A 57,312-nucleotide genomic window follows, 5' to 3' on the forward strand; every position below is an offset into this window, starting at 1 on the left:
GCTCCACCGCTCCGGCGAACGCCATCGCGGCGGAACCTCCGCGTCCCGGTCCCGCCCGCACACCGTCCCAAGACCGACTCCTCCGAGTTCGACGACGGGAGTCCAGGGAGGTGACACCGCTGCAGCACTCCAGCGGGCACGGCCCGCATCCCGCGTCGGTCGTGACGAATGCGACGCTGAAACCACGCTTTCGAGGATGCGTTCCCCCGGGGCCGACGAGCGGAGAGCGCTCCGGCACGACAAGCGGGCCGACCGACGGCACCGACGGCGCCGCCTCGTCGCTGTCCGCGGGTCGATGCCCGCCCGACCCCCGAGGGCCCGGTACCGGGCCCCGAGCCATCGGGGCTCCTCCGGAACAGCCCGACACCGCCCCTTGAACCGCATCAGGAAGAGCCACGGATGGCGTTCACCCACCGGCAGGACGACGAGGCAGGCGGCAGGGCGGACAGCCGGGCCGCCGACGCGCTCCTGGCCCGCGTGGCACGGGCCAGCGCCGGGCGCACCACGGGGATCCTCGTGTGCTCGGCCGGAGCGGCCGCGGCCTCCCTCGCCGTTCCCGCCGTGCTCGGCACCACCCTGGACCTGCTGCTGGACCGGGCGCCCGGCGCGGGACCCATGCTGGCCGCCGCGGCGGCGCTCGCCGCGGCCGAGGTCGTACTCGGCGCCTGCACCGCCCTGCTGTCGGGGACGGTGGGCGCCCGGTCCACCGCCCTGCTCCGCCGCAGGGCGGTCGACGGGCTGCTCGGCACCTCCCCCTCCGAGGCCGCACGGCACTCCCCCGGCGAGGTGGCCACCCGCCTGTCGGCGAACGCCGCCGAGGCCGGGGCGGCCCCCGCGGCGGCGGCCCAGGTGGCCGCCGCGGCGCTGGCCCCGGTGGGGGCGCTGGCCGCCCTGGTCCTCATCGACCCGTGGACGGCGCTGGCGTTCACCGCGGGGCTGCCCCTGCTGGTGCTGCTCCTGCGGTCGTTCGCCCGCCGGTCCACCGAGAGCGTCGGCCGCTACCTGCGCGTGCAGGCCGCCATCGCCTCCCGGCTCACCGACGCGCTCGGCGGCGCCCGCGCCATCGCCGCCTCCGCCACGGTGGACGCCGAGCGCGACCGCGTCCTCCGGCCGCTCGGCGCGCTGAGCACGGCGGGGCGGGGCATGTGGACGGTGCACGGCTCCGCGATGGCGCGCAGCGGCGTCCTGATGCCCCTGCTGGTCACGGTCGTGCTGGCGGTGGGAGGGCTCGGTCTGGCGGCCGGGCGCCTGAGCGTCGGCGACCTGCTGGCGGTGTCCCGCTACGCGTCCCTGGCCGCGGGGCTGGGGGCGGTGGCCGAGCCGCTGGGGGCGCTCGTGCGCGGGCGGACGGCGGCACGCCGCGTGGACTCCGTGGTGCGCGCGCCGTCGCTGCTCTACGGGCGGTCGGAGCTGCCGGCGGACGGCCCCGGAACACTTGAGCTGCGCGGCGTGCAGGTTCGGCGCGGCGAGGCCCGGCCGCTGCGCGGGGTGGACCTGCGCGTCCCCGGCGGGCTGACGGCCGCCGTGGTCGGCCGCTCGGGGGCGGGCAAGTCGACGCTGGCGCAGGTGGCGGGGCGCCTGGCCGACCCCGACGAAGGGGAGGTGCTGCTGGACGGCGTGCGCCTCGACCGGCTCACGGAGGCCGGGCTGCGCAGGGAGGTGGGGTACGCATTCGAGCGGCCGCACCTGACCGGGGCGACCGTGGCCGAGGCCGTTGCCGCGGGCGCCGAGGCGGTGTCGGCGGAACGCGTGCGGTGGGCGGCTCGGGCGGCGGGGGCGGACGCCTTCATCCGGACGCTTCCCCAGGGGTATGCGACACCGCTGGACGAGGCCCCGCTTTCGGGCGGGGAGCTCCAGCGGCTGGGGCTGGCGCGGGCCTTCGCCCACGCAGGGCGGCTGCTGATCCTGGACGATGCCACCTCCAGCCTGGACACGGCGACCGAGCGGCAGGTGGACCGTGCGCTGACCCACCGGGTCCGCCCCGGGACCAGGCTGGTGGTCGCGCACCGCCTCTCGTCGGCGGCGCGGGCGGACCTGGTGGTGTGGTTGGAGGAGGGCCGCGTCCGGGGGGTGGGGCCCCACAGGGACCTGTGGCACGACCCGGAGTACCGCGCGGTCTTCGGGCACGCCGATGCTGAAGGGGCGGCCTCGCCCCGCCGCCCCGCTGAGGGGCGGCCGGTGTGACACTGCACGTCTTCGGCAGGAGTGGGGGAACCTCCGTGGGCCGTGACCGCCGTCGCCGAGCGGCCGAACGCCGCCCGCCGGACCCCACCCGCGTCGATCCCGGGGAGAACGCCCCTGCAACCGCGGTCCCAGGGGCGTTCTCCCCGACATCAGCGACACAGGGGCGGGGCGAAGTGACACCGCTCCAGCGGGCGCGGCCGTCGCATGGAGGTCGCACCACTCCAGGACACGTGGCCCACCATGGAGCGGTGCCGGGCCGACTCGGGGCGTGTCCGGCCCGCATGCTCGGGGCCCGGACGGATCGGCAGGAGGTCTCCTTTGCCGCCCGGCCGATGAGGAGCCACTCCGGTCGTCGGGCACGTCCCCGGGGCCTCCCTACGCCCAGGCCCGGACCGACAGCGCGTTCGGAGGCTCAGACGCCTCCTTCGGCGGCTCCGCCGCGACCGGGGGGCCTTCGTGGGGAACCCCGGCGGCGCTCCCGCTTCACGAAGAGTCCATTGCGCTCCTCCGACGGCGTCCGCGGGACCGGGCAGGGCAGGGCGGCCGCACCTCGCTCGTGCTCTGGGACCGGGCCTTCGTCGAAGGGGATCCGATGAACACGGCCGCGACGGCTTCGGACGGTTCTCGGCGGTCGGCGGCCGACCGGGCCGGAGGGCGTTCCGGGGCGCCGCCTCCCACCGGAACGCCGCCCGACGCCGACGGTGCACGGCCCGGCGGGCCGCGGCGCCTGTACCGGGGGACCCTCCGCAGGCTCCTCCCGCACGCGCTGCGCTTCGCCCGGCGCCACAAGGGCGCCCTCCTCGGACTCGCCGCGTGGTCGCTGTTGGAGTCGGTGCAGACCTTCCTCGTCGGCTTCGCCATCGCCTGGTCCCTCGACCGCGGGTTCCTCGCCGGGCGGCCCGCCGAAGGGCTGGGGTGGCTCGCCGTCGCCGCCGCGTCGGTGCTGCTCGCCGGTCCGGTCCTGCGCGGCGTGTTCCGGCGGCTCTCCGGGATCGTCGAACCCTTCCGGGACGGGCTGGTCCGGCGCGCCGCCGACCACGCCCTGCACCGGGCCGTGGCCGACCCGGCCCGCGCGGCCGAGGCCGAGCGCTCCGCCGTCTCCCGCCTCACCCAGCAGACCGAGATCGCCCGGGACGGCTTCGCCGGGCTGGTGCTGACGGTGCGCTCGTTCGCCTTCACCGCCGTCGGCGCCGTCGCGGGGATGGCCGCCCTCGCCCCCGAGCTGCTGCCGGTCGTGCTCCCGCCGATGGGCCTGGGCCTGCTGCTGTTCCTGCTCACCCTGCCCCCCATGGCGGCGGCGCAGCGCCGGTACCTCGACGCGGACGAGGCCTTCACCGACCGCGCCGCCGCCCTGCGCACCGGCCTGCGCGACCTGGTGGCCTGCGGGACGACCCGTGCCGCCGGAGGCGAACTCCACGGCCTCGCCGACGAGGCGGACGCGGCGGCCCGGGTCCTGGCCCGGTGGACGGCGGTGCGCACCCTGGCCCTGGGGGCGGCCGGGCAGCTTCCGGTCGTCGCGCTCCTGGCGGCCGTGCCGTGGCTGCTCGACCGCGGGGTGAGCGCCGGGGCGCTGATGGGGGCGCTGACCTACCTGGTGCAGTCCCTGCTCCCCGCGCTGCGCACCATGATGACGGCGGTGGCGGCGGCCGGAAGCCGCCTGATCGTGGTTCTGGAGCGGTTCGTCCCCCCGGAGGGCCCGGAGGCGGGGAGCGGCGCCGGGCAGAGCGCGGACACCGGCCGGAACGGCGGCGCGGGGGCCTCGGACACACCGCAGGCCGACACGGAGGCGGACCGCCCTCTGGGCCCCTCGGGCGGTGGGCCCCCGCCCGCGGTCCTGTGCCGGGACCTCCGGGTCTCCTACGGTGCCGGGTCGCCGCCGCTCCTGGACGGGTTCGACCTCGCGGTCCGCGCCGGGGAGCACGTCGCGGTGGTCGGCCCCAGCGGCATCGGCAAGTCGACGCTCGCCCATGTGCTGACCGGCCTGCACTCCCCCGACCGGGGCGAGGTGCTCCTGGGCGGGGTCCCGGTGCGCGGACGCGCCTCGCCGCCGGTGGCGCGCGCCCGGGTCCTGCTCCCGCAGCAGGGGTACGTGTTCGCCGGAACCGTCCGGGAGAACCTCGCCCAGCTCGCCCCCGGGGCCGGGGACGCCCGCCTCGCCGAGGCGGTGGCGGCCCTGCGCCTGGGCCCGCTGGTGGACCGCCTCGGCGGTCTGGACGCCGACGTCGCCCCGGCCGCGCTCTCCGCCGGTGAGCGGCAGATGCTCTGCCTCGGCCGGGCCTACGCCTCCCCCGCGCCGCTGCTGATCCTGGACGAGGCCACCTGCCACCTGGACCCCGACACCGAGGCGCACGCCGAGGAGGCCCTGGCCGGGCGGCCGGGAACGACGCTGCTGGTCATCGCGCACCGGCTCTCGTCGGCTCTGCGCGCCGACCGGATCCTGGTCCTGGACGGGAAGGCCGCGGCCCTCGGGACGCACGATGAGCTGCTGAACGTGTCGCCGCTCTACCGCGACCTCGCCGGGTACTGGAGGCACCCGGGCGAAGGGTGACCGCCCACCGGCCGGTCGGTACTCCGGCCGAGGCCGGTGGCCTCCTCCGGCGAGCGGATCCCTATCGTGTTCCTGTCGTGGCAGTGGCGAGTGCGCGGCCGACGTTGGCGTTGCCCGGTCGTCCTCCTGCGCGGATACCATCGCCTGACCCCTGCACGGCGTCCATGGCTGCGCCGCTCGCGCGGCCCCATCGCCGCGAACCTATGCGGGGCCACTCAAGGAGGTAGGGCGGCATGAGCGAGGCGTACTCGCCTATCCCGGAACTGAACCTGCTCAAAGAGCTGGACGACCGGATGGGTCCGGTCTCCTACTCGGAAGGGTTCGAGCTGCGTGAGTACGGCGCAGATGCGGGCCTTCCCACCCTCTCGGGGGACCCGGAGTTCCTGAGCCGCCTCATCCCCTTCGCGCAGGCGAACGGCTCCGGCTCCGACTACGCCCTATGGCGGTGCGACGACCGGACCGATCTCGCCACTCTGCCCGTCGTCCTCATCGGCGACGAAGGGGACCTCTATGTGATCGCGCGAAGCCTGACAGAGCTGTTCCGGCTTCTCGCCCTCGACAGTGAGCCCATGATGGACTTCGGGTTCCTTGCCGCTGAAAGCGTCGAAGAGCACAGTGACGGCCACCATGAGTTCCTGGGCTGGTTGGACCGGAACTTCGGCCTTGGGCCACCGGAGGACGTGCACGCGCTCTGGGCCGAACGAGAAGAGTGTGACGATCGGTTCAGGGCGTGGGCGAGCCGGTTCCTCGATTCGGGCGCTCACCCGTGGTCGAACGGCGGTTCATGATCCTGTGCGGCGTGCCGCCGGTAGCGGCCTGTCGGGGACCGGTCCCGGTGGCGGCGTCGCCACCGGGACCGGTCGAGCCGGCGGGCCGCTTCATCCGCGGGGCAGGACCATGCTCAGCACGGAGGGCAGGCCGGTCCAGTCGCTGGTCACCGTCGTCGCTCCGGCTCCGGCCAGTTCGGCCACGCGGGCGGCGGCCTCGTCCTCGCCCGGGGACACCGGGTCGATCTCCGGGGCCACCGCGTGGGCGCCGGTCATGACCAGCAGGTAGTTGTTCTCCACGTACCACGAGGTGTCGATGCCCCCGCCGACGTAGGCCGACGCGCCGCCGTCGAACACCACGAACCAGGGCCGCAGGCCCACGTCGTCGTAGCGCTCCCTCGGGTCCCCGGCCTCGGCGCCCAGGACCGCCGGGAACGCCGCGGCCCGGCCCGCCTCGCCCGCCTGGGCGAGGTCCCGCAGGTGGCGGGCGTACTCCTCGTCGGTCCACAGGTCGTCGAAGGGGTTCTGCCGCTCGACGGTTCCGGGGATGAGCTCGATGAGGACCTTACCCGCGAGCGCGTCGCGGTCGGCCCAGCCGCCCGCGGCGGCGGCCCCGTCCAGGGTGTCCCGGCCGCCGAGCAGGTCCGCCGGGCGGTAGACGGCGTCGCCGAGGGTCGCGTCGACCAGCGTGTCGAACTCGGCCGGTCCCAGGCCTCCGGCGGCGTGGAAGCCGTCCTTCATCTCGATCTTGAGCACGACGGGCCGGTGGCCGGGCCGCGTCTCGTGCCAGGTGCGGATGTCGGTGAGGCAGGCGCGGAGGTCGCCGTCGCCGCCCTCGCGCAGCCGGTCGGGGTCGGTCGCACCGGCGCAGTTGTTGCTCTGGCCGATGAGGTCGTGGTTGACCCGCCACTTCCCGATGAGTTCGTCGGTCCACACGTCGATCTCCAGCAGCCCGGCACCGGAGTCCAGGGCGTCGGCGAAGGAGGGGAAGGCGGACTTCTCGTAGGCGTTGTGCACGCCGACCGAGGTGGTGGCGGCGATCGATCCGGAGTCGGCGTGGGCGGGCGGTGCGGGGGCCAGGATCAGGCCGAACGCGGCCGCGGCACCGAGGAGCCGCGGAGCGGGGAGGGAGCGGGGCACGGGTCCTCCTGGGGGTGGCCGTGGGGCCGTGGGGAATGTGCGAGTCGGGGTCGGGACGGAGGGGTGGGGGGCGTCGGATGGGGGCGACCGGCGGCCGCGCGGTCGCTCATGCTGCCATCCCCCGGTACTCCGGGAAACCCACGCGTACGTGAACGTCCGCTGAGACTCAAGCGCCCCGGGTCGAGTGGACGCCCCCGTCGACCGCTGGCGTGGTTCCACTCTCGGCGGTCACGGCTGACGTGGGGGCAGGCGGCCGGAGGCGGCGCGACGACAGGGCGCCGGTCGGCGGCGCCGCAGGGGCAAGGCCGCCCCGACGGAGTGACGATCGCTCCGACCTGGTCGGACGAGAGTTCTGCGGACGTGACCGGTCGCCGGGTGGGCAGGTGGTCGCCGAACGGGGCCGCGGAAGCGGCGCGTCCATGAACAGCCGCCTGCCCGGGGCCATGGCGGCCGTGCCGACCCGGGCGGGCGGTGGTCACGCGCCTCAAGGGGACATGAGCGCCCGCAGGAGACGTCGCGGTGGCCGCGCGCCGGGCCGTGGGACGGACGGTCCGGCGCGCGGCCACCTGTGGCCGGGACCGTCCGCCGACGGCCCCGGCGGCCTCTGCCGCGCAGGAAGGACGCGGTCCGGGCGGGCCGCGCCCCGGCCCGGACCGCGTGTTCTCACTCCTCCACGCCGGTGATCTCGTTGGAGGCCTCGGGCAGCTCCGTGACGGCCCGCACCTCCCCGCTCGCGATGTCCACGGCGTAGAGCTTCTTCTCACCGGGCTCGGTCACATACGCGGTGTCCCCGCGCACGAAGAGGGTGGGGCGGGGGTCCTGCCACTCCAGCGGCTCGGTCCACTCCCCGATCACCGGGTGGGAATCGGTCACCTCGGCCGAATCCGGGTCGATGACGTGCAGCGCCCCGTCGGTGCCCAGCACCAGCGCCTCGCCGTCGGGGCCGCGGCCCAGCGACCGGAAGCTGTAGCTGGTGCCCAGGTCGACGAGTTCCAGCCCGCCGTCGGCGGTGTCGGTGATCGTGATGCGCTCGGGGCGCTCCAGCTCGGCGTCGGGGTCGGTCTTGTAGTCGCCCAGGACGTACGGGGAGTCCTCGTGGCCCGCCTGGTTGCCGATGCGGCCGTAGTCGTCGGGGCTGTCGACCTTGGTGAACTCCCCGTCGCGGTAGAGCAGGACCCCGTCCTCGCAGCCGATGAGCACGGCCTCGTCCTTCGCGGTGGCCTCGCCGTGCACCCCGGGGCAGTCGTCCCTGCGCTCGATCTCCTCCCCGTCCGCGTCGAGGGCCAGGGCGCCCGGGCGCTCCTCCTCGTCGCCGTAGGTCACCACCATCTCGCCGTTCTCCAGCACCACGGCGACCCCGTGGTGGGGCTCCTCGGCGGTGTAGGTCTCGGTCTCGGGGAGCCCGTCGCCCAGGTCGGCGGGGTCGAAGGAGGTCACCTCGCCGGTGCCGTCGGAGAACAGCACGGTGCGCCCGGCGTGGCGGACCACGTGGCCGGGCTCCGGCGCCTCGAACTCGTCGTCGGTCAGCTCGGCGCCGACCGCGTCGAGTACGCGGAACCCGCTCGAGGTGGACACGAGCACGTGGCGCCCGTCGCCCGCCGGGTTGAGCCGGTTGAAGCCGTCGAGCTCGATGTCCTCCACGACGTCGAGGCTCTCGCCGTCGATGACGAGGATCCCGCCGTCGTAGGTGGCCACGAGGGCGTCGGTGACCTCGGTCGACGTCGGTTCGGCGCTCTGGCCGCCACCGCCGCAGGCGGTGGCGGCCAGGCCGAGCGCCGCCGCCGCGGACAGCACGGCCGCCGGTCGGCCGCGGCGGGAGGGATGGAAGGTGCGGGGATGCTTTCTCACGGTGCCTCATCCGTTTCTCTGAGGGTGGTGCGCTGGGCTGGGGGGGAAATCGTGGGGCCCGTAGGCGGGCGGGGCGGCCGCCTACTCGGCGAGCGCGTCCGCGATGGCCCCGGTGTTGTACCGGGCCATGTCCAGGTAGGTGGGGGCGTCCCCGTCCTCGCCGGTCAGGGACTCGGTGAACAGCGGGACGACCTCGATCTCCAGGTCGGCCTCCTCGGCCATCACCCGGGTGAGCCGGTCCGGCTGCGCCGAGTCGGCGAAGACCGCGGGCACCCCGGCCTCGCGGACGGCGTCGGACAGGGACTTCAGGTCCGCGCTGCTGGGCGAGGCCAGGGTGGTGCCGCTGGGCACGACCGCGCCGATGACCTCGAAGCCGTAGCGGTCGGCGAGGTAGCCGAAGACATGGTGGTCGGTGACGAGCCTGCGCCGCTCCTCGGGCAGGGCGCCGAAGCGCTCCTCGGCCTCCTCGTGCAGCGCCTCGACCTCTCCCCGGTAGGCGTCGGCGTTGGCGCGCACGCGCTCCTCATCGACGCCGCCGACCTGCTCCACGACCGCGTCGGCGATGAGGTCCACGGCCTCGCCCGTACGGACCGGGTCGGTCCAGAAGTGGGGGTCGGGCTGTCCGGCCGTCTCGCCCTCGGCGTAGTCGAGGGGGTCGACGCCCGCGGCGACCTCCAGCGCCGGGGCCCCGGCCTGTTCGGCGGCCTCCACGTGGCGCAGCACGCCCTCTTCCAGGCCCAGTCCGTTGTAGACGACGAGTTCGGCCTCCTCCAGCTCCGCGGCCTGCCGCGCGGAGACGCCGAAGGAGTGCGGGTTGGCGTTGGGCTGCATCAGGACGGTGACGTCGGCCTGGTCGCCGACGACGGAGCGGGTGATGTCGCCGAGGATGTTGGTGGTGACGACGATCCCGCTCCGCTCGCCGCCGAAGGCGGCGCACCCGGACAGGGAGGCGGGCAGGAGCAGGGCGAGAGCGGCCACCGCGGGGGCCGCCGCCCGGAGCGGGGCGGGACGGTCGGGGGTGTGCCGCCCGAGGAGCGAGCTGAGGTGCTGAATGGGAAACACGTCGGCGTCTTCCAATGCGTTCGGGGGACCGGGGACGCTGCGTCCCGGTCGGCGTCGAGGGATGTCCGAGGGGGGAGGGGGTTCGGACCGCCGTCCCGGCGGAGGGCTCACGACCCCGTCTCGACCATGAGGTCGGGGCTGAATTCGAGGTCGAAGGTGCGGGCGACGCGCAGGTCGTCGTTGTAGTCGATCTCGTGGACCGCGTCGGCGGCCGGGTCGTTGACGTAGGCGCGGGCGGTGTCGATCCACACCGAGGGCGGCGGGCCGTCCCCTTCGACCGGGTCCATGAGCTCCCTTTCGGCGGTGCGCTCTCCGGTGGCCGGGTCGTAGGCGCGCAGGGTCCCGTCCTCGCCGAGGAGGAGCACGGGCAGGTCCTCCCCCGCCGCGCTCACCGCGACGGCGGGCCCGGAGTCGATGCGGGTCCATTCGGCGGCGCCGACGTCGAACACCCAGGCGCCCTCGCCGTCCGCCGCGAGCCCGGCGACGACAGGCGCCCCGGGGCGGTGGTGGAACGACTCCGCCGGGGGCGCGTCCTCGTCCTCCGGGTAGGGCACCTTCTCCGCGGCGAGCGCGGCTTCGTCCTCGTCGCCGCCGTCCTCCTCGGTCACCACCAGGGCGCCGTCCGAGCAGCCGAGCACGGCGCCGCGCCGGGTCACGGCCTGGCCGGAGGGGTCGGGGCACGTCTCGTCGAGGGTGCCTTCGGGCTCGCCTGCGCGGTCCAGCACCCGCACGGTGTCCCCGTCGGCTCCGGCGGCCAGCAGGCGCCCGGCGTAGGGCACGACGGCGGTGCCGTCCGGCTGCGCGGCCGTCTCGACCTCCCCTTCGTCGAGGGACGCGCGGTCGAGTACCAGGGCGCCGTCGCCGGTGGCCAGCGCCGTGACGGCGGGGTCCCCGGGCGCGCCGAGGGCGCCCCCGGCTTCGGCCTCGCCGACCGTCCCCGGCTCGGCGCGGTAGTAGTGCACGTGGTCGCCGTGGTCGACCGTCCAGGCACCGCTGTCCACGACGGTCACGGCGCCGTCGGCGCCGATGAAGGCGTGGCGCCCGTCGGTGGCGGCCTCGCGGGCGCCCGGGACGGTGCCGAGCGGGCTCACCTCCTCGCTCGCCGGGTCGAGCAGGTGCACGGCGCCGTCCTCGGTGTCGGCCAGGACCAGGCGCCACTGGGGCTCGGCGGTCTCCTCGGCCCCTTCGATGTATCCGTGCGGCTGTGCGGGGGATTCGGCCGGGGTGTCCCCGGCGGCTCCGCCCTCCGTCCCGCATCCGGCGAGCGCCAGGGCGCCCGCCGCGCAGGCCAGGGCGGGAATGGTGCGTCTTCCGATCGTCATCGCAGGTACGCGTGCTCCGTTTCCGGGCTCGTGGCTTCCGGGGGGTCGGACGGGTGCGGGGGGCGGCGGTCCCGCAGGCGCGCCGCCAGGGCGGAGAGGAAGAAGGAGGCCACGGCGGCCGCGGCGATGGTCGCTCCTGCGGCGGTGCCCAGGTGCCAGGACAGGAGCAGCCCCACGGCGGTGGCGGCCGACCCGATCAGGGCGGCGCCGAGCATGATCGAGGGGATGCGGCGGGCCCACAGCGCCATGGCGGCCGGGGGTGCGATCAGCAGGCCGAACACCAGCAGGGTGCCCACCACGTGGAAGGAGGCCGTGATCGCCAGGGTCACCAGGCCGAGCATGGCCAGGTGCGCGCGGCGCGGGTGCAGGCCCAGGGTCTCGGCCTTGCGGGGGTCGAAGGCCAGCGCGACGAACGCCCGGTGGCCCAGCAGGGCCAGGGCCGCCGCGGCGGCGGCCGCGCCCGCCAGGACGGCCAGGTCGACGGGGCGCACGGCCAGCACGTCGCCGAACAGGAAGCCGGTCAGGTCCACGGCGAAGGACTGCGACCGGGAGACGATGATCACGCCGAACGAGAGCATCCCGACGAAGAGCAGCCCGATCGCGGTGTCCTGGGAGAGCCGGGTCCTGCGGGTCACCGCCGTGACGCCGGCCGCCATGGCGGCCGCGCTCAGGGCGGCGCCCAGGAACAGGCTGCCGCCCAGCAGCGAGGCCAGCGCCACCCCGGGGAGCATGCCGTGCGCCATCGCGTCGCCGAGGAAGGCCATGCCGCGCAGCACGACCCAGGTCCCGGCCAGGGCGCAGACGGCCGAGACGAGCACCCCGGCCACCAGTGCGCGGGCGACGAAGGCCACCTCGAAGGGGGCGGTCAGCCATTCCATGGGATGACCGTACACTGATAATGATTTTCATTGTCAATCGGGGAGGTGCCGTGAACCACCGCACACCGACCGCCGTCGCCCTGCACGGCGTGCGCGCCGGCTACGGCCGCACGGCGGTCCTCGAAGGGGTGGACGCCGCCGTCCCGTCCGGCCGCACCACGGCGCTCGTGGGCCCCAACGGGTCGGGGAAGTCGACGCTGCTGGGGGTGCTGGCGGGCGTGCACGCCCCGGACGGCGGGCGGGTCGAGCGCCGCCACCTCCGGCGCCCCGCCCTGGTGGTGCAGCGCAGCGCCGTCTCCGACGCGCTGCCGATCACCGTCCGCGAGGCGGTCGCCATGGGGCGGTGGGAGCACCTGGGACCCTGGCGCAGGCCCGGCGTCCGCGACCGGACCGTCGTGGCGGGGTGCATGGAGCGCCTGGACATCGCCGACCTGGCCGACCGCCCGCTCGGGGCCCTGTCCGGCGGCCAGCGCCAGCGCGTGCTGTTGGCGCAGGGGCTGGCCCAGCAGTCCGACCTGCTCCTCCTGGACGAGCCCGCGACCGGCCTGGACGCGCGGGCCCAGGAGNNGCGTCCTGGAAGAGGTGGCGGCCGAGGGGGTCACCGTGGTGTACGCCACCCACGACCCCGACGCCGCCGGAAGGGCCGACCACCGCCTGCACCTGCGGAACGGACGGATTGCAGCGGCGGCGGAGGGCGCGCCGCCACGACAAGCGGACGCCGCCGTATAGCCGTTTCATTCCGGGAGAGCGACGCCGACGAAACCGGTCGGCACCGGACCCATGTCTGACCGCCCCGGCCATCGGGATGACAGGGAGCGGGCAGCGCCGACAGGGGCAGCGGCCTTACCGCAGCGCCGTCGGCCGCCCGGCGTGTGCATGGCCACCGTGGTGGGCGGCGACGGCACAGCACGTGCCCCACTCACGGGCCCCGGCCGGGCGGCGGGGCTCCAGAGTTCCAGGTAGAGGCGGAGACGGAGTGAGCGGGGCGGCTCCCCGGCCCTGCCTGCCGAGTGGCAGGTTCCTCGCGGTCCGGGACGGCGGCGCGAACGGAGGCGGACGGCCGGGGGTGAGGGCCGTGCGCGCTCTCAATGTCCGTCGCCCAGAGGCCTTCCCGGGCGTCGCTGGGCGCACTTCCCGCCTCGCCCATCCCCAACGCTGAGTATTCGCCCGGTTCACGACCATGCCGCCCCGCTCACTCCGTCGCCGCCCTCCTCGCCACACCCCGGCAGCCCGCCGCCCGGCCGGGGCCCCCAAGCGGGGCACCAGCCCTGCCGTCGCCGCTTCCTCCGATGACCACGAACACGCCGGGCGGCCGACAACACTGCCGGAAGTGCCGCCATCGCCCCTCGTCGCCGTCCCTCCTGGTCTTCGGGGCGCAATGGGGCCCACAGGACCAGTAGGCTCTCCCCTGCGTCGCGCGTCACACGGATGCGTGAAGTGCCGCCCCCCTTCCTGTGAGGAACACCCCACCTGAACCCGCGTTTAGGGGGGTCGGCGAACGTCACCGCCTGTTGGAATACTCAGTGCCCGTCGGGAGATCCACCGCCTCTGACCTGAGGCGGCGTCCCCAGAACCGCGGACCGCACAGTGCGGGCCGGTACGACGACGCACAGCGGCGGCTCCACGCCCGCTCCCCACCGGGCCGCCGTCTCCCGACACCCGTATACGAATCCCCCGCACACAGGTCGGAGTCGACAGTCATGAACCGTGACGGCATCGTTCTCGCGCTGCTCCACGCGGGCCCCGGAAGCTCGGTGCGGCGCGACGACGAGGGGCGCCTGGAAGTGGCGCCCGCCTCGCGCTCCGACGAAGGCGGACAGGTCGTCCTCACCCACGACCAGCTCCTGGAGCGCGGCATGGACGCCCTCCTGGAGCTGGTGGCGTGACCGGTCCCGGCGGCAGGGCCCCTCACCCGGCCCCTCCCGCCAAGGCGGTGTCCCCGGGGTGGACGAGAGCGTCAGCGGCTCCCCTGCCCCGTTCACCCCGTAGGGCGAGTCGGGGTGCGGGTACTCGAACACCGCCAGCGGCATCGGCGGGACGTCGCCGACGGTCGGGACCAGGCAGTCGGTGAACGACGGGGGCGCCCCCGACGCGTCCGATGATCGGGGCACGCATGTCCCACCCCGTTCCGCTGGCCCGCCTGGAGCCCGGCGAATCGCAGGAACGGGGCGGGGAGGCGGCACCCCCGCCTGAGCGGGCCGTCCTGCCCGGCCCCGGAGCGGATTCATCCCGCGGCCAGGGCGTCGATCCCGGCGAGCAGCAGGGCGATGCCGTAGGCGAAGTACGTGTCGGGGTCGGCGCAGGCGCTGATGGGCCCGGCCGCCTCGATGGTGCGCGGGTAGCGGTCGGGCGGCAGGGCCAGCAGGTGGGCGCGGACCTCGCGGGCGCGCCGCTCGTCGGCGCGCCCGGCCTGGGTGCGCGCCAGGGACACCAGGGTCGCGGTGGCGTGCCCGACGACCTGCACCGCCTCCCCCGGGGAGAAGCCCGCTTCGGCCAGCAGCCCCAGCGCCGCCTCCTGGATGAGCAGGCGGTGCCCGCTCAGCTCCCCCGCCCCGGTGAGCAGGTCGGGGGCGGCGGGGTGGCGGCGCAGGACGTCCAGGAACGAGCGCAGCAGGCCCTCCAGGCGGGGCCGCCACGGGGTGCCGTCGGCGGCGGGGAGGCCGACCTCGGCCAGGACGCGGTCGGCCATCCCGTCGAAGAGGGCTTCCTTGGTGCTGAAGTGCCAGTACAACGCCATGGGGGTGACGCCGAGCTCGCGGGCGAGGCGGCGCATGCTCACGGCGGAGAGCCCGTCGGCGTCGGCGATCTCCAGCGCGCGGTCGGCGACCGCTCCGGGGGTCAGCGTGTCCACGGCCCCACTATACGGCGTACAAGGCGTCCTCTACAGTGTCCATGTACGCCGTATAAGACGAGAGGCACGGAGGCTCCGCATGACATCCGAGATCGCGGCCGAGCGCCCCCGGATCCCGGCCGACTACCAGGGGGCCGACCCGGGCTCCGACGCAGGCGCGTCTCTGTTGCCCTGGGAGTGGGCCCACACCCGGCTGGCGGAGGCACGCACGTACTGGGTGGCCACGTCGAGCGCGGGCGGCCGCCCGCTCGCCCGGCCCTTCTGGGGACTGTGGGGCGGGGAGGGCTTCCTCTTCGCGACGCACCCGACCACGCGCACCGCCCGGAACCTGGAGGAGAACCCCAGGATGCAGGTCAACCTTGAGGACGGGGAGCAGGTGGTGGCCGTCGAGGGGCGGGCCGAGCGGATCGGCGAGGGGCCCTACATCGACCGGTGGCTGGAGAAGTACGCGGCGCTCGGGGCGCGCCGCCCCGCCGAGGGCGAGGAGGTCGACCGCGTCGTCTACCGCATGCGGCCGCAGAGGGCGTACGGCTGGACGCTCGCGGCCTTCCCGGGAGACATCACCCGGTGGATCCTCGGCACCGGGGGCGCGGACTGAGGTCCCAGAAGGCGAGCCGCCCGTGGCGTCCCCTGGAGCAGGGGGACATTCCGCGGCCGTAACGACCTGGGGCCCAACCGGGGCGCACGCCCTCCTCCGAGCCCCTCGGCCAGCTGGCGGAGCTGGTAGGAGACCGCCGAGGGGGTGTAGCTCATCGCCTGGGCCGCGGCCGTCACCGTGCCGTACCGGGCGACCATCTGCAGCACCTTGAGCTTCGGGTCGATCACGCGGATATTCTGCACGATCCCGGCCGTATTCGTTCGGTATCCGTTGGACGGTCGAAGCCCAGGACACCGGGGCCGCCCGGGCCACCTCCCCGCGGGCGGTCGCCGCCCGTCTCCGGTGCCGGAGGCGGGTCAGCGGCAGGCGGACGGGCCCGGCGTGGCGCAGTCGGCCAGGCGGCGGACGAGGTCGCGGACCACCGCGCGGTCCTCCGGGGGCAGGCGTTTGGCCTGCAGATAGATCAGGTAGGCGTCGTCGCCCACGTCCTCCCCGTCCTCGGCCTCCAGGTCGAGGAACTGCTGGGCGGCCAGCCTCTTCACCACCACCGGCGGGACCCGCAGGCCCGCCGCGAGCGCCCGCAGGCGCGCGGGGGTCGGCGCGGTCGTATAGCGGCCGTTCACCAGGCCGTTGAGCCACCGGTGGTCGAGCCGCTCCCCGGTCTCGGGGTCGACGGCGCACTCGGCGAGCCGCCGGTAGCTGATCCGGTTGTGGTCGAGGGTGCGGCGAACGAAGTCGGACAGCGGCGAAGTGGGCTTCGTCACGTGCGGCCTCTCCAGGGGAGCGATGGGGCTGGGCCGGGGCGTCCGGTACAGGCGCCCGTCCGAGCACGAAATCATGACAGACCAGGTCCGTACGGGTGCAACCCGGGAATGCCTACCGACTGGTACGCACACCCCGCCGCCCTCGGACCCCGGGCGCAGGCGCCCTCCGCCGATGCGGCGTTCAGGCACCCCGGGGCAGGAAAACCGCAGGTGAGGCGCGCAATGTGCCGACGGTGCGCCCGATGGGCGCCGCGGCCTACGCCGTCCCGCGGCGCCGACAGACTGTCGCGCTGGCGCGGCACGGACGGCACCGCGCACCCCGCCCCCGGGCCGCCGCGGCGGCCCCCTCGCGCGCGACCGCGCGCGGCACCGCCGTCCGCGGATCCGCCGATGCCACGTTCGGTGTTGACGTTTTAGGGAAGGCTTCCCTTATATTGCTCCGGCACGCCCCGTCCCCCCGCCCACCGCGCCCTCCGCGCCCCGGACCGGGCACGAGAGTCAAAGGAGCACCGTGACCGCCGAAAAGGCCGTCGGCCTCCCGCATCCGCCACCGATCCGCGCACCGATCCCTGAGCCCACCCGCGAATCGGTCCATGAGTCCCTGTTCGACTGCATCGGCGACACCCCGGTCGTCGCCCTCCGGCGCCTCTTCCCGGGGCCCGGCCCCGAAGTGCTGGCCAAGCTGGAGCTGATGAACCCCGGCGGCAGCATGAAGGACCGTTCGGCCCGCCACATCGTGGAGGCCGGTCTGGCCGACGGGTCCATCCGGCCCGGCGGCACCGTGGTCGAGAGCAGCTCCGGCAACTTCGGCATCGCCCTGGCGATGGCCGCCCTCGTCCACGGGCTGCGCTTCGTCTGCGTCGTCGACCCCAAGACCACCAGCGCCAACAAGGCCCTGCTGCGCCGCCTGGGCGCCACCGTCGAGACCGTGACCGAACCCGACGAGGCCGGCGGCTACCTGCACACCCGCATCCGCCGCGTCCGCGAGCTGACCGCCGAGATCCCCGGCGCCGTGTGGGTCAACCAGTACGCCAACGACCGCAACTGGCAGGCCTTCTACCACGGCACCGGCGCCGAGCTGGCCCGCCAGCTCGTCCGCCCGCCGTCCTACCTGTTCGCGCCGGTCAGCACCAGCGGCAGCATCCTGGGCTGCGCGCGCCGCCTGCGCGAGACCTTCCCGGACCTGCGCGTGGTCGCGGTGGACGCGGCCGGGTCGGTGATCTTCGGCGGGGCGCCCGCCCCGAGGGAGATCCCCGGCATCGGCTCCAGCCGCGTCCCCGAGCTGCTGCGCCCGGAGGAGATCGACGAGGTCGTGCACGTGGACGACGTGGAGGCCGCCGAGAACTGCCGCGAGCTGCTGGCCGCCGAGGGGGTGTTCGCGGGCGGCTCCAGCGGGGCCGTGGTCGCCGCGATCCGGCGCACGCTGCCCCGCCTCGGCCCCGGCGACCGGGTGCTGGCGATCTTCCCCGACCGCGGCGACCGCTACCTCGACATGGTCTACGACGACGCGTGGCTGGAGAGCATGCGCGCCCGCCGCCGCTCCCCCGCCACGCTCTAGCCCCGGGCGCCGCGCGGTTCCGTCCGTGCCGCGCCCGTGCCATGCCGTGCCCGGGACGGCGACGGCCCGGCGCCCCCGCCTCGACCGACGTACACGCACCACCGATTCCCGCCCCGGCCGGGCGCCGCGCCCGGCCGCTCCCACCACGGAGGACCCATGGACCCGAACGCCGCCCCCGCGGACAAGCCCGAGATCCTGTACCTGAGCCGGGGCGACGTCGCCTCGGTCGGGGGCGACCGCTCCGACCTGTACGTCCGCGCCCTCGACGAGGCGCTGCAGCAGCACGCGCTGGGGCGGACGGTCCAGCCGCTCAAGCCCTACCTGCGCACCCAGGGCAAGGCGGGCCACATCGCCGACCGCATCATCGCCATGCCCGCCCACGTCGGAGACCCGGGGATGTCCGGGCTGAAGTGGATCGGCAGCAAGCACGACAACCCCGCGCGCACCGGCCGGGAGCGCGCCAGCGCGGTGATCGTCCTCAACGACCCGGCCACCAACTACCCGGTCGCGATCATGGAGGGCGGCCTGATCAGCGCGTGGCGCACCGCCGCGGTCACCGCGCTGGCCGCCCGCCACCTGGCCCGGCCCGGCTTCACCGACGTCGCCCTGGTCGGCTGCGGCCTCATCGGGTCGACCCAGATCGCCGCCCTGCTGCAGCAGTTCGGCGGGATCGGGACCGTGCACCTGTACGACACCCGCGCCGAGGCCGCCGAGGCGCTGGCCGCCCGCCTGACCGCCGAGCACCCGAACCTCGGGGTGGTGGTCGCCGACAGCGCCGAGGCGGCGGTGCGCGCCGGGGACGTGGTGGTGCCGTGCACGGTCACCGACAGCCCCTACATCGAGGCCGACTGGCTCAAGCCCGGGTCGTTCCTGGCGAACGTGTCGATCATGGACGTGCACAAGGACGTCTTCCTCGCCGCCGACAAGGTCGTGGTGGACGACTGGGAGCAGAGCAACCGCGAGAAGAAGGTCATCAACCAGCTCGTGCTGGAGGGCCGCTTCTCCCGGGAGGCGCTGCACGCCGAGCTCGGCGAGATCCTGGCCGGGACCCGCCCGGGGCGGGAGGACGACGCCGAGCGCATCGTGCTCAACCCCATGGGCATGGCCGTGGAGGACATCGCCTGCGCCGCCGAGGTGTACCGCCGCGCCGTGGCCGCGGGCGCGGGCACCCGGCTGGACCTGTACTGAGGACGGTGCGGCCATGACCTGCCCTGACCCTGCGGAGCTGGTACTGCGCGACCTGGTGGACACGGTGCTGCGGGAGGGCCTGTCCCCGGGCGCGGGGGCCCCGGACCCCGCCGTCTCCGCCGCCGGCGGAGACCGGCGGTATACGGACACCCCGATCGACCCGGTGGTGCGGGAGGTCCCGATCCCGGAGGCGGCTCCGGACCCGGCACCCGGCCCCGCCACGACGCACGCCGACGCCACGCCCCCGACCACCGCCGACAACGGAACCCGGCGGTACAGGGGCACCGCGATCGACCCCGTGGTGCCGAACGGGACGGCCCCGGCGACCAAGGTGGAGGAGGACGCGGCCCCGTCCCCGGTGCCGGATCTCGCCCCGGCACCGGGGACGGCCGGGGCGCCTGCACCCGGGGTGTCCCCGGCGCCGGACGCCGCTCTCGCCGACGGCGGCCGCGCCCCGCACCGCTCGGGTGCCGGGGAGGACGCGCCCCCGGGACAGGCCGACGCCCTGGCCGCCTCCCCCGTGCCCGGCGTCGACCTCGCCCCCGGGGAGGCCTGGTGCCGACTGGGCGGCCTCGCCTTCCGCGTCCGCGACGGCGGGGCACTCCAGCGGCTCCGTCTCTCCCGCGGCCCGGTCTGGCTCGTCGGCGCCCCCGGGCCGCCCCGGCCCCTCGCCCCCGACGAGGCGCTGCGCGCCCTCGCCGACGGCCCCGCGGCCGCCGATGCCGCCGCCGACCTGCGGGACGCCGTCGCCCACGCCCGGGTGGTCCTGCGCGGCGCCCGCGCCCTGCCCCACCGGGCGCCCCGCCCCGGCGGGCTGCTGGCCGGGGAGCGCCTGGCCGCCACCCGGAACCGCCCGTTCCACCCGACGGCGCGCGCCGTCTCCGGCTGGTCGGCCGCCGACGTCGCCCGCTACGGTCCGATGCGGGCCGAACCGCTCGGTGTCCACTGGGCGGCGGTCCGCAGCGACCACCTGCGGTTCGGGTCCGGCCCCGGCTCCGGCGACCCGGCCGCCGCGCTGCTGGACGACGACGGCCGCGAGGCCCTGCGGTCGCTCGCCCGCCGGGCGGGCGCGGACGACGGCGCCTACACGGCGGTCCCGGTCCACCCCTGGCAGTGGGACCACGTCCTGCCCACCGAGTTCGCCCGCGAGCTGGCCGACCGCACCATCGTGCCGCTCGGGCAGGGCGTGGGCCGCTTCCACCCGACCTCCTCGCTGCGCACCCTGGCCGCCGCCCCCGAGCCCGGACCGCACCTGAAGCTGCCGGTCGGCGCGGCCACACTGGCCGCCGCCCGCCTGCTTCCGCCCCGCTACCTAGACAACGGGGAGCGGGCGCAGTCCTGCATGGAGCACCTGTTGCGGACCGACCCCGCCCTGGCCGCACTGGTCGAGGTGTGCGACGAGCGGACCTGGTGCGGGTGGTCGGCGCCCGGCGCCGACGACGCGTTCGCCGACCGGCCCGGCCACCTGGCCGCCCAGGTGCGCCGCTACCCGCCCGGCCTGTTCGCCGACCCGGACGCGCTGGTGCTGCCCATGGGCGCGCTGGCCGCCCACGACTGGGACGTGCTCGGCCCGGCCCTGTCCGCCGCCGGGTTCGACCCCGGCGACCCCGTGGGACTGTTCCGCACCCTCGCCGAGGCGTTCTGCGCCATGGGCCTGGCGTTCCTGGGCCACGGCGTGCTTCCCGAGCTGCACGGGCAGAACACGGTGGCCGTGCTGGCCGACGGCCGGGTGCGCCGGTTCGTCCTGCGCGACCACGACACGCTGCGGCTGTGCCCGGAGCTGATGGCGGCCGCCGGGACGCCCGACCCGGGCTACCGGGTCAAGCCCGGGGCCCCGCAGTCGCTGAGCCTGGACCGGCCCGAGGAGCTGCTCGGCTACCTGCAGACGCTGGGCTTCCAGGTCAACCTGTACGGGATCGCCGACGCGCTGGCCCGCCACTCCGGCACCGACGAGCGTGTGCTGTGGGGCGGGCTGGGCGCCGCCGTCGCTTCCTGCCTGGGCCGACTCGACCTGCCGGAGCCGGTGGCCGCGCTGGTCGAGGAGCGGGTGCTGCGCGCCTGGGAGTGGCCGCACCGCCGGGTGCTCGGGCCGCTGCTGCGCCGGGGCCGCTCGGCGGGCGTGAGCATGCCCGCCGACACCGGCCGTGTGCCCAACCCGCTGGGCGCGGTGCCCGCGGCGGTGCGGTGATGGCACCGCCGGTCCCCGACACGGAGCGCCGGGCGTTCCGCACCCTGTGGTTCGGCCAGTTCGCCGCCGTCGCGGGGCTCACCGTGGTGGTGCCGCTGCTCCCCTTCTACCTGGCGTCCCTGGGGCTGGGGCCCGCCGAGGTGGCGTGGTGGACGGGCGTCTCGCTGGCCGCCCCGGCGGTCGCGCAGCTCGCCGCCGCCCCGCTGTGGGGGATGGTCGGCGACCGGTACGGCCACAAGGCGATGGTGGTCCGCGCGCACGCCGGGCTCGCCGTGGCCGTGGGGCTGATGGCGCTGGCCGACGGCCCGGCCTTCTTCCTGGCCTGCCGACTGCTGCAGGGGGCCTGCGGCGGGGTGGTGGGCGCCACCGCGACCTACGCGAGCACGCTGGCCGACGACGGTCGCCGGGGCCGCGCCCTGGGGACCCTGTTCGGGGCCACCGGGGCGGGGTCGCTGGTGGGGCCGCTGGTCGGCGGGGTGCTCGCGGGGCGGTTCGGGTTCGGCGCGCTGTTCGGGTGCGTGGCCGCGCTGCTGCTGGTGGCCGCCGCGCTGGCGGCGGTGCTGCTGCCGAACCGGNCCGGATCCGAGGCGCGGCCGGGGCTGGCCGCGGTGCTCGGGCGGATCGCGTCCGACCCGTGCGGGCGGTCGCTGGTGGCGGCCGGGATGCTCGGCCAGGCGTCGGTGTTCGCGCTGGTCGTGGTGTTCGCGCCGCGGGTCGCCGAGCTGACCGGGTCGATGGCGGCGGCGTCGGTGTGGGTGGGGGTGCTGCAGGCGGCCACGTGGGCGGCGTCCCTGGCCGGAGGGCCGTGGTGGGGGGCGCGCAACGACCGCGGGCGGCCGGCGGTGAGCTTCGCCGTCGCGGCGGCGGGGTGCGGTGTGGCGGTGGCGCTGCAGGGGGCGCCCGCGTCGCCGGGTGCGCTGCTGCCGCTGCGGGCGGCGCAGGGGTTCTGCTTCGCCGCGCTGGTGCAGTCGGTGCAGCACACGGTCTGCCGCGTGGTGCCCGAACAGAGCCGGGGCGCGGCGCTGGGCACGGCCAACGGGCTGGTCGACACCGGCCAGGTGGTCGGCCCCTTGCTGGGGGCGCTCATGGCCGGGCTCCTCCCGGCGCCCGCGGCGTTCGCCGCGATCGGGGCCCTCCTGCTGGCGGCGTCGGGCCTGGCCGCCTGGGGCACGCGCGGCGACGCCCCGAAGCCCGTCCCCGGACGGTTGGAGGCGTCCCGACCGTGACAGCGACGGCGACGTGGAACGTGGACTCTCCTTCCCAGAACGGCGTCGGCGGACCATTCGGCGGCCGCGACGGCCATGGGCGGGCGGCCGAAAGCCGACCGCCCACAGGCAGGACGCCGGTCGGGGCGCTGAAGCAGGGGCCAGAGCCGACACGAAGCGGTGACGATAGCGCCGACCCGGTCGGACGGAGACCACGCCACTCCAGCGAACGTGACCACTTGCCGGACGAGGCACGCGGAGCGGGCGGTCGCAGGACCGCGCCCGCTGCACGCTCGCACCGGACGCCCGCTCAGATCGCACATCCCGCCGGGCGGGCACGCCTGCGAGCGGCCACCCCGCTCCAGCGGACACGGCCGGCCGCGGCCCCGGTACCGGCGGACACCGTAGGTGCTTCGGCCCCTCCGGGCGGCCTTGCGGGACCGCTCGGAGGGGGCGGGAGCAGTCCTCCTTCTGCCCCTTCTTCTGTCCGGGGAGGCACGACGGGCGACCCGCGTTCGGCGCACCGGCCCCGGGGACGCGGTCGCGAACGCGGTACGGAACGGCGCTGTCAGAGGCCCCGGCCGCCCCGCGAGTGGATGGCGGCCGCTGAAGGGGTGGAGCCTTCGACGCCCATGGCGGCCATGGCCGCCATGGGCGGGCGGCCGAAAGCCGACCGTCCACGGGCAGGACGCCGGTCGGGGCACCGGCGCGGAGGCAGGACCGCCCCAGAGCCGCGGCGACCTCGCTTGTCCGGTCGGCGTGGCATCCGCGCCCGCGCCGACAGACGGGCCTTGTCGGTCGTCGGGCGCACAGAGCAGCGCGGTTCCCTTGCCGGGCGGCCGAAGACCGCTGGGCGTAGGGCGGCCACGGCCGCAAGAAGGTGCATCACTCCAGCGGCCCCGGGCCCGGGCCCGGCCACAGCAGACCCGAAGGCGATGACATGACCTCTCCCCCGACGACAGCACCGGCAGGAACGGAAGTCCCTGTCGTCCGGCAGGCCCGCGCCACGCGCCGGTGGGCCCGCGCCCGGCCGGTACGGGGGCGGCCGTTCCACCGGTCCAGGGCGCCCTGCGTCCGGCCCAGGCGGCGGCGCCGCGCTACCGGCACGACGGCCTTCGCGCTTCGCAAAGGTTCGACGGCGCCCAGGACCTCAGTGCCCACGAATGCGCCTACGCCTGTGCCCCCGAACGCCGCCCACCTGCGTGCCGGGGCCGCGCGGGCCGTCTTCCCGCGGCCCTCCGCGCCCCGCCACCGCACCTGCACCCCGACGGCCCCCGCACCACGAGGACGAGTCCGATGACGCCCACCACCGCGCCCGCGCACCGAACGCGGGAACCCGCCGACCGCACCGACCCCCGAGCCGAGGCCGAGCGGGCCGCAGCGCAGCGGCTCCTCAACTCCTACCTCCGTGAATCCGGGACCCCGCTCCCGGCCGAGGGCGGCGATGGTGCGCTCGTCGCGCGGATCGCCCTGCCCGTCGCGGACGCCTCCCTCGTCGTGCCCGTCGTCCACCGCTCCGTGTTCGGCCACCACGCCTACGGCGCCCCCGTGCGGCTGGAGCCCTCGCACGGCCCCTCCTCCCCCGTCCGCCTCGACGAGCTGGTCCGGCTGGTGCTCAATGAGGTGGAGGCGATCGCCGCCCGCGTGTTCGGCCCGGTTCCCGACGCCGACGACCGCAAGCGCGCCCTCGCCGAGCAGATCCAAGGCAGCGTCGACGCCACCGCCCGCTACCTGGAGCACCACCGGGACACCGGCGCCCCCGTGCCCGACGACCCGACCCGCGCCGCCGAGCAGTCCGTACTCCTGGGCCACCCCTTCCACCCCACCCCCAAGAGCATCCAAGGGTTCGGCGACGACCTCGCCTCCTACGCCCCCGAGCTGGGCGCCTCCTTCGTCCCGCACTGGTTCGCGGTGGACCGCCGCATCCTCCTCGAACGCCGCACCGGCCCCGGGCCGTGGACCCCCGGCCCGGTCGCCGCCGCGGCCCGGGAGGCCCTGGGCGACCGCGCCCCGGTCGGCGCCCCCTCACCGGGCGCCGACCCCGCCCTGGTCCCGGTCCACCCCTGGCAGGCCCGCCACCTCGCCTCCCGCCCCGAGGCCGCCCGCCTGACCGCCGACGGCCTGCTCACCGACCTCGGCCCCCTCGGCGCGCCGGTCTACCCCACCTCCTCGGTCCGCACGGTCTGCGACCCGCGCTTCCCCACGTCCTGGAAGCTGCCGCTGCACGTGCGCATCACCAATTTCGTCCGCACCAACCCGGTGCCGCACCTGGTACGCGCGGCCGACGCCGCGGCCGTGGTGGGGGCGCTCGCCCCGGAGTGGGACCACCCCGGTTTCGCCGCGCTCGCCGAGACCGGCTTCCGCACCCTCGACCCGGGCGCCGTCGGCGACGGCCTCGCCGCCGACCTCGGCGTGCTCTACCGGGACAACCCCTTCACCGTCGGGCGGCAGGCCCCTCAAGTGCTCGCCTCCCTCCTGGAGGAGCGCGACGGCGAGGAGCCCGGCATCGTCCGCGAGGTGCGCCGCTGTTCCCCCGACCCCGGCGCGCGCCCCGGCGCCGAGCACACCGCCGACTGGCTGCGCCGCTACCTCGCCGTCTCCCTGGTCCCGCTGCTGGAGGTGTTCGAGCGCGACGGCGTGGCCTTCGAGGCGCACGCGCAGAACGCCCTGCTGGTCACCGACGGCGGCCGTCCCGAAGCCTTCCGGGTCCGGGACATGGAGGGCACCGCCGTCAGCCGGGGCCGCCTGCGCTCCGGCACCGGCCTGCCCCCGGACAGCCCCCTGCTCTACGGGGAGGACGAGGCCTGGCTGCGCCTGCGCTACTACGCGGTGACCAACCAGCTCGGGCACGTGGTCGCCGTGCTGGGGCGGCACACCGGCGCCGACGAGCGCGCGCTCTGGCACACGGTACGCAGCGTCCTGGCCGACCGGCCCGGCCCCCGCGCCGCCGACCTGCTCTCCCACCCCTCCCTGCCCGCCAAGGCCAACCTGGTCAGCCGGTTCGCCGGGCGCGGTGAGGACCCCCTGTACGTCGACGTCCCCAACCCCTTGTTCGAGGTGAACCGATGACCGCCCCGCCCGCCTCCCAGCCCCCGGTCGCCGCCGCGCTGCGCGCCCCGGCCCACGACGCGGTCCGGCGCCGGGTGTTCCGCCAGCTGCTGGAGTCGCTGCTGTACGAGGACGCGGTGCGCACCGCCGACGCCGGTGGCGGCGCCGTCGCCGTCGAGGGCGCGGACGACCGCGGGGACCCGGTGCGGTACGTGTTCACCGCCCGCCGCCGGTACGGCTTCGGCCGCGTGGCACTGGGCCCCGAGCCGGTCCGCCGGGAGGCCGGGGGCGCCTCCGCCGAGGCCGACTCCCCCGCCCGCTTCCTGGCCGAGGCGCGCCCGGCGCTGACGGCCGACCCCGACTGCCTGGCCCGGTTCGCCCGGGAGCTGGAGGCCACGCTGGTCAAGGACACGCTGGCGCAGTACGTGCGCGCCGAGCGGGGCGACGCCATGGCCCGGCACGACTACGACACCCTGGAGGGCACGGTCACCGACGGGCACCGGTACCACCCGGCCTACAAGTCCCGCATCGGGTTCGACCTCGACGACCACGCGGCCTACGGCCCGGAGTTCCTGAACCCGGTCCGGCCGCTGTGGGTGGCCGCCCGCCGGGACGTCGCCCGGGTGTCGGCGGCGGCCGGGCTGGACGAGGGCGCCTTCCTGGACGGCCAGCTCGGCGCGGACACCGCGGCCGCGTTCCGGGAGCGCCTGGCCGCCGGCGGCCTGGACCCCGGCGACTACGCCCTGGTGCCCGTGCACCCCTGGCAGTGGCGCGAGCAGATCGCGCCACTGTGGGCCGCCCAGTTGCGGCGACGGGAGGTGGTGCCGCTGGGCGAGGACCCGCACGCGTTCACCGCCCAGCAGTCCATCCGCACCCTGAGCTGCCGGGACGCCCCCGAGCGCCCCTACCTGAAGCTGGCGCTGTCCATCGTCAACACCTCGACGAGCCGGGTGCTGGCCCCGCACACGGTGGCCAACGCCCCCCTGGTGTCGGACTGGCTGCGCGGCATCGCCGAGGGCGATGGGTACCTGCGCGACGAGTGCCGGACCATCGTGCTCGGCGAGGTGATGGGCGCCTCCGTCGACCCGCCTCCGGCGGCCGAGATGGTGCGCTCGGACACCTACGGCGCGCTGGCCTGCATCTGGCGCGAGAGCCTGCACCCGTTCCTGCGCGCGGGCGAGCGGGCGGCGCCGTTCACCGCGCTCACCGCCCGGGAGCTGGACGGCACCCCGGTGGTCGACCCGTGGGTGCGGGCGCAAGGCGTGCGCCCGTGGGTGCGCGCCCTGGTGCGGGCGGGGGTGCTGCCGCTGCTGCACCTGCTGTTCCGGCACGGCATCGCATGCGAGGCGCACGCCCAGAACATGGTGCTGGTGCACCGGGACGGGGTGCCCGAGCGGGTGGCGCTGAAGGACTTCCACGACGGGATCCGCTTCTCACCCGGGCACCTGGCGCGCCCGCAGGACCGGCCCGGCCTGGCCGCTCCGCCGCCCCACCACGTCAACGCCAACTCGTTCCTGGAGACCGACGACCCGGCCCAGGTCGCCGACTTCCTGCTGGACGCGCTCTTCTTCGTCAACGTCGGTGAGCTGGCGCTGTTCCTCGACGACGCCTACGGGTTGGCCGAGGCGGAGTTCTGGTCGCTCGTCCGCGACGAGGTGCGCGCCTACCAGAAGCGGTTCGCGGGCCAGGAGGGCATGGAGGACCGCTTCGCCCTGTTCGACGTCTTCAAGCCGACCCTGGAGGTGGAGAAGCTGACCACGCGACGCCTGCTGCCCGACACCGAGCTCCGCGTGCACGCGGTGCCCAACCCGCTGTCCGGAACGGGGGCGGAGCGGTGCTGAGGCCCAACGCGGTCCGCGCGGCCCTGCGGGAGGGGCGGGAGGTGTACGGGCTGTTCTGCTCCATCCCGAACCCGGTGCTGGTGGAGATGGTCGGCTGTGCCGGATACGACTTCGTCGTGCTGGACAGCGAGCACGCCCTCGTCGACCCCGAAGGGCTGGAGAACCTGGTGCGGGCGGCCGAGGCCGTGGGCACCACCCCGTTCGTGCGGGTCCCCGAGAACGACCCGGGGGCGATCCTCAAGGCGCTGGACGCGGGCGCCATGGGGGTCGTCGTCCCGCACGTGCGCACCCGCGCCGACGCCGACGCGGCGGTCCGCGCGGCCCGGTACGCGCCCGAGGGCATGCGCAGCCTCAACGGCGGGCGCGTGCCCGGGTTCGGGCTGATCGACCTGGCCGAGTACGTGCGGCGGGCCAACGAGGAGGTGATGGTGGTGGCGATGGTCGAGGACGCCGAAGGGGTCGACGCCCTGCCGGAGATCCTGGCCGGGGGCGGCATCGACCTCGTCCTGGAGGGCGCCGCCGACCTGTCGCAGTCCTACGGGGTGACCTGGCAGACGCGCCACCCGGTGGTGGTGGAGGCGCTGGGGCGGATCCACGCCGCGTGCACGGAGCACGGGGTGCCGTACTGCGCCCTGCCGCGCACGCCGGAGGACCACAGGGCGTGGCGCGAGGCCGGGGTGAAGGCCTTCGTCCTGGGAGAGGAGCGCGGGCTGGCCTTCCGCGCCTTGCGCGGGCACCTCGACGCGCACCGCGACGGCGGCCCGGCCGGGTCAGGCGGGCCGGGCGGATCGGCCGCGTCGGGTGGGAAGGGCGGTGAGGCCCGGTGACCGCGGTGACGCCTCCGCCCCCCTCCCCTTCCCCCTCTGTCCCCTCCGCGCCCGGCGACGCGCTCGCCGACGCCATCGCCGACCGCGTGGCAGGGCCCGATCCGGTCTGCCTGTTCGGCTACGACCTGGACGCCCTGGCCCGCCACGCCGAACGGGTGGTGGCCCCGCTGCCGGACCGGTGCCGGATGTTCTATGCGATGAAGGCCAACAGCGCCGCCCCGGTGCTGCGGACCCTGGCCCCCGTCGTGGCCGGGTTCGAGGTGGCCTCCGGCGGCGAGGTGGCCAAGGCGCGGGCGGTGGACCCCGGCATCCCGGTGATCTTCGGCGGACCGGCGAAGACACCCGAGGAGATCGCCGACGCCCTGCGGCAGGGCGTCACCCGCCTGCACGCCGAGAGCGTGCTGGAACTGCACCGCATCTCCCGGGCGGCGGTGGCCGCCGGTGCCGAGGCGGAGGTGCTGCTGCGGGTGAACCTCGCCGGGCCGTTCCCGTCGGCGACGCTGGCGATGGCGGGGCGGCCCACGCAGTTCGGCATCGACGAGGCGGACCTTCCGGACGCGGTCGCCGCCGCCGTGTCGCTCCCGGGCATCCGGCTCGCCGGGTTCCACCTGCACTCGATCTCCAACAACCTCTCCGCCGAGGCGCACCTGGACGTGCTGCGGATGTACCGGGACAAGGCGGCGGCGTGGGAGCGGGAGTTCGGCGTGCGGTGCGAGGTGCTCAACGTCGGCGGCGGCATCGGGGTCGACTACACCGACCTCGACGCGCGGTTCGACTGGGAGGGCTTCACCCGCGGGCTGGCCGACCTGGTGGAGACGTTCCCCGACCACGTGCGGGAGATCGACTTCGAGTGCGGCCGGTTCCTCACGGCCGAGTGCGGACGGTACGCGGTGGAGGTGCTGGACGTGAAGCGGAACCACGGTACGTGGTACGCACTGGTGCGGGGCGGCACGCACCAGTTCCGGCTGCCCGCGTCGTGGCAGCACAGCCACCCGTTCACGGTGTTCCCAGCGGAGGGGTGGGAGCCGGGCCTCCCCCGCCCGGAGGTGTCCGGGGAGCCGGTGACCGTGGTGGGCGAGCTGTGCACGCCGAAGGACGTGCTGGCCCGGGACGTGCGGGTGCCCCGCGTCCGGGCGGGCGACGTCCTGGTGTTCAGCCACGCGGGGGCGTACGGCTGGGAGATCTCGCACCACGACTTCCTGTCGCACCCCCACCCGGAGCAGGTGTTCCTCGGCGACGGGCGGGGGTGAGGAACCGGTCGGCACGCCGATCCCCCGGCGCGCGGACCGGGCTGCGGCCGGGATGACGGCAGGGGCGACGGGAGGGAGCGAAGCGGGCGCCGCTGCCCGGTCCGGGCCCCCGCCCGTGCCACCGACCACTCCTCCGGAAACGACCTTGACGTCTCTGACCTGGAGTTCTGTGGTTTCTCCACAGCTTACGAATCCGCCCCTCGTTTGCCGTACCCCCGTTCTAACGTCGGTGGCATGGCAAGCGAACAGCACACCGGCGGCCCCGCCCGGCTGGGGAGTGGGGTACCTGCCGGGTCGTCGCCCTCCTGGATCGCGAGGTGCCTGACGCCCGGCGGGCAGGGCCGGATGGGGGCACCTGCTGCTCCCGTCGCCGCAGACCATGGCGACCACTCACACGCCCACCGCCTGACAGCACCGCGGCGGGGGCCGCCGACCGTTCCCGGTCGGCGGCCCCGCTGGTGTTCCGGTGGGCCGTCGGCCGACCGGAGGGTGCGCGGGGAGGGGGTCCCGCTGCTCTGTCAGGGCTCGTAGACGGTCACCGGGAACGACACGCGGACGATGCTGCGCAGGTCCTCCAAGGTCGCCTCGGGGGACACCAACCCCGCGCTTCGTGCCTGGACCAGCAGGTTGCCGATGGCGGTCGCCTCCACTGGACCGGCCACCACCCGGCGCCCCGTTCGACGCGCGGTCAACCGGCACAGCAGTGCATTCTGCGAACCGCCCCCGACCACGTGCACCGTCCGCACCCTCCTGCCGGACAGCTCCTCCGCCGCGTCGATCGTTCGGGCGTAGGCCGCCGCCAGCGACTCCAGGATGCTCCGGACCACCTCGGCCCGCGACCCCGGCGGCCGGACCCCCCGTTCCCCGCACCAGTCACGGATGCGCGCGGGCATGTTCCCCGGCGGGACGAACCGCTCGTCCGCCGCGTCGAAGACGGGGACCTCCCGCTCCACCTTCGCCGCCTCGTCGAGGAGTTCCTGCAGGTCCGCGCCGTCCCCGGCCGCGCCGGGGCGCCTGTCGGCGTCGCGCCAGGTGCGGACGGACTCGCTGAGCAGCCACAGCCCCGACACGTTGCGCAGGAACCGGACCCGCCCGTCCACCCCGCCCTCGTTGGTGAAGTTGGCCGCGCGTGCCTGCGCCGTCAGGACCGGAGCGTCGAGCTCCAGCCCCACCAGCGACCACGTCCCCGAGGAGATGTAGGCCGCGTCGGGCGTCTCGAACGGCACGGCCGCCACGGCCGAGGCCGTGTCGTGCGACCCGACCGCCGTCACCTGCACCCGGTCCCGGTCGGCCCCGAGGCGCTCGGCGACCCCGGCGGTGAACGGGCCGATCCGCTCGCCCGGTCTGACCAGGTCGGCGAAGAGGCCGGGCGAATACCCCAGCCGCCTCATCAGCTCCGTGTCCCAGGTCCGGTCGGCCACCGACAGCAGCCCCGTGGTCGAGGCGTTGGTGGCCTCGGCGCGGGCCCGCCCGGTGAGCCAGTAGGCCAGAAGGTCCGGGAGGAGCAGCAGCCGGTCGGCCAGGTCCAGGAACCCGGACTCGCGCTCGGCGGCCAGCTGGAACACCGTGTTGAAGTCGAGGTGCTGCAGGCCGTTGCGGGCGAACAGCTCGGCCCCGTCGGCCTCGGCGTGCACCAGCTCCACGCCGCGCGCCGACCGTGCGTCCCGGTAGTGGTAGGGCACCCCGAGCATGCGGCCGCCGCGCAGCAGCGCGTAGTCCACCGCCCAGGAGTCGATCCCGATACTGCACAGCCCGGGGGCCGAGCGCACGGCGGCGCCCAGCCCCTCTTCGACCGCGCCGTAGAGCGCCTGGATGTTCCAGTGCAGCCCTTCGGTGCCGTGTCCCTCCGTGAAGGGGACGGGCGTGTTGGGGAACCGTGCGACCTGCTCCATGGCCAGGCGCCCGGACTCCAGGCGGCCGACCACCACCCGCCCGCTCGTCGCCCCCAGGTCGACGGCCGCGAGGGCAGGGGGAGAGGAACCCTCGCCGCCGGTTCGCCGCTCGGTCACCGGCCTCACCGCAGGAAGGCCGCCGCGACCCCGGCGTCGACCGGGACGTGCAGGCCCGTCGTGTGCGAGAAGTCGCTCGTGCACAGCGCGAAGACCGCGTTGGCCACGTGCTCGGGCAGCACCTCGCGCTTGAGGATGGTGCGCTGGGCGTAGAACGCGCCCAGGTCCTTCTCCTCGATGCCGTAGGTCTTGGCCCGCTGGGCGCCCCACCCTCCGGCGAAGATGCCCGAGCCGCGCACGACGCCGTCGGGGTTGACGCCGTTGACCCGGATGCCGTGCTCGCCGAGCTCGGCGGCGAGCAGGCGCACCTGGTGGGCCTGGTCGGCCTTGGCCGCCGAGTAGGCCACGTTGTTCGGGCCCGCGAACACCGAGTTCTTGGAGGCGATGTAGACGATGTCGCCGCCGAGGCCCTGGGCGGTGAGGATGCGCGCGGCGTTCTTGGCCACCAGGAAGGAGCCCTTGGCCATCACGTCGTGCTGCAGGTCCCAGTCCTTCTCGGTGGTCTCCAGCAGCGGCTTGGACAGCGACAGCCCGGCGTTGTTGACGACCAGGTCGACGCCGCCGAAGGCGAGGACGGCCTCGTCCAGGGCGGCCCGCACGGCGGCCTCGTCCGAGACGTCCGCGGCCACACCGACCGCGGTGTCGGGCCCGCCCAGCTCCTCGGCGGCCGCGCGGGCCTTCTCCGGGTCGAGGTCGGCGACGACGACGCAGGCGCCCTCGGCGGCCAGGCGCCCGGCGATCGCCTTGCCGATCCCGGAGGCCGCACCAGTCACGAACGCGACCCGGGCGGCCAGCGGCTTGGGCGCGGGGCGGCGCTTGAGCTTGGCCTCCTCCAGCGCCCAGTACTCGATGCGGAACTTCTCCTCCTCCCCGATCGGCCGGTAGGAGGACAGCGCCTCGGCGCCGCGCATCACGTTGATCGCGTTGAGGTAGAACTCGCCCGCCACCCGGGCCGTCTGCTTGTCGGCGCCGTAGGTGAACATGCCGACGCCGGGGACGAGCACGACGGCCGGGTCGGCGCCGCGGATGGCCGGGGAGTCCTCGGTGGCGTAGCGCTCGTAGTAGGCGCGGTAGTCGGCCCGGTAGGCCTCGTGCAGCGCGGGCAGTGCCTCCAGGACCTGCTCGACGGGCGCGTCCGCGGGCAGGTCGACGACCAGCGGCTTGACCTTGGTGCGCAGGAAGTGGTCGGGGCAGCTGGTGCCCAGCTCGGCCAGCGCGGGCATCTTCTCCCGGGACAGGAAGTCGAGCACGGCGGCGCTGTCGTCGAAGTGCCCGACCGCCGGCCGGTCCGCAGAGGCGATGCGGCGCAGGTGCGGGGCCAGGGCCGCGGCCTTGGCGCGGCGCTCGGCCTCGGGCAGCGGCGCGCGGCCGGGACGCACGGCCCCGAACGGCTCGTCCGCGCCGTTCTCCTCGATGTACCGGGCGGCGGTCTCGATGATCCACCGGGAGTTGGCCTCGGCCTCCTCGGAGGTGTCGCCCCAGGCGGTGATGCCGTGCCCGCCCAGGACGGTGCCCACGGCCTGCGGGTTGGCCCGCTTGACCTCGGCGATGTCCAGGCCGAGCTGGAAGCCGGGGCGGCGCCAGGGCACCCACACCACCGTGCCGCCGAAGATCTTCGCGGTCAGCTCCTCGCCGTCGGCGGCGGTGGCGACGGCGATGCCGGAATCGGGGTGCAGGTGGTCCACGTGCGCGGCGTCGACGAGCCCGTGCATGGCGGTGTCGATGGACGGGGCGGCGCCGCCCTTGCCGTGCAGGCAGTAGTCGAAGGCGGCGACCATCTCGTCCTCGCGCTCGACGCCCGGGTAGACGTCGGCCAGGGCCCGCATGCGGTCCAGGCGCAGCACGGCCAGGCCGCCCGGCGTGAGGGTGCCCAGGTCGCCGCCGGAGCCCTTGACCCAGAGCAGTTCGACGTCCTCCCCGGTCACCGGGTCGGTCTCGGTGCCCTTGGCCGAGGTGTTGCCGCCGGCGAAGTTGGTGTTGCGGGGGTCGGAGCCCAGCGCGTTCGACCGCGCGATGAGCTCGGCGACGGTCGGGTGGAGTTCAGGCATCGCTTTTCCGTTCTCTCCGTTCATGGTGGGCGTGGGGCGGGGCGTGCGGGGTGTGGTCCGGTGGGGGCGCGGAGGGTCAGGCGCCCCATCCGGCCTGGACGCCGCCGACGCGCTCGGCCTCGATGGCCTCCTGGTAGCCGGAGTCGAGGTAGGCCCGCATCGGGTCGGCCGGAAGCCCGCGGCCCACGCGCCATTCGGCGAGCATCGGGCGGACGTCGGTCTGGAAGGCGTCCATGAACACCGCGTTGGCCTCCAGCACGTCCCCGGCGACCTGGGCGGCGCGCAGCGCCCCGGTGTCGAGGAGCAGCGCCCGGGCGGTCATCTCCTGCACGTTGAGCACCGAGCGGATCTGGCCGGGGATCTTCTTCTCCACGTTGTGGCACTGGTCGAGCATGAAGGCCACGTCCGGGCTGTTGAGCCCGCCGCCGCGCACCACCTCGACGATGATGCGGAAAAGCTGGAAGGGGTCGGCGGCGCCGACGATGAGGTCGTCGTCGGCGTAGAAGCGCGAGTTGAAGTCGAACGAGCCGAGCTTGCCCAGCCGCAGCAGCTGCATGACGATGAACTCGATGTTGGTGCCCGGCGCGTGGTGGCCGGTGTCCAGGCACACCACCGCCTTGTCGCCCAGGGCGGCCACCTGGGCGTAGCTGGTCCCCCAGTCCGGCACGTCGGTGTGGTAGAAGGCCGGCTCGAAGAACTTGTACTCCAGCACCAGGCGCTGGTCGTCGCCGAGGCGCTCGTAGATGGTGCGCAGCGACTCGTGCAGGCGGTCCTGGCGGCCCCGCATGTCGGCCTGGCCGGGGTAGTTGGACCCTTCGGCCAGCCAGATCTTCAGGTCGCGCGACCCGGTCTCGTGCATGATGTCGATGCACGCGAAGTGGTGGTCGATCGCCTTCTTGCGGATGCGCGGGTCCTCGTGGGTGAGGGCGCCGAACTTGTAGTCGTCGTCCTGGAAGGTGTTGGAGTTGACAGTGCCCAGGCGCACCCCGTTCTCCTCGGCGTGCGCGCGCAGGGCGGCGAAGTCGCACCGGTCCCAGGGGATGTGCAGGGCGACGGCGGGTGCCAGTCCGGTGTGGCGGTGCACCTGCGCGGCGTCGGAGATCTTCTCGAAGGGGTCGCGCGGGGTCCCCGGGGTACCGAAAACCTTGAAGCGGGTGCCGGAGTTGCCGAACGCCCACGACGGCAGTTCGATCGCCTGGGCGGCGAGGTCGTCGGTGATCTGCTCGAAGGCGGTCACTGCGGGTTCCCTTCCTCGGTGGTGTCGGCGGCCGGGGCCCCTTCGCCCAGGGCCGCCATCTGGTCCTCCAGGTGGAAGACCTCGCGCAGGCGGACGGGGCCAGCCTCGAACGAGCCGCCCTCGGCGAAGAAGGGGCGCATGGAGGCCTGCCACCGCGCGTTGATCTCGGTGGGCTCCATCCGGGCCTGGGCGGCTTCGTAGTCGTCGGTCTCCAGGTAGCCGACGACGGTGCCGTCGTCCTGGGCGAAGAGGGAGTAGTTCGTCCATCCGGCCTCGTACAGGGCCCGGAGCATCTCCGGCCACACGGCCCGGTGCCGTTCGATGTACTCGTCGAGCCGGTCGGGCCGCACCTGCATGCGGAAGCACACGCGCTCCACCGGTGCCTCCTTTCTCGGGTCGTGCGCGGTGTCGGGGGCCGGGGGCGGGCCCGGCCCCCGCGGGGGTCAGTTCCCGGCGCCGGCCTTGGCCGGTGCGCCTGCGCCGGGGTCGAGCACCCGGCCGTAGCGCTCGACCTCGATCTGCTCAAGGCTCTTGCCCTGCGTGCGGGGCGCCCAGACGGTGCCGATGGCCAGGGCGGCGACCAGCAGGCCGAGGATGAGCACGCCCACCCCGTGCAGGCCGACCTGTTCGAGCATCAGCGGGAACCAGAGGCTGAGGACGCCGACCATGACGCGGACGAGCATGAACATCACGCCCTGGGCCGAGGCCCGGTAGCGGGTGGCGAACAGTTCGGCGGCCCACAGTCCGTAGAAGGCCTGGGCGCCGATGCCGGCCGAGATGCCCCAGCCGATGGCGAAGAACAGCAGCGAGAACCAGCCGGCCGGGCCGTAGATGAGGACCGCCCAGGCGGCCACGCCCAGGGCGGCGCCGATGAAGTAGAGCCAGCGGCGGGGGAAGCTGTCGCCGTGCCGCATGAAGCCCCAGAACGTCGCCGCCGACGTCAGGGTCCACACCAGGACCTGCAGGAGGTACTGGGAGGAGGCGTCGGTCAAGCCGGTCGCCTCGTAGATGCGCGGTTGGAAGATGCCCGCCTGCCCGGCCACGGTGTTCCACAGGCCGTACACGCCGACCAGGAACAGCAGCGCCGTGAGGTTCTTCTTGTTCGTGAGCAGCTGGAGGAAGCCCTTGTAGGTGCCGACCCGGTCGGGGTTGGCGTTCTTCTCCTTCCAGCGCTGCGACTCGTCCAGGCCGCGCCGCACCCACCAGGTGACGGCGGCGACGACGAACAGGTGGGCGAAGACCAGCCGGGCGCCGAGCAGGCCGAGCGGTTCGACGAGCACGGCGAGCAGGAACCCGACGGCCGGGCCGATCGACCAGGCGAGCTGGGCCACGCCGACGTGCCCGGCGCGGCGGTCGTCCGGGGCCTCCTCGGCGATGTAGGTCCAGGCGGCCGTCACCCCGGCGCCGACCGCGATGCCGGTGAGCACGAACCCGGTGAGCAGCATGCCGAAGTTCACCGCGAACACCGCGAAGAGCGTGCCCAGCATGTACAGCAGCAGGTCGTAGGTGTAGATGAACTTGCGGCCGAACCGGTCGCACAGCGGGCCGCCGATCGCGGCGCCGATGGCCGCGCCGAAGGCGTTGGCGCTCAGGGCGCTCAGCAGGCCCACCGCCAGGCTGTCCAGGCCGAACTCGGTCTGCCACAGGCTGAGGCTGGTGGCGATCGCGATGATCGAACCGGCCTCGATGTAGTTGGACATGGCCACGGCGGTGGTGGCCTTCCATTTCGACGCTGACGTCGTCGCAGCCTTCATCTGCGCTGTTCTCCAAATCGTCGTCGGCGGGGACCGGGCGGCGCTCGCCTCGCTCTCCGCCGGAAGGGGGCCGCCGCCGGTGGACGCAGGGGTGCCGTACGAACGGGGCGGGCGATCACCGTGAACCCATATGAAACGATTCAAAGTGACGGGCGCTACATTTGCACGCATGACACTCGACGTCAACCCCTTCACGTGAATTCACGAAGCGTACCGACCCCACCGCACAACGACGCTCTACACCTGCGAAAAAACGGCTCGCCACAGGCCGATGGGACACCGCCGCACCCCCGGCCGTCCGACCGCCCCGCCCTCCCGCCGCCCTACTCCTCTGCAGACGGAACGGGATCCGCCCCTGTCGCCTGCCCCCGCCCCGCACCCGGGGCGCGGAGGCCCGGTGCCACGGAAGCGCACGTCGGGGAGCACCTTGACACCGGCATGAGGCAAACCATATGGTTCCCGCCACATTCTGAATCGATTCAAGTTCCACGCCTCCCCCGCCTCCCCCTTTGTCCCCCACGCCTCAGAGGAGACCGACGTGGCCCCTCCCCGCACGTCCGCCCGCCGCCGCGTCCTGGCCGCGGCGGCCGCGGCCCCTGTCGCCGCCGCCCTGCTGCAGGCCCCCGCGCACGCCGCCCAGGACGCGCCCGGCCTGACCCCCGCCGACGACACCGTCCTGGACGACCGGGCGCTCTACTTCGTCTCCTACGACGGCCTGGTCAACAACTCCTCGTACCAGCAGGACGCGATCCTCACCCACGGCCGGTACCAGTACGCGACCTGGTACACCGAGGACCGGTCACCGGTCATCGCCCGGCGCACCGCCTCCTCCGGAGGCGGCACGGGCGACTGGGAGAGCGTCGTCCTGCCCCACTCCCTGTCGGTCGACGACTCCCACAACACCATCTCCCTGGGCGTCTCCCCCGAGGACGGCCGCATCCACGTCGCCCTGGACACCCACTCCAGCACCGTCTACTACTTCCGCTCGGAGGCCGGGCTCGCCGACGCCCCGGCCTCGGACTGGGCGGCGGACGCCTTCGGCGGGGTCCAGCGCGACCTGGAAGGCGTGGACGTCGGCACGTTCACCTACCCCCGGTTCGTGCAGAGCCCGTCGGGGGCGCTGCAGCTCAGCTTCCGGAACGGGATCTCGGGCGACGGCACCATGGAGCTGGCCGAGTACCGCGACGGCGAGTGGGCCAGGCTCGGGCCGTGGACGTCGGCCACCGGCACCTACCGGGACCACGGCGGCACGAGCGAACGGCGCAACCTGTACCTCCACGGCATCGACTACGACGCCGACGGCCGCCTGCACGCCTCCTTCACCTGGCGCGAGCGGTCGGGCGACATCGCCTGTGGGCCCGGCAACGTCACCAACCACGACACCGGGTACGTCTACAGCGACGACGAGGGCCGCACCTGGCACACCGACAACGGCGCCACCGCCGCGGTCACCGGCGGGGGCCGGATGCTGTCGGTGAACACGCCGGGCCACGTGGTGGACCCGCTCTCGGCCGACCACGCCCTGCTCAACCAGGAGGCGCAGGCGGTGGACTCGGAGGGGAACCCGCACGTGGTGATCAGCTACGTGCCGGGGCGGTTCACCCAGTGCGTCTCGGACTTCACCGAGGACCGGCGGGACCACGGGTACGCCTTCCACCTGTACCGCGACGACGCCGGGGAATGGCACAAGATGGAGATCCCCGAGGCCCTGAACGCCTTCGGGCGATCCCGGCTGGTCCTGGACGGGGACGACGACGCCTACGTGGTCATGCCCGGCGGCAGGATCATGGCGGCGAGCGCCGAGAGCGGCTGGACGGACTGGACGAAGGTGCACGACGGCCTCGGCGCCTTCGGCGAGGTCCTGGTCGACGCCGACCGCGTCCGCGAGACCGGCCGGTTCTCGGTCCTCTACCAGGAGCCGAGCACGGGCACCACCCCGTCCCCGATCCACGTCGCCGACTTCCGCACCGACTGATCCCGGCCCCAGCAGACCCGGTCGCCTCTGCCGTGCCGCCCCCGGCTCCGCTCCGGGGGCGGCGCTGCTACACGAAGAGCGTCCCCCGGGCGACGACGACCGCGGACCCCGCGACCTGGACCGCGTCGATCCGTTCGGGCGTGCCCAGAGCCCGCGCGTGCATCGTCGAAGGGCGGCCGATCTCGACCCCCTGGCGGATCTCGGTCCACTCCCCGACCCCGACCAGGCCGTGCCGGACCAGATGGACCGCGAGCGCACCGGCGGCCGACCCCGTGGCCGCGTCCTCCGCCACGCCGTAGGCGGGAGAGAACATCCGCAGCCTCCACCGCGTCCCCGACCCCGCGAAGCAGTTCGCGGCGATATCGGGCAGCCGGGCGAGGACCCTCAGGTCCGGTTCCAACGCGGAGAGCGCGTCCACGCCGCCCAGGCCGACGAACACGTGCCGGGGGCCGTTGCGGTAGACCTCGACCGGCAGGGTGCAGGCGGACGGCGCCAGGCCGAGGCCGGCGAGCAGCTCCTCCTCCCGTTCGTACGGCCCCCAGGTCGGGACGGGCTGCCTCATACGGGCCGCCCCGACCCTGCCGTCCGGTCCGCGCTCCAGCTCGAAGGCCACGGTGCCCATGGCCGTCTCCATCCGGAGGCCCCGCGCCGTGGTCCTCTCGCCGAGCACGATCGCGGTGCCCAGGGTGGGGTGCCCGGCGAACGGCAGCTCGTTCACCGGGGTGAAGATCCGTACCCGCACGTCGCCGTCGCCTTCGGCCGGGAGGACGAAGACCGTCTCCGACAGGTGCATCTCCTGCGCGATCCGCTGCATGCGCCCGGGGTTGATCCCGGCGGAGTCGACGAAGACCGCGGTCGGGTTGCCCTCCAGCGGAACGCCGGTGAAGACGTCGGCCACCGCGTACTCGTACCTGCCCACAGGTGCCCCTTCTTCCAATGGTCGGATCCCCGAACGGACCGGTGCCGGGCCGTCACCCGCCGCCCACGGGCTCCGGCGTCCGCGGCGCGGCGATCACGGCGGTCGTCTCCATGGGCAGCCCCGCGGTCCGTTCGACGTACAGGCCCGCCCGTTCCAGCAGCGCCGTGAGCCCGCCGAGCGTGCGGTGGGCGCCACCGGTCGTCATCAGCAGGTGCAGGTCCCACAGGGAGGGCAGCACGGTGGGGTCCTCGTCCTCGACGAAGCGGTCGAGGACAAGGACACGCGACGACGCGTCCGCCATGGCGTCGCGGCACTCGGCGAAGAGGGCGACGACCGCGTCGTCCTCCCAGCGGGCCAGCATCCGGCACAGGATGTAGACGTCCCCGCCCTGGGGGACCCCTTCGAACATGTCGCCCCCGACCAGCCGGACGCGGTCCAGCCCGACGGCGGCCTCCAGGTGATCGCGCGCCGCGGGCAGCATGTGGTCGCGGTCGAAGAACGTACCCTCGGCCTTCGGCGCGGCGCCGAGGATCACGGCGAGCAGGTCCCCGCCCCCTCCGCCCACGTCCACGACCGTGCGGTCGGAGAAGTCGAACACCTCGGGCACCTGCGGGAAGAACATGTTCCCCGCGTTCAGGGTGTTCTGGAAGCGCCGGGCGGTGACGGGGTCCCGGCCGAGGTGGTCGTAGAACGGGCGGCCGAAGGCCGCCTCGAAGCCCGAACCCGCCGTGCTGATGGCGTGGTGGGCGTGCCCCCAGGCCGTGTAGTAGTCCTCGCCGTGGAGCAGGCACATGTCGCGCAGGGAGTGCGGCCCGTCGAGCAGGGTCCTGCTCACGCGGGTGCCCCGGTAGCCGGCCGCCCCGTCGCCCTCGAACACGCCCATGGCGACGAGGAGGCGCATCAGGCGGCGCACGCCCTCCTCATCGGCTCCGGTCTCCCGTGCGAGCCGCGCGGGGGTGCCGCACCCCGCCTCGACACGGTCCGGTATCCCGAGTCTGACCGCGGTGTACAGGGCCTGTGCCCGCCAACCGCCGGTGATGATGTCGATCACGTCCCGTGTGGCCTCGATGTCGGCCGTCATCCTCGCCTCCCCGTTCCTTTCCTCCGCACCGGCGCCCGGCCGGGCCCCCGGGGCCGGGCGTCCGGTCAGGACGCGCACGGCCCCGGAACCGCGGCACGGGCTCGGGGTCCTACGTGGGAATACCGCCGCGCTTGATCTTCGGCACCTCGATCCCCAACGCGCGCAGCTGCTGGAACGGGTTCATGAATTCGCGGTTCTGCTTGATCCTGCCGTTCTCCAGCAGGAACGCGTGGATGAAGTGGTTGCGGTAGTGGCCGGGCGGGTAGTCGGGGTAGCGGATCTGCCCCTCACCGTCGCATTCGACCCAGAACCTGTTGGGATCCTGCGTCTCGTAGATCTCGACATTGATCCATTCCCAGTCCGGGAACATCTTGAGCGACCACTCGCCGTGCGCCTTGAGCCTCTCGTGCCCCTGCGAGACGATCGGCTGCCCGGTGTCGGTGGTGTACAGTCCGGCGCTGCCGTCCTCGGTGAAGAGCAGGTACCGCGTCAGGCGGTTCTCGCCTTTCCGGCTCATGTAATCGGCGACGACCTCGCGGTGGCGGCGGCGGAGTTCTTCGTCGGTGCCGAACCCCTCGGAACGGTTCTCGGTCTCGGCCATCCCGTCTCCTTTCCTCTTCGACGGCGCGGGGCCGTCCTCGGCCTGTCGGGGATCTCCTCCGGGGGGCGGCGTCACGGCTGGAGCCGCCCTGTACGCCACCCGGAGCGGTCGCGGTCGTAGCGCAGGCGCCGGTGCAGCCGCCCCGGGTCGGCCTGCCAGAACTCGACGGACTCGGGCTCCAGCAGGTAGCCCAGCCAGCGGGCCGGGCGGGGCAGCGGCGCTCCGGCGCGCTCCAGCCGCTCGGCCCGCTGACGCAGCTCCTCCTCGTCCGCGAGCGGTGCGCTCTGCCGCGAGGCCGTCGACATCGGATGGGCACCGGGCGGGCGGGCCGCCCACAGCGCCTCGGACTCCTCGTCCGGCAGGGGGCCGGTCGGGCCGGACACGATCACCTGGCGCCCAGCCTCGCGCCAGTACAGCACCCCCGAGGCCCAGGCCGTCTGGGCGAGGTCCCGGCCCTTGCGGCTGTCGGCGTGGCTGGTGAAGACCAGACCGGTGTCGCGGACGTCGAGCACCTGCACGATCCGGTTGGAGGCGCGGCCTGAGGCGTCGGCGGAGGCCAGGGCCAGCGCCCCCGGCTCCCGGACCCTCTCCTCGACCGCGCGGTCGAACCAGGCGCGCAGGAGGCCCATCGGTTCGGCGGGCGGGGCGGTGAACGCGTCGGCCGCGCCCGGGCGGCGGGCGGTGGTCACGACGACCTCCCTTCCGGGGCGAAGGCCCGGCCGCGTTCGAGGGGGTGCCCCGAGTGGAGGCCTTCGACGACGGCCTCGACGTCGAAAGCCATGCGGTGTGTCGGCGGGTACCCGATGAGCTCGCTCGCCCGGTTCGGCGGCAGGGGCGCGTCCGGGTCGGCCGTGGAGTCCCACAGCATCACCGCGCCCCAGCGGCCGGTGGGCTCGTCCGAGATCCAGAACTTCAGGCGCAGCCCGGGGACGTGCTCCCACGGCTCGACGCCCTCGTCCCGCAGGTACTCCCGCAGGGACGCGTTGGTCTGGTCGGACCGGGACAGGTCCCACCAGGCGATGGCGGCCTTCATTCGCTCAGTGCCTCCTGGGTCGTGGTCATCCGTTCCAGCAGTCCGCCGAGGATCCGCTCGCCGTCGCGGGTGAGCACCGATTCGAGGTGGAACTGCACGGAGGCGAAGAACGGCCCGCGCAGGGCGTGGACCTCGCCGGTGCCGGGGTCCAGGGCGGCCCCCACCTCTCCGATGCCGGGGCACTCCACGCGCTCGGCCTCCGCGACGGCCACGTAGGAGTTGTAGAACCCCACCCGTTCCCGTGAGCCGAACAGGTCGATCTCCCGTTGGGCGCCCTGGTTGGGCACGTCCCGGCGCCGCAGGGCGAACCCGAGGTGCCGGCAGAGCAGCTGGTGGCTCAGGCAGACGGCCAGGAAGGGGATGCGCCGGGACACCAGGCGCCCGATCGTCGACGCGATGCGGGCCATGCGGGGGTGGCCGGTCTCGCGCGGGTCGCCGGGTCCGGGGCCCAGGACGACGATGTCGTGGTCGTCGAAGTCGTGGGGCTCGTCGAAGCGGGCGAGCCGCACGGTAGGCCCGACGGCACGCAGCTGGTGGGCGAGCATGGAGCTGAAGGTGTCCTCGGCGTCGATGACCAGCGCCCGGCGCCCGTCCAGCCGCGGTCGCGGCCGTGCCCGGTGCTCGGCGTCGTCGAGCCAGAAGCGGGCGATGGTCGCGTTGCGCCGCTCCAGCGCCTTCCTGACCTGCGGGTGGCCGTCGAGCCGCTCGTCGGCGCCCAGGGCCGAGAGCAGCCCCGCGGCCTTGGTGCGGGTCTCGGCGACCTCGGCGACGGGGTCGGAGTGGCGGACCAGGGTCGCGCCCACGCCGATCTCGACGTGTCCGATTCCCGATCCGTCCGAGCGGATGTCGGCGGTGCGGATGAGGATGGCGGAGTCCATGGAGCGCCGCCCGGCCGCGTCGCGGCCGATGAGGGCGGCGACGCCGGAGTAGTACCCGCGGCCCTGCGGCTCGTACCGGGCGATCACCCGGCAGGCGTTCTCCAGCGGGCTGCCGGTCACCGTGGGGGCGAACATCGTCGCCCGGAGGATGTCCCTGGGATCGAGGCGGCTGCGCCCCTCGATGGTGTACTCGGTGTGCGCGAGCCAGGCCATCTCCCGCAGGAACGGTCCGGCCACCCGGCCGCCGCCCTCGCAGACCCGGGCCATCATCTTCAGTTCCTCGTCCAGGACCATGGACAGCTCGTCGGTCTCCTTGCCGTCGTCGAGGAAGTCCATGACCTCCGACAGGACCGGCCCGGTCGGGGGGTAGCGGTAGGTGCCGCTGATCGGGGTCATCGCCGCGACGCCGTCGCGCAGGCTGACGTGGCGCTCCGGGGTGGCGCCGACGAAGGTGCGCGTGCCGGTGTGCACGAGGAAGGTCCAGTAGGCGCCGGTCTCGCGGGCGAGCAGGCGGCGGAACAGGCTGAGCGCGCTGCGGGTGGAGTATCCGGAGATCGTGGTGGTGTAGGAGCGCTTGATGACGAAGTTCGAGCCCTCCCCTGCGCCGATCTCGTCGTCGAGCACCGCGCGGACGGTGTCGGCGTAGTCCTCGTCCCCGATGTCGAAGCCGCCGCCGGTCAGGGTGATCGGGTCGTCGGGCAGGGTCCTCATCGCCTCCGGGACCGGGATGCGGCCCTGCTCCGACACCTCCAGCGCGAGCAGCGGCGAGGAGTCCTCCGGGGCGGCGAAGCCGCGTTCGGCGATCTGCCGGTAGGGCACCAGGACCAGGACGTCGTGGTGCGGCTCGCCGTGAGGCGCGGGGCCGTCGTCGGGCCGGGCGCCGAGCGGGATGTCGGCGAGCAGGGCGGGCGTGCCGACCGTTCCGAGCAGGATCTCGACCCGGTCCGGGCCCACCGTCTCGGGGCGGTGCAGGAGGGCGAAGGGTCCCGGTTCTGGGCCCAGCACGTGATGAAACAGCCGCTCGGCGCTCATCGCAGGACCTCCTCGGTCGTGGTGACCACCGAGCAGCGCAGGGCCGCGTAGTCCAGGGCCAGGCGGTGGTAGTCGGCGGAGAAGTCGCCGAGGGCGTCGGCGACCAGGAACGCCTCGATGTCGTTGGTGAACGCCTCCAGGGCGGTGGCCAGGACTCCGACGTGGGCGTACACCCCGCAGACGATGAGCTGGTCGCGGCCCATGCCGCGCATCCGCGCCAGCAGGTCGGAGCGGAAGAAGGCGCTGTAGCGCCACTTGGTGAGCACCGGGTCCTCCGGCCGCGGGGCCAGCTCCTCCGCGATCTCCCGGTCGCGGGGGTCGCTCCGCATACCCGGCCCCCAGAAGTCCTTCAGGAGGCCGCGTTCGTCGTCCGTCATTCCGCCGGGTTGGGCGGTGTAGTAGACCGGCACCCCGTGGGCGGCGCACCGCTCGCGCAGCTGTACGCAGTGGCGCACCAGCGGGTCGCGCACCGGCGCGGGGAACGGCGCGAGGAAGTAGCGCTGCATGTCGTGCACGAGCAGCACCGCCCGGGCCGGGTCGACGGTCCAGTGCACGGTGCCGGCGGGGAGGTCCTCGGCCGTGGGCAGGGGGTAGGCGGGGATCGGCGCTATGCCCGGCACGTCTCTCCTTCGGCGCGTTCCGTCATGGTCGGTGCCCGCCAGGCCGAGACCACCGATACGGCCTGGCGGGGGTTGAGCCTCGGGTCGCACAGGCTCGTGGAGCCGTTCTCGGCCGGGGCGGTCGCGCCGTCGGCGTCGACGCACTCGGCCACGGCGTCGGGGGTCGTCTCCAGGTGTATTCCGCCCGGTGTCCCGCCGGCGGCGCGGACGGCGTCCTGGAAGGCCCGGACCTCCCGGACCACCGTCTCGACGACCCGGGTCTTGCGGCCCTCGGCGGTCGTGCGCGTGTTGCCGTGCATGGGGTCGACCAGCCAGACGACCGGGTGCCCGGCGGTGCGCACGGCCTCCACGAGCGGCGGGAGCGCTTCGGCCACCGTGTCGGCGCCCAGCCGGGCGATGAGGGTGAGCCGCCCCGGTGTCCGCCCGGGGTCGAGCCGCGCGCACAGGGCGAGCAGGTCGGTGGCGGTCGCCTCTGGTCCGACCTTGCAGGCGACGGGGTTGTCCACGTCCGCCAGCAGCGCGACGTGCGCCCCGTCGGGCCTGGCCGTACGCGCGCCGATCCACGGCCAGTGCGTGGAGGCGAGGACGCGGCCCCCGTACCGGTCCCGGCGCAGCATCGGAATCTCGTAGTCGAGCAGCAGCGCCTCATGGCTGGTCCACACCGGCGGCCCGACACGCTCCCACGGGGTCGCGGCGAGATTGGCCAGGACCCGGCTCGCCGCGCTGTACCCCGCCAGCAGCCGCCAGGGGTCGGGCCTGCGCGCCTCCGGGTCCGCTTCGGGCCCGTTGACCATGTGTCCCCGGTAGACCGGGATCTCGACGCCGCCGATCCTCTCGGTGTGCGCCGACCGCGGCTTGGCGTACTGCCCCGCGATGCGTCCCACCCGCACCACCGGCTGACGGGTGATCGCCTCCATGGTTCCGGCGAGCAGGTGGAGTAGGCCCGCTTTGCGGTCCACGTCGTGTGCGGTGCATTCCGCGGGGTCCTCCGCGCAGTCGCCGGCCTGCACCACCTGCGCCCGCCCGGCGGCGGCCTCGGCGAGCGCCGTCCGGAGCCCGCTCAGTGACGAGGGCTCGATGAGCGGGGGCAGGGCCGCCAGCGCCGCGCGGACCCGCTCGACCTGTCCGGCGTCCTCCCACCGGGGCTGCTGATCGGCGGCGAGAGCCTCCGCGACCTCCGGCGAGGCGGCACTCAATTCCGGTTCCCGTGGACGGGAGCGGGGGCGAAAACGTTTCCGAGCGGCAAGGGAATAGCGGTCGCAGCATTCGGCGGCGTGTACTCGACTCTCATCACGATGACTTCCTCGAAAGATGACTTCCTCGAAATGAGCATGATGACCGCAGGGAAACGGCACTTCTCCGGTTTCCGGCAACAGATCATCCACGGGCGCCCCTTCGGGGAGGTGGCTCCTGCTCCCCTCAGTGATTGCCATAGAACCCTGGGCAACCTGCACTGTCAAGGGATGATAGGGGTCTGCGACACCCCGCCCCACTCACCGGCGGCACGACGGAGGGCCGCCTGGGCCATCGAATTGCATTCGATCTGCTCAGAGGCCGAATTCCACCCGGGAAACCGACTGGAAACATTTTTTCCAATGACCGTGCGCGCGGCGGTGAACTGCGATTACGGCCAGACCGGGGGCGCGACTGCCGATGCCCCGCCCTCCGGGGCGCCGATCCGTGAATGGATGGCCGACAAAGAAACGACCTGCCATTACTACGGTGAGTAAATAATTCATTACAGGAGAAAAATTCCGTGGCCTCCCGAAGCGGGAGTACCGGGAGGCCAGGGGCCGGGCCCGGGGCCCAAGGGGCCGCCTAGGGGGTAGCGATCCCTCTGAGTCCGGGGCCCACGGGGTTGCCCACAGGGGCGCATCAGGGCGCCGGTGGGCGGCCGGTGTCTGAGGGGGCGCGCCGGGAGAGCGTCGGGAGGGCTCGCCAAAGGGCGGCACCGCGCCGAATTGCGGCCGACCGGTGAGGCCTGCCTCAGATATGCCCGGATCTTCTTCAGACCGTATGCCCAGGCGGGCGGCAACGATTCGGGGACGGTGCTCCGGTACCCCGTCGCCCTGCGGACGGACCCGTCAGGTGGTGCGGCCGAAGTCCTCGGGGGTGATGGTGTCCAGGAACTCCCGGAACTTCTCCACCTCGTCCTCCTGCTCGTCCGGGATGGGGACGCCCGCCTCGTCGATGACCTCTTCCTTGGCGTAGATCGTCGCTCCGGTGCGCAGCGCCAAGGCGATGGAGTCCGACGGGCGCGCGCTCACCTCGACGCCGTTGGAGAACACCAGTTCGGCGTAGAAGATGCCGTCGTCCAGGGCGGTGATGTTGACGGTGTCCAGCGTCGCGTCCAGGGCCTCGAGGACGTCGCGGAAGAGGTCGTGGGTCAGCGGGCGGGCGGGGGTGACCCCTTGCTGGGCCAGCGCGATCGCGGTGGCCTCCACCGCCCCGATCCAGATGGGCAGGTAGCGTTCGCCGCCGGTCTCCTTCAGCAAGACGATCGGCTGGTTCGAGGGCATCTCGACCCGGACGCCGACGACCTCCATGTGCTTCACTGCGGCTCCGTCCCCACGACTGGTGTACCGGATGGGCACCGGCCCGGCTGTGCTGTCGTTCCCGTCCTCGTACAAGGCTAGGCCGCCGCCTCCGGACGGGGCGCCCTGGGGCCTGGGGCCGCTCCGCGCCGCTGCCGACGGTCTTCGATAACAAGGCTGTCCGGTCGGGGGCGGGCGCAAACCTTCCGCGCCCGGCCCCTGTGCGCGTTCCTGGTCAGCGGCGCGGCTTGGTCAGCAGCACCAGGCGGAACTTGCCGATCTGCACCTCGTCGCCGCCGCCGAGCTCGGCCTCGTCTATGCGCTCGCGGTTGACGTAGGTGCCGTTCAGGCTGCCCACGTCGCGCACGCCGAAGCCGTCGCCGCGGCGGAAGAACTCCACGTGGCGGCGGGACACCGTGACGTCGTCGAGGAAGATGTCGCTGTTGGGGTGGCGCCCGGCGGTGGTGACGTCGGAGTCGAGCAGGAACCGGCTGCCGGCGTTGGGGCCCCGCTTGACCACCAGCAGAGCGGTACCGGGCGGGAGCGCGTCCACGTTGCCCGTGTCCGCGGGGGCCTCCTCGGCGGCGTCCGTCTCGGCCTCCAGGGCCTGGATGCCGGCGATGGAGATGGTGGACGTGGTCTCGCCGACGGAGTCGCGGCGCTCACCGGCCCGGGCGGGCTCTTGTCCGCCCCGGTGCAGGGGGGTCCCACAGTTGGAGCAGAAACGGGCATCATCCGCAACGGCGTGACCGCACTGCGTGCAGTTAACGCTCGACATAGGTCGGCTCGGCCTCCTACCGCACGGGGGCGGTGCTCAGATACGTATCGGCTGCTGGTCTGGTCTGCCTGGCGGCCGGAGCCGCTCACCTCCCAGGCTCTCCCTCCCTGGCAACGCAGAAGGTGCTCGCCGGTGTTCCCGGATCGCCCTCGGCGTCCTCCTCCTTCCCCGAGGCGTCCGTCCGGCCTGCCCCGCCCGCGTCGCCAGTGTTGCGGGAACACTCGACTCTAAACCATATCCAGCCCCCGCCGGAGCGCCCGCGGGCCCTGAGCCGCAACGGATTTCGGCCGACTCCGGCCGTGGGGTGCGGACGGCCCGCAAGCCCTCCGCACCCCCGCCACCGGGGCCGATCCCGGCCTACCCCTCGGCGCGCTCCACGACCGCGCCCCACTCGTCCAGCAGTCGCTGGGCCGCGTCCGAATCGGACCCCTCGGCCCAGATCCGGGTGACCGCCTCGGCGGTGTCGGGCAGTACCAGGGCCCAGTCGCCGTTCGGCTCGACCACCCGGACGCCGTCGGTAGTGTCGATCTCGCGGTCGCCCGCGGCCTCCACCACCGCCCGCATCACGCTGCCCTTGACCGCCCAGGGCGTGGGCACCGAGCGGCGCAGCTGGTGCGCCTGCGGGATGCGGCGGTCGATCTGGCCGAGCGACAGCCGCGTGCGCGCCACCAGGCCCAGCAGCCGCACGAACGCCGCGATGCCGTCGGAGGTGCGGGAGAACTCCGGCAGGATGTACCCGCCCCGCCCGTCCCCGGCGAAGACGATGTCCTCGGCCTTGGCCGCCTTGGTGAGCTCGTCGGTGGCGGTGGGGGTCCACTGGACCTCGACGCCGTGGAAACGGGCCACCCTCTCGGCCACGCGGGTGGTGGTCACCGGGAGCGCCACCCGCCCACCGCCGCGCTCGGCGGCCACCAGGTCCAGGACGACCAGCAGCGCGCGCTCGTTGTCGACGAACTCGCCGTTCTCGTCGACGATGGACAGCCGCTCGGCCACCGGGTCGAAGCGCACCCCGAAGTCGGCCTTGGAGGACTCCACCAGCTCCCCCAGGTGCTGCAGGTCGCGCATCTGCTTGGCCAGGGTGTCGGTGGGCGAGGCCTCGTCCAGCCGGTTGTTCAGCGTCATCACGTCGGCGCCGACCTTGCTGAGCAGCGACGGCAGCACCAGCGCGCCGGTCCCCCCGGCGCAGTCGACGACGACCTTCATCTCCGCCTCGTCGATGCCGGAGGTGTCGATGCTCCGCAGCAGTTCCTGGGTGTAGCCCTCGATACCGCGCGAGGGGAAGGACAGCTCGGCGATCTCGCCGGGGAAGGCACGGCGGAACTCGGCGCGCGAGTAGACGCGCTCCAGCTTCCGCTGGGCCGCCGGGGAGAGGTCGGCCCCGCTGGAGTCGAGGAAGACCAGGTCGACCGACTGCGGGTCGCCGGGCGTGGTGCGCAGGGCGATGCCGCCGCTGACGCCGCTGTGGGAGGTGTTGTAGCGCGCCACCGGCATGGGGACGGCCTCCAGGTCCCGCACGTCGATCGCGCCCGCCGTCAGGGCGCTGACGACCGCGCGCTTGAGCGTGCGCGCGCCGCGGGAGGCGTCCCGGGAGGTGGTGACGACCGACCCCTTCTTGAGGGTGGTGGCATACGCGCTGGCCAGGCGGACGGCGAGTTCGGGGGTGATCTCGACGTTGATCAGGCCGGACACGCCCCGGGGCCCGAACAGCGAGCGCTGGCCGCGCGACTCCCAGATGACGTTGGTGTTGACGACCGCCCCGGCCTCGATGGTCTTGAACGGGTAGACCTTGATGTCGTTGGACAGGTACGCCTCGGCCTCGATGACGCATTCCTCGCCGATGATGGCGCCCTCTTCGATGCGGGCCCCGGACATCACGTCGGTGTTCTTGCCGACGACGCACCCGCGCAGGTTGGTCGAGGCGCCCACGTACACGTTGTCGTGCACGACGGTGCGGTGCAGGAATGCCTCCGAGCGCACCACGGCGTTGCTGCCCAGCACGGTGTACTCGCGCAGCTCGGCCCCGGCCTCCACCTTGGCGTAGTCCCCGATGTAGAGGGGGCCCTTGAGGACGGCCTCGGGGTCCACCTCGGCGCCTTCGCCGACCCACACCCCCGGCGAGACCTCGAAACCGTCGATCTCCACGTCCACGAGGCCCTTGAGGACGTCGGCCTGGGCGCTGAGGTAGGACTCGTGGGTGCCCACGTCCTCCCAGTAGCCGTCGGCGATGTAGCCGTAGAGCGGCTCGCCCTCCTTGAGCAGCTCGGGGAAGACGTCGCCGGACCAGTCCACCACCTCCCCGGCGGCGACCCGCTCCAGCACCTCGGGCTCCATGATGTAGATGCCGGTGTTGACGGTGTCCGAGAAGACCTGCCCCCAGGTGGGCTTCTCCAGGAACCGCTGCACGCGCCCCTCGTCGTCGACGATGATGATGCCGAACTCCAGGGGGTTGGCCACCCGTTTGAGGCCGATGGTGACCATGGCCCCGTTCTCGCGGTGGAAGCGCAGCATGTCGCTCAGGTCGATGTCGGTGAGCGCGTCACCGGAGATGACGATGAACGGTTCGCCGTGCAGGTGCTGCTCGGCGTTCTTGACGCTGCCGGCGGTGCCCAGCGGCACCTCCTCGGCCACGTAGTGCAGCTTCATCCCCAGCTCTTCGCCGTCGCCGAAGTAGTTGCGGATGAGGGTGGCCAGGAACTGCACGGTCACCACGGTCTCGTCGAAGCCGTGCCGCTTGAGCAGCCGGAGCACGTGCTCCATGATCGGCTTGTTGACCACGGGCAGCAGCGGTTTGGGCTGGTTCGCGGTCATGGGGCGCAGGCGGGTCCCCTCACCGCCCGCCATGACGACGGCCTTCATCTGGGGCACCTCCGGTCCGCCGGGGCGGTGCGCCTGCCCGCCGCCGGTCTGTGTCGCTCGTCGCTGGTCCTGCCCCCGGTCGGTCGCTGGTACGCCCTCGGGCGTGCTCTCATGGCGAGGAAGTCGCTCCCTTCCTGTCACTGCGGGGTGGCCCCGGGTCACCGGAGGAGGGGGCCTCCGGCCCTGTGGCCGTCGGCTCCTCGCCCTCGCGGGCCCCGGATGCGCCGCGCGTGGCCGCCGCGACGGCGCCGGGGTCGTGCCCCTGCGCGATCGCGCGGTCGGCCCGCCGGGCCTGCCTGATGAGGCTCTGGCCCTGGACCGCGTACAGCAGTCCGGCCCACCAGTAGATAGCAGTTCCCCACAGTGCGAACGCCCAACCCGTGATGCGGGCGACATCGCCGACGATTCCGCCGTACCCGGCGACGAACAGCAGCGGGAAGGAGTAGAGCAGGCACAGCGTCGCCGCCTTGCCCGCGAAGTTGACCGGGAGCGGCCCGTACCCGAAGTGCCGCAGCACCGGCAGCGACCCGATCATCAGCACGTCGCGCAGCACCAGCACGGCCATCAGCCACCAGGGCACGACGCCGCGGACGACCAGGCCGAGCACCGCGGCGAAGATGTAGAGCCGGTCGGCCATCGGGTCGAGCACGGCACCGAGCCTGCTGGTCTGGTTCCACGCGCGCGCGATCTTGCCGTCGAGCCAGTCCGACAGCCCGGCGAACGCCAGGACGCCCAGGGCCCACCAGTCGGCCTCGGGGACCAGGACGAGCCACAGGAACAGCGGCACACCGAGCAGCCTCAGCATGCTGAGCATGTTCGGGATCGTCCACACGCGGTCGCCCGGCGTGTTCGTACGGTTCGCCACCCCACCTCCAGAGTTCCCCGTTCCGAGCCTACCGGTCCCACCTCTGGCGGATTCTCAGCGTCCGAAACCCTTTAGTGGGGTCTTTCCCCGCTTGGGGTACGGCCGACCGGCCCATATCGGACCGTGTCGGGGGCCGGAGGCGCGGAGGGGCGCCCCTCACACGCGGGCGCCCAGCGCGCGCAGCGCGGGCATGCCGGTCGGCTCGCCGGGGGTGAGGGCGAGTTCGACGGCGCCGGTCCGGGCGAAGCGCCGCCGCGCCGCCGCGAGCGGCTCGGGGGCGGCGTCCTCGGGGACCTGGTTGATGACGGCGGGGCCCAGTCGGAACCCGGCCTTGGCGAGCTGCTCGGCGGCGCGCTCGGTCTCGGCCAGCACCATGCGCCTGGGGATCATCACCAGGCGCACCCAGGCGTCCCCGCGGAGGCGGTCGGCGGCCCGCTCCAGCTTGTGCCTGCGCGCGTGCAGCTTCTCCAGGAGGGGGTCGTCGGGCGCCTCGCCGGGGCCGCCGAGGATCCCGGCGGCGAGGCGGTCGGCGTCCAGCACGCGCTCGCGCTGCCGGGCGAGCCCCCGCACCCAGGGGGTGAGGAGTTCGGGCAGGGCGAGCAGCCGGAGCAGGTGCCCGGTGGGGGCGCTGTCGACGACGAGCCGGTCCCAGGTGCCGGGGACCTCCTCCATGGTGTCCATGAGCAGGTCGGCCAGGGCCGACTCGGCCATGCCCGGGCTGGAGGCGGCGTGCTCCAGGTGGCGGGAGACCGCGGGCATGATGTCGCGGGGAAGCGCGCGGTAGGCGTCGTCGGTCACCTCGCCGATGCGGCGCTTGACCGCGGTGTCGGCGTCGGGTTCGCGCGCCCAGAGGGCGTCGGCGACCTTCACGGGCCGGTCGCCCAGGCGGGTCTGGAGCGCGTCGCCGAGCGAGTGGGCGGGGTCGGTGGACACGAGGAGCGTGCGCAGTCCGGCGTCGGCGCAGTTGAGGGCGTAGGCGGCGGCCATGGTGGTCTTGCCGACGCCGCCCTTGCCGCCGAAGAAGACGATGGGCGGCTCGTGCGCCCCGTCCTCAGCCGGGCCCTGACCCCTGCTCAACAGCACACTCCCGGATCGCCGAACTCTTCGCGCCCCATGCGCTGGTGCCATTCGTGCAGGTCGGCGACCATGTAGGGGATGAGGTCGAGCGTCTCATAGGCCACCGGCCCCTCCACCCCCAGGGTCTCCAGGAGCATCAGGGCCCGCAGCGTGTCCTGCTGGGTGCGCGCCTCGCGGCGCATGACGTGGCGCCACCGGGTGTCGAACCAGGCGGTGTGGAACTCCTCCACCGTGCGCCAGGCCGCACGCAGGCGTTCGAGGCGCGCACCCATCGCTCGGGCCTCCCGTTCTTCCTCAGGCCCCGGTACCGGCGGACTCGTCCTCACCGCCGGCCCGGGCCTCGGCCGTGCCGCCCTCCGGGGCCCCGCCGGCGCTGCGCGCGGACCAGGCCTTCCACAGGGCGATGCCGGCCTCGACGATCAGCCAGAGCGCGACGACGAAGATGACCGCGTCCAGCGGCGCCAGCAGCACCCGGTCGATGAGCTGGTCGGAGGTGGCGAACTTCAGGAGGTTGGTGATCAGCGCCCAGGAGGTCATCACCATCAGGAAGACCAGCGGGATGAGCACGGCGACCGGGTTGCGGGCCTTCTTGGTGACCCACACGGCCACGACGGCCAGCGCCAGGCCGGCGGTGAGCTGGTTGGTGGTGCCGAAGAGCTGCCACAGGGTGCCGAAGGCGAAGTCGCCGGGGATCATCGCCAGCGCCAGCGGCACCAGGGTGGCGACCACGGTGGCCAGGGTCAGGTTGCGCGCCAGCGGGCGGATCCGGGTGATCTCGCCGATCTCCTGCACGATGTAGCGCTGCAGGCGCACGCCGGTGTCCATGGTGGTGGCGGCGAAGCTGATCACGACCACGGCGGCGAACACGGTGGCGGTGGCCGCGGGGATGCCCAGGTTGGAGGCGAACCCGGCGACGCCGTTGACGAAGTTGCCGGTGGCCCCGGCCGAGGCGGTCTCCCAGTCGGCGTAGAGCGCCGACCAGTCCTGGTCGCCGACGATGACCACGCCGGCCGTGCAGGCCAGGATCGAGCACAGGGCCAGGCTGCCCTCGCCGATGGCGCCCATGTAGCCGACGTAGCGGGCGTCGGTCTCCTTGTCGAGCTGCTTGGAGGTGGTGCCCGAGGAGACCAGGCTGTGGAAGCCGGAGATGGCGCCGCAGGCCACGGTGATGAACAGCAGCGGGAACCAGTTGGGCGAGCCCTCGGGCACGTCGTGGACGACCGGGGCGGCGATGGTGTCCATGCCGACCACGACGCCGAGCAGGATCAGCAGCAGGGCGACCAGCATCTGCTGCTGGTTGACGTAGTCGCGCGGCTGGAGCAGCAGCCAGACCGGCAGGCGAGAGGCGAGGAAGGCGTAGGCGAAGATCAGCACGATCCAGACCATGCGCGGCTCGACGCCGAGCAGCCCGGCCAGCGGGTCGGCGGTGATCGGGAACGTCTGGCCCAGCGGGATGCAGGCGTAGATGACCACCAGGGCCACGATCGAGGGCAGCAGCGCGGCGGTGCGGCGGCGGTAGACCCACTGGCCGACGGCGATCGCCAGCGGGATGGTCACCAGTACCGGCAGCACCGCCTCGGGGGTGCCGATGAACAGGTTGGTGATGACCACCGAGAAGACCGCGTTCACCAGGGTCAGCAGGAAGAAGATGATGACCAGGAACAGCGAGCGCGAGCGGGGGCCGACGACCTCGCTGGCCAGGGTGCCGATGCTCTTGGCCTTGTGGCGCACGGAGATGGCCAGGGCGCCGAAGTCGTGCACGCCCGCGGCGAAGACGGTGCCCAGGACCACCCACACCAGGGCCGGGCCCCAGCCCCAGAACACCGCGACGGCCGGGCCGACGATGGGGGCGGCGCCGGCGACGGAGATGAAGTGGTGGCTGAAGACGATGTGCTTGTTGGTCGGGACGAAGTCCACGCCGTCCTTGTAGGCGTGGGCGGGGGTGGTGAACGCCGGGTCCAGCGCGAAGACGCGCTTGGAGAGGTAGGCCGAGTAGTACCTGTAGCCCAGCGCGAAGATCGCCAGTGCGGCGACCAGCACGACGACTGCCGGCATTGAGGGATCCTTACTGTCCGCGGTTCGTTCCCCTTGATTCGACGGGCCTCGGGGGTACACCGCAAGGGGGTGGCTGGGAAGCGGATACGTCGATTCGTCACGAATCGTGTCAAGATCGACTAAAGTCACCAGAAGTTAGCATGAGATCCCGATCACTACAAAGGCGTGACCTGCATGGCGGCTCCCGACGACATCTCCGGTGCCTGGCGGCGGGCGGTCACCGCGGAGCTGTGCTGGACCGGCCCGGCGGGTCCGGCCGGGATCCCCGTGGTGCCGCTGGTCCTGGACGGGCGCCCGTGCGCCGCGCTGCCCGCCGCCCACCTGGACACCGCCGACACCCTGACCTCGGGGCGGGCGGCGTTCGCGCTGACCTCCGAGCGGCACGGCGGGCCGGGGATGGTGGCCTGCGGCCCGGTGGAGGTGGTCGCCGACGCCGACGGGAGGCTGTTCACCGAGCACCTGCTCGCCCAGGAGCTCGTCAAGCATCCGCCGACGCGGCTGCGCGCCGACAGCCTGATGGCCCAGCGGGAGAACTGGTGGTGGCTGCCGCGCGTGGTGGTCGTGCTGTCCCGCGTGGAGTCCGAGCGGGAGCTGCCGGTGCGGTCGGCCCCCGAGGACGCGGTGCTGGTCCGCCCGCCTCTGGGGCCCGGCACCGAGGCCGAGGCCGCCGAGGACCCCCGTGTGGACGTGGTGACCGCGGACGGATGGCCCCGGGAGGGCACGGACCCGGCGTGGCTCCGCCGCCTGGACGGCGCCCCGCTGCACGGCCGCGGGGAGCGGGCGTTCCTGTTCGGACACCGGCACAGCCCCGACTTCGAGCGGTGGGAGCGGTGGCACCGGGCCGGGACGCTGACGGGCGGCCGGCTGTCCGTGGAGGAGGCGGAGGGGGAACCGATGGGCGAGGTGGCGCCGTTCGGGGTCTTGGAGCGCCTGCGCAACCACCGCGAGCTGGTGAAGGCGTGCAAGGCGGGCGTGGCCGCGCTGGAGGCCCGCCAGGGAACGGGCGGCTGAGGCGACGGCCCTCCCACTCCTCCGCCCGTGGGTTTTCGCAGGCCACAGCAGGGGCACCTCTGAATGCGTTCAGTGCGCACATGAATTCGGAGGGTAGTCGACATGCGGATGCTCCTGCGGGCGGGCACGGCGGCCGGTGCCGCCGTGCTGGCGATGGCGCCGGTCCCGGCGGCCCAGGCGGCCGGGACCGAATGCGAGACGGTCGCCTCGGCCCTGGACTCGACCGGCGCGGGACTGTGGATCGAGGTCTGCGACCCGTACCGCGTCCGGGCCGGAGGCGAGGGCCTCTCCCCCGGCGACACGGTCGAGCTCCGGGAGGCGGGCAAGGGGATGCTCCTCGCCGAGGCGGTCGTCCCCGACGGGGAGGACGAGGCGGCCACCGAGTACTGGTCCGGGTACGTCGGCTACGGAGATGAGCGCCCGTACGGGCACGTGGCCTCCGTGGACCTCGGTGGGGACGGCTCGTTCGTCGTGCGCGACTACGGCCGCTCCCGCTGATCCGCGGGGGCGCCGACGCGTCGGACGGGGTCCAGCGGCTCCCGTCCGACGGCGTACCCCGGGGCCCACACGGTCAGGCGGTGGCCGACGCGGGCCGCCTGGCGGGCTCGAACAGCTCGACGAGGTTGCCCGCCGGGTCCGCCAGCAGGATCTGGCGCCCGCCCGGCCCCGACACCTGCTCGCTGCGGAAGGACAGGCCCTCGGCCGCAAGGCGGTCGATCTCGGCGGACAGGTCGTCGACGATGAGGTGGATGCGGTTGCGCCCGCCGGTGGCGGCCGCGTCCTCCGGCGTCGCGCGGGCGCCGGAGCTGGCCGGGCCGGACAGCAGCAGCCGCAGCCGCCCCCGGGTGACCTCGGCGAAGGCGGGCGCCGCGCTCATGCCCGCCTCGAAGCCGAGGTGGGCGGTGTAGAAGGTGACGGCCGCCTGGACGTCGTCGACGATGTAGCGGACGCTGGCGTGGTCGGTCTCTGCGGTCATGACCGCACCTCCGGGTGGGGCTGGTCGATGAGCACGGGCAGCAGGTGCCGGACGCGGGCCTCGATCTCGGCCGCCGTCCGCGCGAACCCCCCGTCCGCGCTCCTGTCCGCGTCCCCGTCCGCTCCCCGGCCGGCGGCCGGGGCGGGGTCGGGCACGCTCCAGTGGATCCTCCGCGGCCGCCCCGGGAACTCCGGGCAGACCTCGCGCACGCGGTCGCACAGGGTCACGACGTAGTCGAACCGGCGGCCGGCCAGGGTGTCCAGGTGCCGGGGCCGCCGTTCGGCGATGTCGATGCCGTACCGCTCGCGCAGCACGCGAACGGCGGCCGGGTGGACGCGCTCCTTCGGGGCCGACCCGGCGTCGGCCGCCGCGACGCGTCCGCCGGTGCTGCGGCGCATCAGCGCCGCCGCGATGGGCGAGCGGGCGCTGTTGCCGGTACAGGCGAACAGCACCCGCGGCGGGTCGGGGAGCTCCGGGACCGCCGACGGGTCCGGCGGCACCGGCGGCACCATGCGCAGGGCCGGGTGCAGGGCGCCGCCGGCGGCGGCCAGCTCCCCGGCACAGCGCTCCAGGTCGAGCCGGTAGTAGGTGTCGCGGCCGTCGTGGCCGCTGCGCCGCGCGGCCACCAGGCCCCCGGCGCGCAGGCGGCGCAGGTGGTAGGAGACCAGGTTCTGCGGCTCGCCGACGCCCTCCGCCAGCTCGCGCACCCGCCGGTCACCCCCGGCCAGCACGGCGAGCAGCCGCCACCGCAGCGGATGGGCGGCGAGCTCGACGAACACCGGCGGCTCCGGGACCGTGGGATCCATGTGAGCCAGAATACATCAAACCCATTTGACGGAATAGGAGCGGCGGGAGGGGGCGGAATGGGCGGCGACGGCGTGAGCGGGGCGGTTCCCCGGGCCTGCC

The 57,312-nt window shown here is 74.1% G+C and carries 47 protein-coding genes and 1 pseudogene; 18 read left to right on the forward strand and 30 right to left on the reverse strand.

The window, feature by feature from the left end; genetic code table 11:
* The first annotated feature begins 399 nt into the window (after window positions 1-399).
* The 3 genes from D476_RS0100165 (at window position 400) to D476_RS31660 (ending at window position 5,520) form a co-directional block, all read left to right on the forward strand.
* Window positions 400-2,184, forward strand: coding sequence for an ATP-binding cassette domain-containing protein (locus tag D476_RS0100165; RefSeq protein ID WP_017621963.1), 1,785 nt, complete (start codon window positions 400-402; stop codon window positions 2,182-2,184).
* 592 nt (window positions 2,185-2,776) lie between these two features.
* The gene (locus D476_RS0100170) at window positions 2,777-4,732 is read left to right on the forward strand and encodes an ATP-binding cassette domain-containing protein (protein ID WP_083939355.1); all 1,956 of its coding nucleotides are present in this window, start codon (window positions 2,777-2,779) and stop codon (window positions 4,730-4,732) included.
* A gap of 233 nt (window positions 4,733-4,965) precedes the next feature.
* Window positions 4,966-5,520 (forward strand): hypothetical protein, encoded by a 555-nt coding sequence (locus tag D476_RS31660; protein ID WP_017621965.1) that lies wholly within the window; start codon window positions 4,966-4,968, stop codon window positions 5,518-5,520.
* A gap of 90 nt (window positions 5,521-5,610) precedes the next feature.
* Here the strand turns inward: D476_RS31660 and D476_RS0100180 are convergent, their stop codons facing one another.
* The 5 genes from D476_RS0100180 to aztB all read right to left on the reverse strand — a co-directional run bounded on the left by D476_RS0100180 (window position 5,611) and on the right by aztB (window position 11,749).
* Window positions 5,611-6,639, reverse strand: a complete 1,029-nt coding sequence (locus D476_RS0100180) for a phosphatidylinositol-specific phospholipase C domain-containing protein (RefSeq protein WP_017621966.1) — start codon at window positions 6,637-6,639, stop codon at window positions 5,611-5,613.
* A gap of 663 nt (window positions 6,640-7,302) precedes the next feature.
* Complete coding sequence (gene aztD / locus D476_RS0100185; protein WP_026123091.1) at window positions 7,303-8,487, reverse strand: zinc metallochaperone AztD; 1,185 nt, start codon at window positions 8,485-8,487, stop codon at window positions 7,303-7,305.
* Between the two features lie 81 nt (window positions 8,488-8,568).
* Window positions 8,569-9,540, reverse strand: a complete 972-nt coding sequence (gene aztC / locus D476_RS0100190; RefSeq protein ID WP_051061539.1) for a zinc ABC transporter substrate-binding protein AztC — start codon at window positions 9,538-9,540, stop codon at window positions 8,569-8,571.
* Between the two features lie 116 nt (window positions 9,541-9,656).
* Window positions 9,657-10,871, reverse strand: coding sequence for a hypothetical protein (locus D476_RS0100195; RefSeq protein ID WP_017621969.1), 1,215 nt, complete (start codon window positions 10,869-10,871; stop codon window positions 9,657-9,659).
* Window positions 10,868-11,749 carry a zinc ABC transporter permease AztB gene (gene aztB, locus D476_RS0100200; protein ID WP_017621970.1) on the reverse strand — a complete coding sequence of 294 codons (882 nt, stop codon included), beginning with the start codon at window positions 11,747-11,749 and terminating at the stop codon, window positions 10,868-10,870. Before aztB ends, D476_RS0100195 begins: the two co-directional genes overlap by 4 nt.
* 20 nt (window positions 11,750-11,769) lie before the next feature.
* Here aztB and aztA point away from each other — a divergent pair.
* A pseudogene (aztA, locus tag D476_RS31665) lies at window positions 11,770-12,478 on the forward strand (zinc ABC transporter ATP-binding protein AztA).
* A 971-nt stretch (window positions 12,479-13,449) separates the two neighbouring features.
* Window positions 13,450-13,635, forward strand: a complete 186-nt coding sequence (locus D476_RS0100210) for a hypothetical protein (protein WP_017621971.1) — start codon at window positions 13,450-13,452, stop codon at window positions 13,633-13,635.
* A gap of 338 nt (window positions 13,636-13,973) precedes the next feature.
* Here D476_RS0100210 and D476_RS0100215 read toward each other — a convergent pair whose 3' ends face one another.
* The gene (locus D476_RS0100215) at window positions 13,974-14,600 is read right to left on the reverse strand and encodes a TetR/AcrR family transcriptional regulator (RefSeq protein ID WP_017621972.1); all 627 of its coding nucleotides are present in this window, start codon (window positions 14,598-14,600) and stop codon (window positions 13,974-13,976) included.
* A 79-nt stretch (window positions 14,601-14,679) separates the two neighbouring features.
* Here D476_RS0100215 and D476_RS35370 point away from each other — a divergent pair, with 79 nt between their 5' ends.
* Window positions 14,680-15,198: a pyridoxamine 5'-phosphate oxidase family protein gene (locus D476_RS35370; protein ID WP_017621973.1), complete on the forward strand. Its 519-nt coding sequence runs from the start codon at window positions 14,680-14,682 to the stop codon at window positions 15,196-15,198.
* Here D476_RS35370 and D476_RS40005 read toward each other — a convergent pair.
* Together D476_RS40005 and D476_RS35375 are read right to left on the reverse strand one after the other, a co-directional pair.
* Window positions 15,102-15,440 (reverse strand): LysR family transcriptional regulator, encoded by a 339-nt coding sequence (locus D476_RS40005; RefSeq protein WP_394296919.1) that lies wholly within the window; start codon window positions 15,438-15,440, stop codon window positions 15,102-15,104. The genes D476_RS35370 and D476_RS40005 overlap by 97 nt on opposite strands.
* 114 nt (window positions 15,441-15,554) lie before the next feature.
* Window positions 15,555-15,962 carry a hypothetical protein gene (locus D476_RS35375; RefSeq protein WP_017621974.1) on the reverse strand — a complete coding sequence of 136 codons (408 nt, stop codon included), beginning with the start codon at window positions 15,960-15,962 and terminating at the stop codon, window positions 15,555-15,557.
* A gap of 511 nt (window positions 15,963-16,473) precedes the next feature.
* Between D476_RS35375 and sbnA the strand changes: the two genes are divergently transcribed.
* The 8 genes from sbnA to D476_RS0100265 all read left to right on the forward strand — a co-directional run bounded on the left by sbnA (window position 16,474) and on the right by D476_RS0100265 (window position 29,067).
* Window positions 16,474-17,520, forward strand: coding sequence for a 2,3-diaminopropionate biosynthesis protein SbnA (gene sbnA, locus D476_RS0100230; protein WP_017621975.1), 1,047 nt, complete (start codon window positions 16,474-16,476; stop codon window positions 17,518-17,520).
* A 156-nt stretch (window positions 17,521-17,676) separates the two neighbouring features.
* The gene (gene sbnB, locus D476_RS0100235) at window positions 17,677-18,708 is read left to right on the forward strand and encodes a 2,3-diaminopropionate biosynthesis protein SbnB (protein WP_017621976.1); all 1,032 of its coding nucleotides are present in this window, start codon (window positions 17,677-17,679) and stop codon (window positions 18,706-18,708) included.
* A gap of 13 nt (window positions 18,709-18,721) precedes the next feature.
* The gene (locus tag D476_RS35380) at window positions 18,722-20,896 is read left to right on the forward strand and encodes an IucA/IucC family protein (RefSeq protein WP_017621977.1); all 2,175 of its coding nucleotides are present in this window, start codon (window positions 18,722-18,724) and stop codon (window positions 20,894-20,896) included.
* Window positions 20,896-22,122, forward strand: a complete 1,227-nt coding sequence (locus tag D476_RS0100245; protein WP_017621978.1) for an MFS transporter — start codon at window positions 20,896-20,898, stop codon at window positions 22,120-22,122. Before D476_RS35380 ends, D476_RS0100245 begins: the two co-directional genes overlap by 1 nt.
* Before the next feature lie 1,275 nt (window positions 22,123-23,397).
* Window positions 23,398-25,170 carry an IucA/IucC family protein gene (locus tag D476_RS31685; RefSeq protein WP_017621979.1) on the forward strand — a complete coding sequence of 591 codons (1,773 nt, stop codon included), beginning with the start codon at window positions 23,398-23,400 and terminating at the stop codon, window positions 25,168-25,170.
* Window positions 25,167-26,990, forward strand: a complete 1,824-nt coding sequence (locus tag D476_RS0100255; RefSeq protein WP_017621980.1) for an IucA/IucC family protein — start codon at window positions 25,167-25,169, stop codon at window positions 26,988-26,990. Before D476_RS31685 ends, D476_RS0100255 begins: the two co-directional genes overlap by 4 nt.
* Window positions 26,984-27,817, forward strand: a complete 834-nt coding sequence (locus D476_RS0100260; RefSeq protein ID WP_017621981.1) for an HpcH/HpaI aldolase family protein — start codon at window positions 26,984-26,986, stop codon at window positions 27,815-27,817. The genes D476_RS0100255 and D476_RS0100260 overlap by 7 nt, the downstream gene beginning before the upstream one ends.
* Window positions 27,814-29,067 (forward strand): type III PLP-dependent enzyme, encoded by a 1,254-nt coding sequence (locus D476_RS0100265; RefSeq protein WP_017621982.1) that lies wholly within the window; start codon window positions 27,814-27,816, stop codon window positions 29,065-29,067. Before D476_RS0100260 ends, D476_RS0100265 begins: the two co-directional genes overlap by 4 nt.
* A 518-nt stretch (window positions 29,068-29,585) precedes the next feature.
* Here the strand turns inward: D476_RS0100265 and D476_RS0100270 are convergent.
* The 5 genes from D476_RS0100270 to D476_RS31690 all read right to left on the reverse strand — a co-directional run bounded on the left by D476_RS0100270 (window position 29,586) and on the right by D476_RS31690 (window position 36,115).
* Window positions 29,586-31,076, reverse strand: coding sequence for a rhamnulokinase (locus tag D476_RS0100270; RefSeq protein ID WP_051061532.1), 1,491 nt, complete (start codon window positions 31,074-31,076; stop codon window positions 29,586-29,588).
* A 5-nt stretch (window positions 31,077-31,081) separates the two neighbouring features.
* Window positions 31,082-33,124 carry a bifunctional rhamnulose-1-phosphate aldolase/short-chain dehydrogenase gene (locus D476_RS0100275; RefSeq protein WP_017621984.1) on the reverse strand — a complete coding sequence of 681 codons (2,043 nt, stop codon included), beginning with the start codon at window positions 33,122-33,124 and terminating at the stop codon, window positions 31,082-31,084.
* Window positions 33,125-33,200: 76 nt separating this feature from the next.
* The gene (gene rhaI / locus D476_RS0100280; RefSeq protein ID WP_017621985.1) at window positions 33,201-34,361 is read right to left on the reverse strand and encodes an L-rhamnose isomerase; all 1,161 of its coding nucleotides are present in this window, start codon (window positions 34,359-34,361) and stop codon (window positions 33,201-33,203) included.
* Window positions 34,358-34,738: an L-rhamnose mutarotase gene (locus D476_RS0100285; RefSeq protein ID WP_017621986.1), complete on the reverse strand. Its 381-nt coding sequence runs from the start codon at window positions 34,736-34,738 to the stop codon at window positions 34,358-34,360. The genes rhaI and D476_RS0100285 overlap by 4 nt, the downstream gene beginning before the upstream one ends.
* A 66-nt stretch (window positions 34,739-34,804) precedes the next feature.
* The gene (locus D476_RS31690) at window positions 34,805-36,115 is read right to left on the reverse strand and encodes an MFS transporter (RefSeq protein WP_051061535.1); all 1,311 of its coding nucleotides are present in this window, start codon (window positions 36,113-36,115) and stop codon (window positions 34,805-34,807) included.
* 538 nt (window positions 36,116-36,653) lie between these two features.
* Here D476_RS31690 and D476_RS0100295 point away from each other — a divergent pair.
* Window positions 36,654-38,090 carry a BNR repeat-containing protein gene (locus D476_RS0100295; protein ID WP_017621989.1) on the forward strand — a complete coding sequence of 479 codons (1,437 nt, stop codon included), beginning with the start codon at window positions 36,654-36,656 and terminating at the stop codon, window positions 38,088-38,090.
* 67 nt (window positions 38,091-38,157) lie between these two features.
* Here the strand turns inward: D476_RS0100295 and D476_RS0100300 are convergent, their stop codons facing one another.
* The 8 genes from D476_RS0100300 to D476_RS0100335 form a co-directional block, all read right to left on the reverse strand.
* On the reverse strand, window positions 38,158-39,009 hold the full coding sequence (locus D476_RS0100300) for a PhzF family phenazine biosynthesis protein (protein WP_017621990.1): 852 nt from the start codon (window positions 39,007-39,009) through the stop codon (window positions 38,158-38,160).
* A gap of 52 nt (window positions 39,010-39,061) precedes the next feature.
* Window positions 39,062-40,090 (reverse strand): methyltransferase, encoded by a 1,029-nt coding sequence (locus D476_RS0100305; protein ID WP_017621991.1) that lies wholly within the window; start codon window positions 40,088-40,090, stop codon window positions 39,062-39,064.
* Window positions 40,091-40,199: 109 nt separating this feature from the next.
* Window positions 40,200-40,691, reverse strand: a complete 492-nt coding sequence (locus D476_RS0100310; RefSeq protein WP_017621992.1) for a PhzA/PhzB family protein — start codon at window positions 40,689-40,691, stop codon at window positions 40,200-40,202.
* A 71-nt stretch (window positions 40,692-40,762) separates the two neighbouring features.
* Window positions 40,763-41,380, reverse strand: a complete 618-nt coding sequence (gene phzG, locus D476_RS0100315; RefSeq protein WP_017621993.1) for a phenazine biosynthesis FMN-dependent oxidase PhzG — start codon at window positions 41,378-41,380, stop codon at window positions 40,763-40,765.
* The gene (locus tag D476_RS0100320; protein ID WP_017621994.1) at window positions 41,377-41,724 is read right to left on the reverse strand and encodes a hypothetical protein; all 348 of its coding nucleotides are present in this window, start codon (window positions 41,722-41,724) and stop codon (window positions 41,377-41,379) included. Before D476_RS0100320 ends, phzG begins: the two co-directional genes overlap by 4 nt.
* On the reverse strand, window positions 41,721-43,634 hold the full coding sequence (locus D476_RS0100325; RefSeq protein ID WP_017621995.1) for a phenazine-specific anthranilate synthase component I: 1,914 nt from the start codon (window positions 43,632-43,634) through the stop codon (window positions 41,721-41,723). Before D476_RS0100325 ends, D476_RS0100320 begins: the two co-directional genes overlap by 4 nt.
* A complete protein-coding gene (locus D476_RS0100330; RefSeq protein ID WP_017621996.1) occupies window positions 43,631-44,254 on the reverse strand; it encodes an isochorismatase family protein in 624 nt (207 codons plus the stop codon). Before D476_RS0100330 ends, D476_RS0100325 begins: the two co-directional genes overlap by 4 nt.
* Window positions 44,242-45,450: a 3-deoxy-7-phosphoheptulonate synthase gene (locus D476_RS0100335; RefSeq protein ID WP_017621997.1), complete on the reverse strand. Its 1,209-nt coding sequence runs from the start codon at window positions 45,448-45,450 to the stop codon at window positions 44,242-44,244. Before D476_RS0100335 ends, D476_RS0100330 begins: the two co-directional genes overlap by 13 nt.
* Window positions 45,451-45,528: 78 nt before the next feature.
* Here D476_RS0100335 and D476_RS38645 point away from each other — a divergent pair, with 78 nt between their 5' ends.
* Window positions 45,529-45,984, forward strand: a complete 456-nt coding sequence (locus tag D476_RS38645; protein ID WP_239648555.1) for a hypothetical protein — start codon at window positions 45,529-45,531, stop codon at window positions 45,982-45,984.
* A gap of 354 nt (window positions 45,985-46,338) precedes the next feature.
* On the opposite strand, the gene D476_RS0100340 is transcribed toward D476_RS38645, so the two are convergent.
* The 7 genes from D476_RS0100340 to D476_RS0100370 all read right to left on the reverse strand — a co-directional run bounded on the left by D476_RS0100340 (window position 46,339) and on the right by D476_RS0100370 (window position 54,419).
* Complete coding sequence (locus tag D476_RS0100340; RefSeq protein WP_017621998.1) at window positions 46,339-46,809, reverse strand: bifunctional nuclease family protein; 471 nt, start codon at window positions 46,807-46,809, stop codon at window positions 46,339-46,341.
* A gap of 214 nt (window positions 46,810-47,023) precedes the next feature.
* Complete coding sequence (locus tag D476_RS0100345; protein ID WP_017621999.1) at window positions 47,024-47,566, reverse strand: FHA domain-containing protein; 543 nt, start codon at window positions 47,564-47,566, stop codon at window positions 47,024-47,026.
* 357 nt (window positions 47,567-47,923) lie between these two features.
* Window positions 47,924-50,422, reverse strand: a complete 2,499-nt coding sequence (locus D476_RS0100350) for a mannose-1-phosphate guanyltransferase (protein ID WP_017622000.1) — start codon at window positions 50,420-50,422, stop codon at window positions 47,924-47,926.
* Window positions 50,423-50,531: 109 nt separating this feature from the next.
* Window positions 50,532-51,287 carry a CDP-alcohol phosphatidyltransferase family protein gene (locus D476_RS0100355; RefSeq protein WP_017622001.1) on the reverse strand — a complete coding sequence of 252 codons (756 nt, stop codon included), beginning with the start codon at window positions 51,285-51,287 and terminating at the stop codon, window positions 50,532-50,534.
* A gap of 156 nt (window positions 51,288-51,443) precedes the next feature.
* Window positions 51,444-52,364, reverse strand: coding sequence for an ArsA family ATPase (locus D476_RS0100360; protein WP_017622002.1), 921 nt, complete (start codon window positions 52,362-52,364; stop codon window positions 51,444-51,446).
* The gene (locus D476_RS0100365; RefSeq protein ID WP_017622003.1) at window positions 52,361-52,636 is read right to left on the reverse strand and encodes a cory-CC-star protein; all 276 of its coding nucleotides are present in this window, start codon (window positions 52,634-52,636) and stop codon (window positions 52,361-52,363) included. Before D476_RS0100365 ends, D476_RS0100360 begins: the two co-directional genes overlap by 4 nt.
* 22 nt (window positions 52,637-52,658) lie before the next feature.
* Window positions 52,659-54,419 carry a carbon starvation CstA family protein gene (locus D476_RS0100370; RefSeq protein WP_017622004.1) on the reverse strand — a complete coding sequence of 587 codons (1,761 nt, stop codon included), beginning with the start codon at window positions 54,417-54,419 and terminating at the stop codon, window positions 52,659-52,661.
* Between the two features lie 174 nt (window positions 54,420-54,593).
* Between D476_RS0100370 and D476_RS0100375 the strand changes: the two genes are divergently transcribed.
* Both D476_RS0100375 and D476_RS0100380 read left to right on the forward strand, forming a co-directional pair.
* The gene (locus D476_RS0100375) at window positions 54,594-55,430 is read left to right on the forward strand and encodes a hypothetical protein (protein ID WP_026123098.1); all 837 of its coding nucleotides are present in this window, start codon (window positions 54,594-54,596) and stop codon (window positions 55,428-55,430) included.
* A 102-nt stretch (window positions 55,431-55,532) separates the two neighbouring features.
* Entirely contained in the window at window positions 55,533-55,928 is a 396-nt protein-coding gene (locus D476_RS0100380) for a hypothetical protein (RefSeq protein WP_017622006.1), read from the forward strand.
* Between the two features lie 73 nt (window positions 55,929-56,001).
* Here D476_RS0100380 and D476_RS0100385 read toward each other — a convergent pair whose 3' ends face one another.
* Complete coding sequence (locus D476_RS0100385) at window positions 56,002-56,406, reverse strand: VOC family protein (protein WP_017622007.1); 405 nt, start codon at window positions 56,404-56,406, stop codon at window positions 56,002-56,004.
* Window positions 56,403-57,212, reverse strand: coding sequence for an arsenate reductase/protein-tyrosine-phosphatase family protein (locus D476_RS0100390; protein ID WP_017622008.1), 810 nt, complete (start codon window positions 57,210-57,212; stop codon window positions 56,403-56,405). The genes D476_RS0100385 and D476_RS0100390 overlap by 4 nt, the downstream gene beginning before the upstream one ends.
* Window positions 57,213-57,312 lie beyond the last annotated feature (100 nt).

Source organism: Nocardiopsis chromatogenes YIM 90109 (assembly GCF_000341185.1).
Lineage (GTDB): Bacteria > Actinomycetota > Actinomycetes > Streptosporangiales > Streptosporangiaceae > Nocardiopsis_A > Nocardiopsis_A chromatogenes.

Excerpts from the sequence above, each read along its gene's own strand:
- D476_RS0100165 (WP_017621963.1), top strand. The coding sequence starts at position 400 with ATGGCGTTCACCCACCGGCAGGACGACGAGGCAGGCGGCAGGGCGGAC.
- D476_RS0100170 (WP_083939355.1), top strand. The coding sequence starts at position 2,777 with ATGAACACGGCCGCGACGGCTTCGGACGGTTCTCGGCGGTCGGCGGCC.
- D476_RS31660 (WP_017621965.1), top strand. The coding sequence starts at position 4,966 with ATGAGCGAGGCGTACTCGCCTATCCCGGAACTGAACCTGCTCAAAGAG.
- D476_RS0100195 (WP_017621969.1), bottom strand. The coding sequence starts at position 10,871 with ATGACGATCGGAAGACGCACCATTCCCGCCCTGGCCTGCGCGGCGGGC.
- aztB (WP_017621970.1), bottom strand. The coding sequence starts at position 11,749 with ATGGAATGGCTGACCGCCCCCTTCGAGGTGGCCTTCGTCGCCCGCGCA.
- D476_RS0100210 (WP_017621971.1), top strand. The coding sequence starts at position 13,450 with ATGAACCGTGACGGCATCGTTCTCGCGCTGCTCCACGCGGGCCCCGGA.
- D476_RS35370 (WP_017621973.1), top strand. The coding sequence starts at position 14,680 with ATGACATCCGAGATCGCGGCCGAGCGCCCCCGGATCCCGGCCGACTAC.
- sbnB (WP_017621976.1), top strand. The coding sequence starts at position 17,677 with ATGGACCCGAACGCCGCCCCCGCGGACAAGCCCGAGATCCTGTACCTG.
- D476_RS35380 (WP_017621977.1), top strand. The coding sequence starts at position 18,722 with ATGACCTGCCCTGACCCTGCGGAGCTGGTACTGCGCGACCTGGTGGAC.
- D476_RS31685 (WP_017621979.1), top strand. The coding sequence starts at position 23,398 with ATGACGCCCACCACCGCGCCCGCGCACCGAACGCGGGAACCCGCCGAC.
- D476_RS0100255 (WP_017621980.1), top strand. The coding sequence starts at position 25,167 with ATGACCGCCCCGCCCGCCTCCCAGCCCCCGGTCGCCGCCGCGCTGCGC.
- D476_RS0100275 (WP_017621984.1), bottom strand. The coding sequence starts at position 33,124 with ATGCCTGAACTCCACCCGACCGTCGCCGAGCTCATCGCGCGGTCGAAC.
- D476_RS31690 (WP_051061535.1), bottom strand. The coding sequence starts at position 36,115 with ATGAAGGCTGCGACGACGTCAGCGTCGAAATGGAAGGCCACCACCGCC.
- D476_RS0100305 (WP_017621991.1), bottom strand. The coding sequence starts at position 40,090 with ATGACGGCCGACATCGAGGCCACACGGGACGTGATCGACATCATCACC.
- D476_RS0100310 (WP_017621992.1), bottom strand. The coding sequence starts at position 40,691 with ATGGCCGAGACCGAGAACCGTTCCGAGGGGTTCGGCACCGACGAAGAA.
- D476_RS0100320 (WP_017621994.1), bottom strand. The coding sequence starts at position 41,724 with ATGAAGGCCGCCATCGCCTGGTGGGACCTGTCCCGGTCCGACCAGACC.
- D476_RS0100325 (WP_017621995.1), bottom strand. The coding sequence starts at position 43,634 with ATGAGCGCCGAGCGGCTGTTTCATCACGTGCTGGGCCCAGAACCGGGA.
- D476_RS0100345 (WP_017621999.1), bottom strand. The coding sequence starts at position 47,566 with ATGTCGAGCGTTAACTGCACGCAGTGCGGTCACGCCGTTGCGGATGAT.
- D476_RS0100350 (WP_017622000.1), bottom strand. The coding sequence starts at position 50,422 with ATGAAGGCCGTCGTCATGGCGGGCGGTGAGGGGACCCGCCTGCGCCCC.
- D476_RS0100365 (WP_017622003.1), bottom strand. The coding sequence starts at position 52,636 with ATGGGTGCGCGCCTCGAACGCCTGCGTGCGGCCTGGCGCACGGTGGAG.
- D476_RS0100370 (WP_017622004.1), bottom strand. The coding sequence starts at position 54,419 with ATGCCGGCAGTCGTCGTGCTGGTCGCCGCACTGGCGATCTTCGCGCTG.
- D476_RS0100375 (WP_026123098.1), top strand. The coding sequence starts at position 54,594 with ATGGCGGCTCCCGACGACATCTCCGGTGCCTGGCGGCGGGCGGTCACC.
- D476_RS0100380 (WP_017622006.1), top strand. The coding sequence starts at position 55,533 with ATGCGGATGCTCCTGCGGGCGGGCACGGCGGCCGGTGCCGCCGTGCTG.
- D476_RS0100385 (WP_017622007.1), bottom strand. The coding sequence starts at position 56,406 with ATGACCGCAGAGACCGACCACGCCAGCGTCCGCTACATCGTCGACGAC.
- D476_RS0100390 (WP_017622008.1), bottom strand. The coding sequence starts at position 57,212 with ATGGATCCCACGGTCCCGGAGCCGCCGGTGTTCGTCGAGCTCGCCGCC.